At 71.2% G+C, this 56112-nt stretch carries 58 protein-coding genes; 36 read left to right on the top strand and 22 right to left on the bottom strand.

Translation table 11 applies throughout. From position 1 onward, the window contains the following. Positions 1-522: 522 nt before the first annotated feature. Positions 523-1125 carry a DUF1992 domain-containing protein gene (locus tag BIU91_RS07435; RefSeq protein WP_071404874.1) on the bottom strand — a complete coding sequence of 201 codons (603 nt, stop codon included), beginning with the start codon at positions 1123-1125 and terminating at the stop codon, positions 523-525. A gap of 46 nt (positions 1126-1171) precedes the next feature. Continuing rightward, positions 1172-2992, bottom strand: a complete 1821-nt coding sequence (locus BIU91_RS07440) for a glycoside hydrolase family 15 protein (protein ID WP_071404875.1) — start codon at positions 2990-2992, stop codon at positions 1172-1174. Between the two features lie 504 nt (positions 2993-3496). Between BIU91_RS07440 and BIU91_RS07445 the strand changes: the two genes are divergently transcribed. The 4 genes from BIU91_RS07445 to BIU91_RS07460 all read left to right on the top strand — a co-directional run bounded on the left by BIU91_RS07445 (position 3497) and on the right by BIU91_RS07460 (position 7780). Further along, positions 3497-4663: an RtcB family protein gene (locus BIU91_RS07445; protein WP_071404876.1), complete on the top strand. Its 1167-nt coding sequence runs from the start codon at positions 3497-3499 to the stop codon at positions 4661-4663. A gap of 127 nt (positions 4664-4790) precedes the next feature. Continuing rightward, positions 4791-5624 carry a DUF1206 domain-containing protein gene (locus BIU91_RS07450; RefSeq protein ID WP_071404877.1) on the top strand — a complete coding sequence of 278 codons (834 nt, stop codon included), beginning with the start codon at positions 4791-4793 and terminating at the stop codon, positions 5622-5624. A 139-nt stretch (positions 5625-5763) separates the two neighbouring features. Beyond that, positions 5764-6639: an SMP-30/gluconolactonase/LRE family protein gene (locus BIU91_RS07455; protein WP_071404878.1), complete on the top strand. Its 876-nt coding sequence runs from the start codon at positions 5764-5766 to the stop codon at positions 6637-6639. Positions 6640-6709: 70 nt separating this feature from the next. Then, positions 6710-7780, top strand: coding sequence for an alpha/beta fold hydrolase (locus tag BIU91_RS07460; protein ID WP_071404879.1), 1071 nt, complete (start codon positions 6710-6712; stop codon positions 7778-7780). Positions 7781-7900: 120 nt separating this feature from the next. Here BIU91_RS07460 and BIU91_RS07465 read toward each other — a convergent pair whose 3' ends face one another. The 5 genes from BIU91_RS07465 to BIU91_RS07485 form a co-directional block, all read right to left on the bottom strand. Beyond that, complete coding sequence (locus BIU91_RS07465) at positions 7901-9094, bottom strand: FAD/NAD(P)-binding oxidoreductase (RefSeq protein WP_071404880.1); 1194 nt, start codon at positions 9092-9094, stop codon at positions 7901-7903. Positions 9095-9125: 31 nt separating this feature from the next. Beyond that, positions 9126-9926, bottom strand: a complete 801-nt coding sequence (locus BIU91_RS07470; RefSeq protein ID WP_071404881.1) for an SDR family oxidoreductase — start codon at positions 9924-9926, stop codon at positions 9126-9128. Between the two features lie 8 nt (positions 9927-9934). After that, the gene (locus BIU91_RS07475; RefSeq protein ID WP_071404882.1) at positions 9935-10441 is read right to left on the bottom strand and encodes a DNA starvation/stationary phase protection protein; all 507 of its coding nucleotides are present in this window, start codon (positions 10439-10441) and stop codon (positions 9935-9937) included. A gap of 113 nt (positions 10442-10554) precedes the next feature. Further along, positions 10555-11067 carry a MarR family transcriptional regulator gene (locus BIU91_RS07480; RefSeq protein ID WP_071404883.1) on the bottom strand — a complete coding sequence of 171 codons (513 nt, stop codon included), beginning with the start codon at positions 11065-11067 and terminating at the stop codon, positions 10555-10557. Positions 11068-11205: 138 nt separating this feature from the next. Next, positions 11206-11772 carry an NAD(P)H-dependent oxidoreductase gene (locus BIU91_RS07485; RefSeq protein ID WP_027464982.1) on the bottom strand — a complete coding sequence of 189 codons (567 nt, stop codon included), beginning with the start codon at positions 11770-11772 and terminating at the stop codon, positions 11206-11208. Between the two features lie 106 nt (positions 11773-11878). On the opposite strand from BIU91_RS07485, the gene BIU91_RS07490 reads away from it, so the two are divergent. The 6 genes from BIU91_RS07490 (at position 11879) to BIU91_RS07515 (ending at position 18122) form a co-directional block, all read left to right on the top strand. Further along, the gene (locus BIU91_RS07490; RefSeq protein WP_071404884.1) at positions 11879-13525 is read left to right on the top strand and encodes a glycoside hydrolase family 13 protein; all 1647 of its coding nucleotides are present in this window, start codon (positions 11879-11881) and stop codon (positions 13523-13525) included. Between the two features lie 109 nt (positions 13526-13634). Further along, positions 13635-15632: a DUF11 domain-containing protein gene (locus BIU91_RS07495; protein ID WP_084740817.1), complete on the top strand. Its 1998-nt coding sequence runs from the start codon at positions 13635-13637 to the stop codon at positions 15630-15632. Positions 15633-15775: 143 nt separating this feature from the next. Then, positions 15776-16435, top strand: a complete 660-nt coding sequence (locus tag BIU91_RS07500; protein ID WP_084740820.1) for a DUF308 domain-containing protein — start codon at positions 15776-15778, stop codon at positions 16433-16435. Then, a complete protein-coding gene (locus BIU91_RS07505) occupies positions 16432-16695 on the top strand; it encodes a hypothetical protein (RefSeq protein WP_071404886.1) in 264 nt (87 codons plus the stop codon). Before BIU91_RS07500 ends, BIU91_RS07505 begins: the two co-directional genes overlap by 4 nt. Positions 16696-16816: 121 nt before the next feature. Then, a complete protein-coding gene (locus BIU91_RS07510) occupies positions 16817-17356 on the top strand; it encodes a sigma-70 family RNA polymerase sigma factor (RefSeq protein WP_017886488.1) in 540 nt (179 codons plus the stop codon). Then, positions 17346-18122, top strand: coding sequence for a hypothetical protein (locus BIU91_RS07515; RefSeq protein ID WP_139196598.1), 777 nt, complete (start codon positions 17346-17348; stop codon positions 18120-18122). The genes BIU91_RS07510 and BIU91_RS07515 overlap by 11 nt, the downstream gene beginning before the upstream one ends. A gap of 134 nt (positions 18123-18256) precedes the next feature. Here the strand turns inward: BIU91_RS07515 and BIU91_RS07520 are convergent, their stop codons facing one another. Continuing rightward, entirely contained in the window at positions 18257-19135 is an 879-nt protein-coding gene (locus BIU91_RS07520; RefSeq protein ID WP_071404888.1) for a LysR family transcriptional regulator, read from the bottom strand. Positions 19136-19216: 81 nt separating this feature from the next. On the opposite strand from BIU91_RS07520, the gene BIU91_RS07525 reads away from it, so the two are divergent. Together BIU91_RS07525 and BIU91_RS07530 are read left to right on the top strand one after the other, a co-directional pair. Continuing rightward, positions 19217-20506: an MFS transporter gene (locus BIU91_RS07525; RefSeq protein WP_071404889.1), complete on the top strand. Its 1290-nt coding sequence runs from the start codon at positions 19217-19219 to the stop codon at positions 20504-20506. A gap of 120 nt (positions 20507-20626) precedes the next feature. Then, complete coding sequence (locus tag BIU91_RS07530; RefSeq protein WP_071404890.1) at positions 20627-21232, top strand: hypothetical protein; 606 nt, start codon at positions 20627-20629, stop codon at positions 21230-21232. A gap of 112 nt (positions 21233-21344) precedes the next feature. On the opposite strand, the gene BIU91_RS07535 is transcribed toward BIU91_RS07530, so the two are convergent. Continuing rightward, positions 21345-22259 (bottom strand): cation diffusion facilitator family transporter, encoded by a 915-nt coding sequence (locus BIU91_RS07535; protein WP_084740827.1) that lies wholly within the window; start codon positions 22257-22259, stop codon positions 21345-21347. A 47-nt stretch (positions 22260-22306) separates the two neighbouring features. Between BIU91_RS07535 and BIU91_RS07540 the strand changes: the two genes are divergently transcribed. Together BIU91_RS07540 and BIU91_RS07545 are read left to right on the top strand one after the other, a co-directional pair. Next, complete coding sequence (locus BIU91_RS07540; protein WP_071404892.1) at positions 22307-22975, top strand: DUF4166 domain-containing protein; 669 nt, start codon at positions 22307-22309, stop codon at positions 22973-22975. 1 nt (position 22976) lies between these two features. After that, complete coding sequence (locus BIU91_RS07545; RefSeq protein WP_071404893.1) at positions 22977-23954, top strand: DUF1731 domain-containing protein; 978 nt, start codon at positions 22977-22979, stop codon at positions 23952-23954. On the opposite strand, the gene BIU91_RS07550 is transcribed toward BIU91_RS07545, so the two are convergent. Further along, complete coding sequence (locus BIU91_RS07550; protein WP_071404894.1) at positions 23923-24945, bottom strand: EamA family transporter; 1023 nt, start codon at positions 24943-24945, stop codon at positions 23923-23925. The genes BIU91_RS07545 and BIU91_RS07550 overlap by 32 nt on opposite strands. A 72-nt stretch (positions 24946-25017) precedes the next feature. Between BIU91_RS07550 and BIU91_RS07555 the strand changes: the two genes are divergently transcribed. Further along, entirely contained in the window at positions 25018-25932 is a 915-nt protein-coding gene (locus BIU91_RS07555; protein WP_253183706.1) for a LysR family transcriptional regulator, read from the top strand. Positions 25933-26014: 82 nt separating this feature from the next. On the opposite strand, the gene BIU91_RS07560 is transcribed toward BIU91_RS07555, so the two are convergent. The 5 genes from BIU91_RS07560 to BIU91_RS07580 form a co-directional block, all read right to left on the bottom strand. Continuing rightward, positions 26015-26815, bottom strand: a complete 801-nt coding sequence (locus BIU91_RS07560; protein WP_253183707.1) for a L,D-transpeptidase family protein — start codon at positions 26813-26815, stop codon at positions 26015-26017. Between the two features lie 2 nt (positions 26816-26817). After that, on the bottom strand, positions 26818-28014 hold the full coding sequence (locus BIU91_RS07565) for a hypothetical protein (protein ID WP_071404896.1): 1197 nt from the start codon (positions 28012-28014) through the stop codon (positions 26818-26820). Between the two features lie 151 nt (positions 28015-28165). Continuing rightward, positions 28166-29551, bottom strand: a complete 1386-nt coding sequence (gene purB, locus BIU91_RS07570) for an adenylosuccinate lyase (protein ID WP_071404897.1) — start codon at positions 29549-29551, stop codon at positions 28166-28168. Further along, the gene (locus tag BIU91_RS07575; protein WP_017886476.1) at positions 29548-30060 is read right to left on the bottom strand and encodes a low molecular weight protein-tyrosine-phosphatase; all 513 of its coding nucleotides are present in this window, start codon (positions 30058-30060) and stop codon (positions 29548-29550) included. The genes purB and BIU91_RS07575 overlap by 4 nt, the downstream gene beginning before the upstream one ends. 47 nt (positions 30061-30107) lie before the next feature. Further along, entirely contained in the window at positions 30108-30506 is a 399-nt protein-coding gene (locus BIU91_RS07580; protein ID WP_071404898.1) for a phage holin family protein, read from the bottom strand. A 60-nt stretch (positions 30507-30566) separates the two neighbouring features. Here BIU91_RS07580 and BIU91_RS07585 point away from each other — a divergent pair, with 60 nt between their 5' ends. The 4 genes from BIU91_RS07585 to BIU91_RS07600 all read left to right on the top strand — a co-directional run bounded on the left by BIU91_RS07585 (position 30567) and on the right by BIU91_RS07600 (position 35504). Next, complete coding sequence (locus BIU91_RS07585) at positions 30567-31646, top strand: histidinol-phosphate transaminase (RefSeq protein WP_071404899.1); 1080 nt, start codon at positions 30567-30569, stop codon at positions 31644-31646. A gap of 23 nt (positions 31647-31669) precedes the next feature. Further along, positions 31670-32806 carry a thiamine pyrophosphate-dependent dehydrogenase E1 component subunit alpha gene (locus tag BIU91_RS07590; RefSeq protein WP_071404900.1) on the top strand — a complete coding sequence of 379 codons (1137 nt, stop codon included), beginning with the start codon at positions 31670-31672 and terminating at the stop codon, positions 32804-32806. An 86-nt stretch (positions 32807-32892) separates the two neighbouring features. Beyond that, positions 32893-33852 carry an alpha-ketoacid dehydrogenase subunit beta gene (locus tag BIU91_RS07595; protein WP_071404980.1) on the top strand — a complete coding sequence of 320 codons (960 nt, stop codon included), beginning with the start codon at positions 32893-32895 and terminating at the stop codon, positions 33850-33852. Between the two features lie 41 nt (positions 33853-33893). Then, entirely contained in the window at positions 33894-35504 is a 1611-nt protein-coding gene (locus tag BIU91_RS07600) for a dihydrolipoamide acetyltransferase family protein (protein ID WP_071404901.1), read from the top strand. 13 nt (positions 35505-35517) lie between these two features. Here the strand turns inward: BIU91_RS07600 and BIU91_RS07605 are convergent, their stop codons facing one another. After that, positions 35518-36345 (bottom strand): hypothetical protein, encoded by an 828-nt coding sequence (locus BIU91_RS07605; protein ID WP_071404902.1) that lies wholly within the window; start codon positions 36343-36345, stop codon positions 35518-35520. Then, positions 36342-37376 (bottom strand): hypothetical protein, encoded by a 1035-nt coding sequence (locus tag BIU91_RS07610; protein ID WP_139196597.1) that lies wholly within the window; start codon positions 37374-37376, stop codon positions 36342-36344. Before BIU91_RS07610 ends, BIU91_RS07605 begins: the two co-directional genes overlap by 4 nt. 145 nt (positions 37377-37521) lie before the next feature. Here BIU91_RS07610 and BIU91_RS07615 point away from each other — a divergent pair, with 145 nt between their 5' ends. Both BIU91_RS07615 and BIU91_RS07620 read left to right on the top strand, forming a co-directional pair. Beyond that, entirely contained in the window at positions 37522-38103 is a 582-nt protein-coding gene (locus BIU91_RS07615; protein WP_071404904.1) for a GNAT family N-acetyltransferase, read from the top strand. Between the two features lie 126 nt (positions 38104-38229). After that, a complete protein-coding gene (locus BIU91_RS07620) occupies positions 38230-38964 on the top strand; it encodes a GntR family transcriptional regulator (protein ID WP_017886466.1) in 735 nt (244 codons plus the stop codon). A 77-nt stretch (positions 38965-39041) separates the two neighbouring features. On the opposite strand, the gene BIU91_RS07625 is transcribed toward BIU91_RS07620, so the two are convergent. Both BIU91_RS07625 and BIU91_RS07630 read right to left on the bottom strand, forming a co-directional pair. Then, positions 39042-39494 carry a glucose PTS transporter subunit IIA gene (locus BIU91_RS07625; protein ID WP_071404905.1) on the bottom strand — a complete coding sequence of 151 codons (453 nt, stop codon included), beginning with the start codon at positions 39492-39494 and terminating at the stop codon, positions 39042-39044. Next, positions 39491-39727, bottom strand: coding sequence for a PTS transporter subunit EIIB (locus BIU91_RS07630; protein ID WP_027464959.1), 237 nt, complete (start codon positions 39725-39727; stop codon positions 39491-39493). The genes BIU91_RS07625 and BIU91_RS07630 overlap by 4 nt, the downstream gene beginning before the upstream one ends. 178 nt (positions 39728-39905) lie before the next feature. Between BIU91_RS07630 and BIU91_RS07635 the strand changes: the two genes are divergently transcribed. The 13 genes from BIU91_RS07635 (at position 39906) to BIU91_RS07695 (ending at position 51948) form a co-directional block, all read left to right on the top strand. Next, positions 39906-41174 carry a PTS transporter subunit EIIC gene (locus tag BIU91_RS07635; RefSeq protein ID WP_071404906.1) on the top strand — a complete coding sequence of 423 codons (1269 nt, stop codon included), beginning with the start codon at positions 39906-39908 and terminating at the stop codon, positions 41172-41174. Between the two features lie 128 nt (positions 41175-41302). Then, a complete protein-coding gene (locus tag BIU91_RS07640) occupies positions 41303-42214 on the top strand; it encodes a zinc ABC transporter substrate-binding protein (protein WP_071404907.1) in 912 nt (303 codons plus the stop codon). A 47-nt stretch (positions 42215-42261) separates the two neighbouring features. Continuing rightward, a complete protein-coding gene (locus BIU91_RS07645; RefSeq protein WP_051596603.1) occupies positions 42262-43107 on the top strand; it encodes an ATP-binding cassette domain-containing protein in 846 nt (281 codons plus the stop codon). After that, the gene (locus BIU91_RS07650; RefSeq protein ID WP_071404908.1) at positions 43107-44045 is read left to right on the top strand and encodes a metal ABC transporter permease; all 939 of its coding nucleotides are present in this window, start codon (positions 43107-43109) and stop codon (positions 44043-44045) included. Before BIU91_RS07645 ends, BIU91_RS07650 begins: the two co-directional genes overlap by 1 nt. Further along, complete coding sequence (locus tag BIU91_RS07655) at positions 44042-44467, top strand: transcriptional repressor (RefSeq protein ID WP_027464954.1); 426 nt, start codon at positions 44042-44044, stop codon at positions 44465-44467. Before BIU91_RS07650 ends, BIU91_RS07655 begins: the two co-directional genes overlap by 4 nt. 10 nt (positions 44468-44477) lie before the next feature. Then, positions 44478-45173 (top strand): alpha/beta hydrolase, encoded by a 696-nt coding sequence (locus BIU91_RS07660; RefSeq protein WP_071404909.1) that lies wholly within the window; start codon positions 44478-44480, stop codon positions 45171-45173. Positions 45174-45265: 92 nt separating this feature from the next. Beyond that, positions 45266-46747, top strand: coding sequence for a lipase maturation factor family protein (locus tag BIU91_RS07665; RefSeq protein ID WP_071404910.1), 1482 nt, complete (start codon positions 45266-45268; stop codon positions 46745-46747). Between the two features lie 383 nt (positions 46748-47130). Then, a complete protein-coding gene (gene rpmB, locus BIU91_RS07670; protein WP_027464952.1) occupies positions 47131-47367 on the top strand; it encodes a 50S ribosomal protein L28 in 237 nt (78 codons plus the stop codon). Further along, positions 47367-47537 carry a 50S ribosomal protein L33 gene (gene rpmG, locus BIU91_RS07675; protein WP_017886456.1) on the top strand — a complete coding sequence of 57 codons (171 nt, stop codon included), beginning with the start codon at positions 47367-47369 and terminating at the stop codon, positions 47535-47537. The genes rpmB and rpmG overlap by 1 nt, the downstream gene beginning before the upstream one ends. Positions 47538-47539: 2 nt before the next feature. Beyond that, positions 47540-47845: a 30S ribosomal protein S14 gene (gene rpsN, locus BIU91_RS07680; protein WP_017886455.1), complete on the top strand. Its 306-nt coding sequence runs from the start codon at positions 47540-47542 to the stop codon at positions 47843-47845. 290 nt (positions 47846-48135) lie between these two features. Further along, positions 48136-48423, top strand: a complete 288-nt coding sequence (locus BIU91_RS07685; RefSeq protein ID WP_017886454.1) for an HU family DNA-binding protein — start codon at positions 48136-48138, stop codon at positions 48421-48423. A gap of 163 nt (positions 48424-48586) precedes the next feature. Continuing rightward, positions 48587-50629: a cytochrome c oxidase assembly protein gene (locus BIU91_RS07690; protein ID WP_071404911.1), complete on the top strand. Its 2043-nt coding sequence runs from the start codon at positions 48587-48589 to the stop codon at positions 50627-50629. Then, a complete protein-coding gene (locus BIU91_RS07695) occupies positions 50626-51948 on the top strand; it encodes an AAA family ATPase (protein ID WP_071404912.1) in 1323 nt (440 codons plus the stop codon). The genes BIU91_RS07690 and BIU91_RS07695 overlap by 4 nt, the downstream gene beginning before the upstream one ends. Positions 51949-52287: 339 nt before the next feature. Here BIU91_RS07695 and BIU91_RS07700 read toward each other — a convergent pair whose 3' ends face one another. Beyond that, positions 52288-52734, bottom strand: coding sequence for a DUF4383 domain-containing protein (locus BIU91_RS07700; RefSeq protein ID WP_171907796.1), 447 nt, complete (start codon positions 52732-52734; stop codon positions 52288-52290). A 241-nt stretch (positions 52735-52975) separates the two neighbouring features. Here BIU91_RS07700 and BIU91_RS18140 point away from each other — a divergent pair, with 241 nt between their 5' ends. After that, positions 52976-53875: a phosphatase PAP2 family protein gene (locus BIU91_RS18140; protein WP_171907797.1), complete on the top strand. Its 900-nt coding sequence runs from the start codon at positions 52976-52978 to the stop codon at positions 53873-53875. Between the two features lie 132 nt (positions 53876-54007). Further along, positions 54008-55147: a CE1758 family FMN-dependent luciferase-like monooxygenase gene (locus BIU91_RS07710; RefSeq protein WP_071404914.1), complete on the top strand. Its 1140-nt coding sequence runs from the start codon at positions 54008-54010 to the stop codon at positions 55145-55147. Between the two features lie 220 nt (positions 55148-55367). Here the strand turns inward: BIU91_RS07710 and BIU91_RS07715 are convergent, their stop codons facing one another. Together BIU91_RS07715 and BIU91_RS07720 are read right to left on the bottom strand one after the other, a co-directional pair. Continuing rightward, positions 55368-55709 (bottom strand): multidrug efflux SMR transporter, encoded by a 342-nt coding sequence (locus BIU91_RS07715; RefSeq protein WP_071404915.1) that lies wholly within the window; start codon positions 55707-55709, stop codon positions 55368-55370. A 1-nt stretch (position 55710) separates the two neighbouring features. Next, complete coding sequence (locus BIU91_RS07720) at positions 55711-56025, bottom strand: multidrug efflux SMR transporter (protein ID WP_027464946.1); 315 nt, start codon at positions 56023-56025, stop codon at positions 55711-55713. Between the last annotated feature and the right edge of the window lie 87 nt (positions 56026-56112).

A 56112-nucleotide genomic window follows, 5' to 3' on the forward strand; every position in this document is an offset into this window, starting at 1 on the left:
CCGGCACCACCGTCCACATCAGCGAAGACGCCGCCGGCCTGCTGAACAAGACCTTCGGCACCGACGCCGTCAAGCGCGGCCTCCTCGTCGGCACCGCCACCATCACCGCACAGATCAAGTAACACCCCGCACCACCACAGTCGGCCCGGACCACGCAGCAGCGTGGCCCGGGCCGGCGTGCGTTGCGCGTCGTGCGCCTGGCGGAACCGGGCGTACCTGGCGTACCTGGCGGAACCGGGCGTACCTGGTGGAATCGGGCGTACCTGGCGAGTTCTTTCGACCAGGTACGCCCGTTCTTGCGAACCACCGCGCGCGCGATGGGAAAGAACGGGCGCACACGACGGACGGGAGGCCCAGTGCCAGCTGGCACCGGGCCTCCCGTCCGTCATGTGCGGACGCCGGGCCGGCGGCCGCCGTCATTACGGGCTGGGCGACACCTCACGTGCTCACGTCCGCGAGAACTGTCGCTCAGCGCGAAATCGCGCCCGGACCCCACCGCGCCGCACCGCGCCGCGCCACCGCTCAGCGGCGCCGCCACCACTGCCGGGGCTTCGCCTCGAGCCGCGCCTGCTCCGCAGCCCGCGCGGCCGACGCCATGCGCACCTCGCGGCGTTCCCGCCAGGCGAGCACCTCGGCCTCGACGTCGCGCATCGGCGTCACCACCGGCGGCCCGCCGAGCAGCTGCCGTCGGGCCTCCTTCACCCGCGCGTTGAAGTCCACCAGGACGTCCCGCACGTCGGACTCCAGCGACAGCGCGTCGAGTGCGTCGTCGAGTTCGGCGTCCTCGGTGCGGAGCGCCAGCGCCGGCGGAGCGATGCCCCGGATGTCCTCACGCTCGATCTTCGACTTGATCCACCAGTCCGGGTCGTGCTGCCCGTCGAGGCCCGGCAGCGGCTTGCCGTGGTACGGGTTGCCCTCGAAGACCCCGCGCCGCTCGGCCTCCGCGATCTGGGCCCGGGCGTGCGCCGCGACGTCGGCGGCCTTGAGCAGCCGACGTTCCTCACGTTCCGAACGCACCTCGTCGGGGTCGAGCGACCCCCGCTCGATCTCCTGGTCGACGAGCTGCTGGTAGCGGTAGCGCGCGGCCCTGCGGAGCCGGTCCATCCGTGCATCGACGTCGTTCATCGTCAGACCATGATGCCCCGCGCCCCCGACGGTTCGTCCAGCCCGGTCAGGACTTCTCTGAGACTTCTTCGATGGTCAGCGCGGCCTGGATGAGGGCCAGGTGCGACAGACCCTGGGGGATGTTGCCCATGAAGTCCCCGTCGACGGCACTGAGCATCTCGCTGAACAGGCCGACGTCGTTCGCCTGCGCGACCATGTCGTCCATCAGCTGCTTCGCGTCGTCGACCCTTCCGACGCAGGCGAGGGCCGCAGCGAGCCAGAACGAGCACGCCACGAACGGCGATTCCTCGTCCTGGATGCCGGAGTACCGGTACACGAGCGGGCCGTGCTGCAGCTGCTCCTCGATCGCCCGGATCGTGGACTCCATGCGCGGTCCGCGGTCGAACGCCGACATCGCGTGCAGCAGGATCGAGCAGTCGAGCGCGTCGGTGCCCGGGTACATGACGTAGTGGCCGAGCTCCTCGTTCCACCCGTTCTCGGCGACCCAGTCCTCGATGAGCTCGCGGTTCTCGATCCACTTCTCGCGCGGGCCGTCGATCATCCCCGCGTCGTGCAGCTCGACCGCGGCGTCGAGCGCCTGCCAGCAGCCGATCTTGCTCGTCGTGTAGTGCTGCGCCTCCTGCAGCTCCCACATGCCCGAGTCGGGCTCCGGCCAACGGTGGCACGCGTCGTCGGCCAGGTCCTGCAGCACCGAGGCCGTCTTGCGGTCGAGCACGTTGCCGGCCCGGACGTACTGCCGCATGATCTCGAACACGTCGCCCCAGACCCCGAGCTGCAGCTGGTCACCCGCGCGGTTGCCGATCGTGACCGGCCCGATGCCGTTCCAGCCCGGGACGTCGCGCTCCTCGACGGTGTCGCTCTTCGACCCGTCGAGTCCGTAGAAGATCGGCATCGTCTCGTCGTGCTCGGCGATCGTGCGCATCACCCACGACACGGCGGCGTGCGTCTCCTCGCGCAGACCGAAGCGGGTGAGCGCGTGCACCGTGTACGCCAGGTCGCGCACCCAGGCGAACCGGTAGTCCCAGTTCTTCCCGCCCGTGCGGTCCTCGGGCAGGCTCGTCGTCGGGGCCGCGGCGATGGCGCCGGTGGGGGCGAAGATCAGGAGCTTCAGGGCGAGGGCGCTGCGCTGGACGGCGTCCGACCAGGGGCCGTCGTAGCTGAACTCCTTCGACCAGGTCGACCAGTTCTCGATCGTGCGGTCGACCCCCTCGAGCGTGCGCTCCGGCTCGGGCAGGAAGATCGGCTCGTCGTACGTGCCGACGATGGTCAGGATCGACTTCGAGCCCTCGGTCGTCGTGAACCGCCCCGAGAACCGGGGACCGTCGTCGTGCACCGGTTCGAAGCCCTGCTCGACGATCGCTATGGTGACGCCGTCGATCCCGATGACGGTGCCGTTCGCGGTGTCGAGTCGGCGCGGTTCCGCCGTGTTCAGGATCGTGCCGGGCACGACCGCCCACTCCATCTCGACCGACCCTTCGACCCCCTGCACGCAGCGGCCGATCTCGGCCCACGGCAGGCGTCCGGCCACACCGGTGACCATGGCGTCGGTCACGGTGGCGGTGCCGGACGGGGTCGTCCACGTCGTCACGAGCACGTTCGTCCCCGGCAGGTAGGCGCGGGACACCTGCGCCTGGTCGTCCACGGGCCGCAGGGCGACGTGTCCGCCGTGCTCGGCGTCGACGATGCTCGCGAACACCGGCGGCGAGTCCATCGACGGGATCGGCAGCCAGTCGATCCGGCCGTCGAGTGCGATGAGGGCGACCGTCCGCCCATCGCCGATCGCGCCGTACGAACGGAGCGGGACGTACCCGTTCGTCCGTTCCTCGTTCTCGGTCGCGTCGGGGGTGTCTCGCGTGCGCTCGGTCATGCGTCCAGCCTGCCCCGGCCCCGGTGGCGACCATCAGGCGGACGTACCCCTCGTGGAGAACGCACGCCGGGCCTCCCGCCTGTGGAGAACCACCGGCGAACCGCCGGAGCACCCCAGGACAGCCGCCGGCGAACCCCCGGCGCCCGACCGACACGCCCACGCGACTTGCGCATCCCGGGCGTGTCGCACTAGCGTCGTGCTCCTGCCGATCAGGCAGACCGCCCGCCCCGGGCACACCGGAAGGACCGCGCATGCGCGCCGTGCAGCACAACGAGGAACGCGTCGAGCTCCAGCTCGCCGCGGCCGCCGTGCTGCCCGAGCAGCAGTGGTCCCTCCGCTATCCCGCGTAGGCACGCGACGTCCCACGACGCCCCGTGCCCACCCGGCCCGGGGCGTTCGTCAGCACCGCTTCCTTCCGTCCGCCACGTCCGGCGACGACCAGGAGGCCCGGCGTACGACCGTCTCGGACCGTCACCTCGACCGTCACGAAAGCGAGACGACTCCATGAAGAAGATCAACGACCGGCTGCTGAGCTGGGCCTCGATGCTCGAGGACAACACCGAGCAGCAGGCCCGCACGACCGCGCGCATGCCGTTCGTGTTCCCGCACCTGGCCCTCATGCCCGACGCACACCTCGGCCTCGGGGCCACCGTCGGGTCCGTCATCCCGACCCTCGGCGCGATCATGCCGGCGGCCGTCGGTGTGGACATCGGCTGCGGCATGATCGCGGTCCGCACGCAGTTCACCGCCACCGACCTGCCCGCTGACCTGCAGGGGCTGCGCGAGCAGATCGAGCGCGCGATCCCGCTGTCGGCCGGTGCGTCGAACCGGAAGATCGTGGCGACCGCCGCACCCCGGATCGCCGAGCTCGAGGCGATGGCCGAGACCGCCGGGTTCGACCCCGACGGCGTGCACGGCGGCTGGCGGAACCAGCTCGGCACGCTCGGGTCCGGCAACCACTTCATCGAGGTCTCCCTCGACGAGCAGGACCGGGTCTGGCTCTTCCTGCACTCCGGGTCGCGGGGCGTCGGCAACAAGATCGCGCAGCGGCACATCAAGGTCGCCAAGAAGGCCATGGAGCGGTGGTGGATCCAGCTGGCGGACCCCGACCTGGCCTACCTGGTCGAGGGCACGCCGGAGTTCGACCGGTACATCGCCGAGCTCCGGTGGGCCCAGCACTTCGCGCTGCTCAACCGCGAGGAGATGATGGACCGCGTCGTCCGGCAGCTGTCCGAGGCCGTCGGCACGCCCGTCGACGAGCGCGAGCGGATCAACTGCCACCACAACTTCACGCAGCGTGAGACGCACTGGGGCAAGTCCGTGTGGGTCTCACGCAAGGGTGCGATCCAGGCGAAGGCCGGTCAGCCCGGCCTGATCCCCGGGTCGATGGGCACCGCGTCGTACGTGGTCGAGGGGCTCGGCAACAAGCCCTCGCTCGAGTCGTCGCCGCACGGTGCGGGCCGGCTGTTCTCGCGGAGCGCTGCCCGGCGGACCTTCACCCACGAGCAGCTGCGCGAGGCGATGGCCGGCATCGAGTACCGCGACACCGACGCGTTCCTCGACGAGATCCCGGCGGCCTACAAGCCGATCGACCAGGTCATGGCGGACGCCGAGGACCTCGTGTCGATCCGGCACACCCTGCGGCAGGTCGTCAACGTGAAGGGCGACTGAGACGCGCCCACCGGCGGACGGGAGGCCCGTGGCGGCACCGCCACGGGCCTCCCGTCCGCCACGGGGCGGACCGCACGGCCCGGCGCGCCCCGGACAGGACGGCACGCGTCGGGCACGCTGGGCCGTGATGAGCGACACGGCGGAGCACGCAGCGAAGGAAACCGGACGACAGGTCCGGCGGGCGGCCGACAGCCGCTGGTTCGAGGTCACGGCACGCGCCGGGTTCGTCGGCAGCGGCATCGTCCACCTGCTGATCGGGTACCTGGCGATCCTGCTCGGGATCGGCAACGCGTCCTCCGGCGGCGAGACGGACCAGTCCGGTGCGCTGCAGCAGATCGCCGCGGTCCCCGGTGGGGTGTTCCTGCTCTGGCTGATCGCCGTCGGCACGGCCGCACTCACCGTGCGTCTGGTCGTCGAGGCGATCGTCGGCGGCCGTTCCGACACCAACCGTGGCTGGCTCGCCCGGCTGAAGGACGTCGCGAAGGCCGTGGTCTACGGCGTGATCGCGTACTCGGCGGCCTCGTACGCGCTCGGAGCCGGCTCGAGCTCGAGCAGCTCGTCGCAGAGTGCCGCGGCGAAGACCCTGGCGACACCGGGCGGGGTGTTCGTGCTGGTCCTGGCCGGGGCGATCGCGGTCGCGGTCGGCATCGGCCTCGTGGTGATCGGCTGCCGCCGGTCGTTCCGCAAGCAGATCACGCGACCGTCGGGCCAGCTCGACCGCGTGGTCACCGTGCTCGGCGTCGTCGGGTACGTCGGCAAGGGCATCGCCGTGGTCATCGTGGGCGTGCTCATCGCCGTCGCGGGGCTGCAGAGCGACCCCGACCAGGCCACCGGCCTCGACGCCGCGTTCGACGCGGTGCGGAGCATGCCCGGTGGGGTGTTCGTCCTCGTCGCGATCGGCATCGGGTTCCTGGCCTTCGGCGTCTACAGCTTCTTCCGCGCGCGGTTCGCCCGCCTCTGACCCGCGGGCGCCGCCGCGGACTTTCGCGCTGCGCGACACCTCACGGGCCGAAGCGGGCGTGAGGTGTCGCTGAGCCCGTGAACTCGCCGCCGCGCCACGCCTGAACGGGCACGGACCGCCCCCGAGGTAGACGGGGTCGATGAGCACCAACGTCACGACCGGCCCCGCGACCGTCTTCGCCGACGCCCGAGCGGTCCTCGCCGAGAGCATCGTCTGGGACCCGTCCGCACAGCTGCTCCGGTGGGCCGACATCACCCTCGGCACCCTCAACACCGCCGAGGCCGACGGCACCGTGCGCTCGAGCGTGCCGCTGCCGCCCCCGCTGGCGAGCTTCCAGCCCCGGGCCTCCGGCGGGTTCGTCGCGGCCCTCGGCGACACCGTCGTGGTGACGGACGAGCAGGGATCCGTGGAGCGTGAGATCGCCCGCGTCACCCACAGCACCTCGGGCAACCGGTTCAACGAGGGCAAGTGCGACCCGTTCGGCCGGTTCCTGGTCGGCAGCATGAACGTGACGACCGGCGAGCCAGACGCAGCGCTCTACTCGATCGAGGCCGACGGCACGACCCGGGTGCTCCGCGGCGGCTTCGGCGTGACGAACGGCATGGAGTGGTCGGAGGACGGCAGCACGATGTACGTCACCGACACCAGCGCCTCGACCGTCTTCCGGGGGTCGTACGGCCCGGACGGCGAGCTCGGCGAACTCGATCCGTTCATCGTCGGTCAGGCGCACGACGGCCTGGTCCGCGACGACGAGGGCTGCTTCTGGAGCGCGATCTACGGCGGGTCCCGCGTCGAGCGCTACGGGCCGGACGGCTCGCACCTGGAGACGGTGGAACTCCCCGTCGCCAACCCGACGTCGGTGGCGTTCGGCGGCCCGGACATGTCGACGCTCTTCGTCGGGACGGCCCGCGAGAACCTCACCGAGCAGGACCTGGAGCAGGCGCCGCGGTCCGGCGCGGTCTTCGCGGTGCCGACGACGGTGCACGGGTTCCCAGCGAACACCTTCAGCGGCTGAGCACGTCGTCGCCGCCCGCGCGGACGGCGGCCGGGTATCCTGGGCGACCGCCCGACCGGAGGAGACCCACGTGGACGACGAACGCCAGGCACCCCGGCCGGACCCGGCCGGCGAACTCGCCCAGGCCGAGGACGCCGACGTCACGGTGCAGGTGGACCGGGTCGCGGTCGACGGCACCTACGTCCGGGTGAGCTCGGTCGGCGAGCCGGGCGAGCGGGCCTTCGTGCTCGTCGCGGGGCTCGGCATCGCCTCGACCTACTACGAGCGGCTCGCCCCGCACCTCAACGAGAACGGGCCGGTGCACGCGCTCGACCTGCCGGGCTTCGCCGGGGTCCCGCGGTTCCGCGGGAAGGTCTCGATCGAGCGCTACGCCGACGCGGTCGAGCGGGTCATCGACGACCTCGGGCTCCAGGACCCGGTCCTGGTCGGGCACTCGATGGGCACCCAGGTCGTCACCGAGGTCGCCGCCCGCCGCCCGGGGATCTCCGACCTCGTGCTCATCAGCCCGGTGGTCGACTCGTCGGCACGCACGGTGCGGCAGTCGGCGTTCCGGTTCCTCCGGTCGACGCTGCACGAGCCCGCCGCGGTCCGTTGGCACGGCATCACGGCGTACGCACTGTGCGGGTGGCACTGGTTCCGGAAGGTCCTGCCGCGGATGATCGCGTTCCCGATCGAGGAGCGCGCCGCCCACGTGCAGGCCCGCACCCTGATCGTCCGCGGTGAGCACGACGCGATGGTGCCGCGGGACTGGGTCCGTCGGTTGGCGCGGGTGTTCCCGTACGCGGTCCTCCGTGAGGTCGTCGACGGCGCACACTCGGTCATGCACGCACAGGCCGACGCGGTCGCACGGCTCGCGGTGGCGCACGTCGACCACCGGATCCCCGACCGGGGCGTGTCGTCGCTGCAGCGGGTGCGCGACGACTCGACGTCGTCGGACCTGGCGCGGCTCAGCCCGGGGGACGCCTGGTTGCTGGTCAAGTCGCGGTTCATCGAGCTGTTCGGGATGGCCAGGAACGACGACGAGACGCTCGAGGCGGCCAAGTCCGCACACGCCGTCGCGATGGCGGACGGCGACGACCTGCCGGTCGACCCGGCGGACCGCCGGGCGGTCGTCGACGAAGTCGCGCCGGAGTCGAAGTAGCGGGCGCGGTCGGACCAGCGTCCGCCGCGATCTGCGGGTGACCGCCTGGAGGCCCGGTGCCGGTCCACCGGACCGGCACCGGGCCTCCAGGCAGTCGCGACCACCGCGACGGGCGAGCGGTCAGGGCGTGATGCGGCCCGGCAGCATGTCGGGCGTCAGCGCGTTCGCCTCGGCGAGCACCTTGCGGGCCTCGTCGGTCTTGTCCCACACGTTCCAGAGCAGCACGCCCCGGACCGTGTCGTCGTCGTCCAGGTAGTAGACGACGCCGGTGACGGTGGGGTCCTGCCAGTCCTCGACCGTGCGGAGCTTCGAGCTGACCTGTCCGACGGCCTCGTACCCCATGTCGAAGACGTCGGAGTAGAACATCGGCGTGTGGTCGTAGGTCTCGTCGGCATCGGCCAGGTTGCGGCCTGCCTGCCGACCCTGCTGCTGGGCGTTGTCGACGTGCTCCACCCGGCGGGTGCCGAGGATCCGGTCCGGGTACTCGGCGACGTCACCGGCGGCGAACACGGAGTCGTCGTCGGTGAGCAGCGTCGAGGTCACCACGATGCCGTCGCGGACGGTGAGTCCGGCGTCGGCGGCGAGCTGCGTCGCGGGTTCGATGCCGAGTCCGGCGACGACCGCGTCGGCCTCGACCACGGAGCCGTCGTCGAGCGTCAGCCGCACGCCGTCGGCCGTCTCGGTGCCCTCGGACACCCGGCGGCCGGTGCGGAGCTCGACGCCGTGGTCGACGAAGCGCTGCTGGAACGCCCGTGCCAGGTCCTCCGGGAACATCCGTCCGCCGACGACCTCGTCCGGGTCGACCAGCGTGACGCGTGCGCCGTTCTGCACGATGCCCGCCGTGATCTCCTGACCGATGTACCCGCCGCCGACGACGGCGACGTGTGCTCCGGCGTCCGCGAGTTCACGCAGCCGGCGGTAGTCCGACGCGCTGCGGTAGTCGAGCACGCGTGCCGACGGGGACAGCCCCGGCAGCCCGCGTGGCTTCCCGCCGGTTGCGAGCAGGAGCCGCTCGTAGCCGTGGGTCGCGCCGTCGGCCGTCGTGACGGTCTTCGCGGCACGGTCGATCCCGGTGACCGCGGTTCCCAGGACGAACTGCGCCCCGGTCTCCTCGGTGCGCAGGTCGACCTTGTCGTCCCAGCTGAAGTCCGGATCGGTCCAGAGCTTCTTCGAGAGCGCGGGCCGGGCGTAGGGCCGGTCGACGTCCTCGCTGAGGATGCCGATCGACCCGTCGGTGTCGAGCTCGCGGATGCCACGGGCAGCAGCGTCGGCGACCATCCCGCCGCCGACGATGAGGTAGCGGAAGTCGGTCATGACGCCTCCTGGCGGTGCTGTGGTGCCACGATCAGATCGTGGCGACCGAGCCGGAGTCGACCCGGTAGTTGGCGCCGTTCACGAAGCTGGCCAGGTCCGAGCACAGGAAGGCCACGACGTTCGCGACCTCTTCCGGCTCGCCGCGGCGCTTGAGCTCCATGTACGGTCGCTCCTCTTCGAGGAAGCTGCCGATGGCCTCGTCGAACGAGGTCCCGCGCTGCTTGGCCCGCTTGTCCATCATCGCGTCGGTCATCGGCGTGTGGATAAACGCGGGGGAGACCGTGTTCACCAGCAGGCCCTCGGAGGCGTAGGAGCGCGACAGGCCCTTCGCGAACGAGAGCACCCCGGCCTTGGCGGCGCAGTAGGGCAGCTCGTCGTCGTACGGCTGCGAGGCGTCCTCGGACACCAGGTAGACGATGCGTCCCCAGCCGCCCTGTCGCAGGTCGCCGATGAACTCGCGCGTGATCCGCACCGGCCCCATCAGGTCGATGTCGAGCGTCTCCGCCCAGCCGGCCTCGTCGATCTCGTGGAACATGCCCTGGGCGCCGGTGACGCCCGAGGACTGCACCAGGATGTCGATCTCGCCGACCGCTTCACGCACCTTGTCGTGCAGGGCGGCGAGGCTCTCGGCGCTCCGGACGTCGGCGGCGAAGGCGTGCAGCTTTCCGATCGGCGCCTCGAGCTGGTCCGCACTGGTGTCCAGACGGCTCTGGTCGATGTCCGTGACGACCACGGTCGCACCCTCTGCCAGGAGGATGCGCGCCGTGTTCCACCCGATGCCGGAGTCGCCGCCGAAGACGAGTGCGGTCTTGCCCTGGATACCGAGGTCCACCCGAGCCCCTACGCGTGTGCCGACGCGTCGGCGACGGCGGGCGTGGTCGCGGAGGCCAGCGGGGTGCTGGGCGCGCGGTTCTCGGCGGAGACCATCCACGCGAGCTGCTCGAGGCGCTCGATGAAGCCGTGGAGCAGGTCCGCGGTCGTCGGGTCCTCGTCGTCGACCTCGTCGTGGACATCGCGCATGGTGCCGGTCGCCTGGTACAGCCGGAGCGTGACCTGGTCGATGGCGTCGTGCGTGGTGATCTCGCCCGAGGGGAACGCGTCGAGGTGGCTGCCCGCGGAGACGGTCGCCGAGCGGCCGTCCGGCACGAGGTACAGCGCACGCATGCGCTCGGCGGTGTCGTCGGCGAACTCACGAGCTGCGTCGACGATCTCGTCGAGCTGCAGGTGGAGGTCGCGGAAGTTGGTGCCCAGGATGTTCCAGTGGGCCTGCTTGCCCTGCAGGTGCAGGTCGATGAGGTCCACGAGGACCGCCTGGAGGTTCTTGGCCATCTTGTCCGAAGCGTGCATGGTTGTGGCTCCTTTCGCGTCGGTGTGACCGTTCCGGTCTACGCGGTGCCGCAGTGCGCGCTCTCAGTGCGCTCGGAGGCAGCGTCCCCCGAGGTCGTTCGGTGCAGTGTCGCTCAGTGCGACGGCGCGGGGTCGACCTGGTCGACGGCGTCGCGCATCTGCTCCAGGAACCCGGCGACGATCCGCGCCTCGGACGCGGGGAGCCCCTCGGCGATCGACATCATCCGGCGGTGCATCACGCCGAGCGTGGCGCGGACCTCGTCGTCGGTCTCGGTCGTCGGCGTGATGACGAGGGCCCGGCGGTCGGTGGGGTGCGGATCGCGGCGGACGTGGTTCGACTTGACCAGGCGGTCGATGAGGATCGTCGTCGAGGCCGACGAGATCTTGAGGTACGCGGCGAGGTCCTTCGGGCTCACGGTGGTGCCGGAGCGCTGCGCCTGCAGCAGGAAGCGCACGGCGAGCAGGTCGGTCTCGCCCATGCCCATCGAGTCACGGGTCCGGCGGCGCATGGCCGTCTCGGCCGATCGGTACCGGCGCAGGGCATTCAGCACCGCGACCCCACGTTGGGTCGCGTCGTCGTCCGGGAACCAGTACCCGGACGCCTCGGTGATCTCCTGCGTCGACATGGCGTTCAGGGTAACCCGTCTCGTATCTCGGCCGTCTAGTGAACTCCCGGGTTCTGCCACGACCGGTGCGTCCGCACCGGACGGACAGGAGGCCCGTGGCGGGGTCGCCACGGGCCTCCTGTCCGGCGGTTCGTCGCGTTACGCGGCTGCCTGCTCGTCCGTGCCGGCTGCGGCCTCGGCGAGCGCGGTGAGCGCGCCCTGCACGAGCGTCGTGACCTCGGCGTCCTCACGCGGGTGGGTCTCCGCGAAGCGGACGACCGACTGCGGGATGGCGACCTTGACGTCCTCCAGGACCTTCGCGCCGGCGATGCCGGCGGCCTTGCGGGCGTCGTCGTGGGCCCAGACGCCGCCGTACTGGCCGAACGCCGAGCCGATCACGGCGAGGGGCTTGCCGGACAGCGGCGAGGCACCGAACGGACGCGAACCCCAGTCGAGCGCGTTCTTCAGGACGGCGGGGATGGTGCCGTTGTACTCGGGGGTGATCAGCAGGACGGCGTCCGCGGTGGCGACGGCGTCGCGGAAGGCGACGGCAGCGGCGGGCGGGGTGTCGCCGTCGATGTCCTCGTTGTAGAACGGCAGGTCGACGATGCCGTCGAAGGTGTGCAGCTCGATGCCCTCCGGCGCGTGGTGCGCGGCGGCCTCGGCGAGCTTGCGGTTGATGGAGTCGGCGCGCAGGCTGCCGACGAGGACGAGGACGTTCGTCATGGAGCTCCTTCTGTTGCGGGATGCTGTTGCTGGACGGAAAGGTGTCAGCGACAACCAATGCGATCGTAGGGGGCGCTATTCCCAGCACCCTGGGTACGGTGGCGACGTGACCACGCTTCGGACCCCGGCCAGCACGCCACGAACCACCGACCCGACCTGGTGGCGCGATGCCGTCGTCTACCAGGTCTACCCGCGCAGCTTCGCCGACACGGACGGCGACGGGCTCGGTGACGTCGCGGGCATCACGAGCCGGGTGCCGTACCTGGCATCGTTGGGCGTCGATGCCCTGTGGCTCTCCCCGTTCTTCCCGTCGCCGCTCGCCGACGGTGGCTACGACGTCGCCGACTACCGCGCCGTCGACCCGAAGCTCGGGTCCCTCGACGACCTGGACGCCCTGGTCCGGGCCGCCCACGAGCACGACCTCAAGGTCATCGTCGACATCGTGCCGAACCACACCTCGGACCAGCACGAGTGGTTCCGGGCCGCGTTGGCGTCCTCGCCGGGGTCGGCCGAGCGTGCGCGGTACGTGTTCCGTGAGGGCTCGGGCGCCTCCGGGGAACTGCCGCCGAGCGACTGGGTCTCGAACTTCGGTGGCAGCGCGTGGACCCGGGTGCCCGACGGGCAGTGGTACCTGCACCTGTTCGCCCCCGAGCAGCCCGACCTGGACTGGTCGAACCCCGAGGTCCGCGCCGACTTCGAGGACACGCTGCGCTTCTGGTCCGACCGCGGTGTCGACGGGTTCCGCGTGGACGTCGCGCACGGTCTGGCGAAGGACCTGTCGACCCCGTACCGGCCGTCGAACGAGCAGGACCTGCCGCTCGACGGCTCCGACCCGCTGTACGACCGCGACGAGGTGCACGAGATCTTCGCCACCTGGCGCCGGGTGCTCGACGAGTACGACCCGCCCCGTGCCGCGGTCGCAGAGGCCTGGGCCCCGGCACCCCGCCGTGTCCTGTACGCCCGGCCGACGGAGCTCGGGCAGGCCTTCAACTTCGACCTGCTCGAGGCTCCGTTCGAGCCCGATGTGTTCCGTCGGATCATCGAGCGGAACCTGGCCGCCTCGGAGCAGTCCGGTGCCTCGAGCACCTGGGTGCTCTCGAACCACGACGTCGTGCGGCACCCCACCCGTTACGGCCTGCCGGACGGCACCGACACCGACGCCTGGCTCATGACGGACGGCACGACGCCGGAGCTCGACCGTGCACGGGGGCTCCGTCGGGCCCGAGCGGCGACGATGCTGATGCTGGCGCTGCCCGGGTCGTCGTACGTCTACCAGGGCGAGGAGCTCGGGTTGCACGAGGCCGCCGCGATCCCGCGCGACCTGCTGCAGGACCCGAAGTGGCTCCGCACCGGGCACACCGTGAAGGGCCGGGACGGCTGTCGGGTGCCGATCCCGTGGACGCGCTCCGGGCCGTCGTTCGGCTTCGGGGACGTCGCACCGCACCTGCCGCAGCCGCAGGACTTCGGGGAGTCCTCGGTCGAGGCCGAGGACGGCGATCCCGAGTCGACCCTGTCGCTGTACCGCCGGGCACTGGCCGCACGGCGTCGCCTGCAGCAGGGGGAGGCGCTGACGTGGCTGGAGTCCGGCTCCGAGGTCGTGGCGTTCGCGCGGCACGACGGCTGGCGGTCGGTCACGAACTTCGGCACCGCGCCGGTGCCCCTGCCGGCCGGGTCCGTCGTCGTCGCGTCCGGGCCGCTCGACGGGGTCGCACCGGGGCTGCTGCCGGGTGAGACGACGGTGTGGCTGGCCTGAGCGGTCCGCTCGCGTCGTTCTTCCTCCACAGCCGGGAGGCCCGTGGGGGCGTTCCACAGATCGTCTCGCCGCCGCCCGGGGGTGACGTCCCGGTCGCGAGCATCGGGGCATGACAGATCCCACTGCATCAGCACCTGCACCAGTACCAGCTCCTTCCGTCGACCGGCGGTCGTTCCGCTCGCGGGTCGTCCGCCGTCTCGCCGCGGCGTGCGCCACCCTGACCGCGCTCGGCGTGCTCGCGGCGCCTGCCGTCCTGCCGTCCGGGTCGAGTGCGGCCGCCCTCGACTTCCCGTACGTCAACCAGTTCTCCAGTGCGTCCGGCGGTGCCCTGCACGGTGACGCCGCGGTGTCCGGCGGCCGGCTGCGGCTCACCGACGACGTCCGGAACCAGGCGGGAGCGTGGTCGACGAACGACACGTTCCCGTCCGACACCGGGCTCGAGATCGAGTTCACGTACGCGATGCACACCGAGAAGGACGACCCCGGGGCCGACGGCCTGCTGCTGTACCTGGCCGACGGCGCAGCGGCACAGGGCGTCGGGTCCTTCGGCGCCGGTCTCGGGTACGCCTGCCGCAAGGAAGCGACCGAGGGCGGTGGCCGGGAGTGCGACCTGCCGGGCGTCCCCGGGGGCTTCGCCGCCGTCGCGATCGACCACTACGGCAACTTCTCGTCACGCATCAACGGGTCCGGTCCCGGAGCGCAGCCCGACCACGTGGTGGTCCGGGGCTCCGGCAACGGGACCGAGGGCTACCGGTACGTCGCCGGTGCCGCGGCGCCCGGTGGCACCGTGACGGCCGTATCCACGCCCCGGACGGTCCGGATCACCCTGCTGCCCGACGACGACGGCGGGCTCGCGGTCTCCGTCCGGCTGCAGGTCGGCTCGACCATGCGCACCGTGCTCGACTCGGTCCCGCTGCACGGCGACGGCCAGGCCGCGCTGCCGAGCACGCTGCGCCTCGGGTTCGCCGGGGCCACCGGCAGCCACGTCGACAAGCACGAGGTCGACGCGCTCCGGGTCTGGAAGCCGGCGGACCTGTCCGTCGAGCACGACCTGCCCGCGACCGCGACGGCGGGCGAACCGCTCCGCTACACCGTGACGGCGCGGAACCCCGGCCCGAACGCCGCCGACCCGAGTCCGCTGCAGGTCGACGTGCCCGACGGCGTCGAGGACGTCACCTGGACCTGCACGGCCGCGGACGGCTCCGCCTGCGCGACCGGGTCGGGCACCGGTGACGTCGCGACCGACCTGTCGTTGCCCCGAGGGGGTTCGGCCGTCGTCACGATCGAGGGCCGGGTGGCCGAGGGCACGTCCGGAGCGCTGGAGAGCGTTGCGACCATCGCCCCGCCGACCTCGTTGTCCGACACGAACGAGGCCGACAACGCCTCGCGGGCGACCACCACCGTGACGGCACCGGTGATCGCCGCCGACGTCGAGACCGACAAGTCGGTGTCGCCGTCGACCGTCCGGCCCGGTGACGAGGTCGAGTACCTCGTGACGGCCCGGAACCGGGGGCCGTCGGTGGCGCAGCAGGTCGGCGCGGTCGACGACCTGCCCCAGGCCATGCGGTTCGTGGGCTCCGACGACGGGTGCACGGCCGAGGGGCAGCGGGTGACCTGCAGTTCCGACGTGTCGCTCGAGGTGGGCGAGACCCTGGACTTCCGCATCCGCGCCGAGCTCGACCCCGCGTACCAGGGGGACGGCTCCGACGTGGTGAACGTGGCGACGGCGACCTCGCCGACCGACGCGGACGGCGGCGACCCGTCCACCGGCGTCGCGATCGTCGTGGGCCCGGACGACGAGGGGCCCGCGCCGAGCCCCGTGCCGACGACCGGGCCGGCTCCGGACGACGGGGACGCCGGTGGTGACGGTTCCGGTGGTGACGACGGTGACGGCGCCGGTGTCGACGACGACGGCGGAGCCGGTGACCCCGCAGTCGACCGTCGTGCGGCTGCCCCCGTCGGAGCCCTCGCCTACACCGGCGCCGAAGGGCTCGGCCTCGCCGCGGCGCTCGCCGCCCTGGCCGCCGCCGCCGGGTCCGTGTGCTGGTGGCTCGCCCGACGTCGTGCTCGCCGGAACGCGCTGACCGACGGCCCGCAGCAGCCCTGACACCGCCGGGACGGCACCGGACGGCGGTGTCGTCCCGGTGCACGGGTGTGGACGTCCACAGGGGGTCGAATCCGCTCCGGTCGGGCGTCCACCCCACCGGCGGTAGGATCGGATCCACGATCCGCATGCCCGAAAGAGGTCTCGTGTCCGACACCGTGGACGACGCCACCACCGTGGAAGACGCGACCCAGCGCGCGCGGTACTGGCCGATCCCGATCCTCCGGGCGGTCCCCGCAGCGGTCGTCGCGATGGTGATCACCTTCTCGACCAACCACGCCGCGGGCTACGGTCTCCTGCTGTTCGGCGGCTTCGCCCTGGTCGAGGGCCTCGTGCTCCTGTTCGGCGGGATCTCCCGACTGCCCCTCGACGGCCGTTCGCGTCGCACGACCCTGCTGCAGGCCGTCATCACCCTGCTCGCCGCCGTCGCCGCGTTCGCGTGCAACGGGTTCGGGCTGCCGGCCTTCATCACGGTCATCGTCGCGTTCGCGGTGCTGACCGGGGCCCTCGAGCTGTCGCAGGGGCTCCGTGCCCGGCGGCGCTCGCCCTTCGCTCGCGACTGGACCACGATCGGCGGCCTCACGCTGCTGCTCGCGGTCGCCTTCCTCGTCACGCCGCCGGACTACTCCCAGCAGCTCGGTGGCGTGGAGCAGGTCACCGGCACCCTCGACGCCTCGATCGTGCTCGTCGGCCTGCTCGGCGCGTACCTCGCCATCACGGCCGTCTTCCACGTGATCGCCGGCCTCTCGCACAAGTGGGGCACGGCCACGCCGGCCGTCGCCCCGGACGGAGCACCACACGCATGACCACCCCCAGCCGTCGTGACCGTCTGCGCCCGGTCGAGCTCCTCGGGATCTCCGCGATCATCGCGGTGTTCACCGGGCTCGTCGTGCTGTTCTCGACGCGGGAACTGCAGCTGGCCGTGATCTTCCTCGGCGTCGCGTTCATCGTGGTCGTCGTCGTGCTCGCGATGCTGCAGCTCGCCTCGTCGAGCGAGCAGGACGACAACGACATGCTCGGCGGGCACAAGACGCCGGGCGAGGGCGACGGCGACGACTTCCATTGACGGCTGATGTCTGACGGCTGACGGCTTCGGGCGGACACGCCCGAGATCACGAATCCGCCACGGTCCTGTCAGGATCGCGGGTCCTGCCGACACCTCTGAGTGAAGGAGGTGGGATGTGGACGTGACGACCGGCACCGACACGGACGAAGGACTCGTCCGTGCGATGGCACAAGGGGACACCGGCGCGCTCGCCCGGGCGTTCGACCGGTACGCCGCCACCCTCACCCGCTACGCGTGGGCGCTCGTCGACGACCGGTCCGACGTCGAGGAGATCGTGCAGGACGCGTTCCTGACGCTCTGGCAGCGCGCCGCGACCCTCGAGCTGCCGGCGGACACGGTGCTGCCGTGGCTGCTCGTCGTGTGCCGCAACCACGCCTTCAACACCGGGCGCAAGCAGGCCCGGCGCCGCACGGACGAGCTCCCGGAGCACCTCGCCTCGCCCGCCGACCACGACGAGGCCCGCGAGACCCTGCGCTGGGTCCGCGCCGAGATCGCCGCGCTCCCGGACCTCGACCGCCGCATCTGCGAGCTCTGCCTGCTCGAGGGGCACTCGTACGCCGAGGCCGCCGAACTCCTCGGACTCACGGTCGGCGCGGTCACCCAGCGGGTGTCCCGCAACCGTCGACGACTCAAGAAGGTGGTGATGCACGATGAACACTGAGCCTCCGCAGGGAGACGACCTGCAGCGCATGCTCGTCTCGATGAAGCAGAACGTCCTCGAACGTGCCACCCCGCTCCCGAAGCGTCGTCGGGGCCGGTCCGGCATCGTCATCGGTGTCGTCGCGCTGCTCGCCGTCGGCACCGCGACCGGTGCGGTCGCCCTGACCCTGTCGCAGCAGAACGCCGACCCGGTCGCCGCTCCCACCCAGACCCAGCAGCCCGAGCCCGCGCCGTCCTCCACGACGCCGAGCTCCGCCCCGATCACGGGTGCCCCGGTGCCGAAGCCCACCCCGACGCCGACACCGACCCCCGCCGCGCCGACGATCCCCACGGACTGTCGCGCGCTCGTCCCCGCCGAGGACTACGACCGCTTCTTCGGTGACACCCCGCTGACGCAGGCCGACCCACCGTCGGGTACCGATCGAGTGCCGGACGGTCAGGACCCGGAGGGCACCCAGTCGAAGGTCTCCTGCTCGTGGCGTGACCCGCGCGCGGACGTGTCCGGGATCGAGGTCCGGGCCGGGACCGCCACCGAGGCGACCATCCAGCGGGAGATCGAGGAGTTCCCCGCGTACGACGGCGGCGGGACCTGCACGGAGCGTGACGGCGGAACATTCTGCCAGTCCCGCGGGATCGTCGAGCCGTACGGCGTCGAGAAGGCCTACACGTACTTCGCCCGCGGTGACACCTGGATCACCATCGAACAGACCAACGTCCCGACCGACGGGCTCCTGCCCGCCCTCATCGCGACGTTCTGGGGGGACTGACGGCCTGGAGGCACGTGGCGGACCCGACCCGTGCCTCCAGTCCGTCGGTGGTCAGATCGTGAGCAGGAACGGTCGCCTCGCGCACCGTGACGCGACCGTTCCTGCTCACGAAGCACAGCCGAGCGCGCCCAGGGTCACCCCACCCGCGCCGCCACGATGTCGCGCGCCAGCGTCCGGACCGCACGGCTCGGCTCCGGGGACGTCCGGACCGCCAGGCCGATGCGGAGCGGGTCGACCTCGTCCTCCAGGTCGAGCACCGCCCCGTCGTACCGCACCCCCGAGTCCGGCACGACCCCGACGCCGAGCCCGGCCGAGGCGAACCGGATCACGGCGGGCATGTCGTTCATCTCCGCGACGATGCGCCGACGGATCCCGAGCCGCTCGAGTGCCCCGTCGAGGATGATCCGGTTGCCGAACCCGTGCGCCGTGTCGACGAAGGGTTCATCGGCGAGTTCGGCGAGCGACACCGACGACCGGCCGGCGAGCGGGTGGTCCGACGCGGTGAACACCCGGAACGGCATCTCCCGCAACGGCTCCACGACGACGCCGGCGGGCACGGTGGGCAGCCCCGTGTAGGCGATGTCGAGCCGCCCGGCGACGAGGTCCTGCACGAGGCCGGTCGTCCCCGACGGCGAGGTCATCAGCTCCACGGCGACGAGCGGGTGCTGCCGCCGGAACCGCTGCAGCACGCCCGTCAGGTCGACGATGTCCATGCTCGTGAAGATGCCGAGCCGCACCCGGCCCCGCAGGTCAGCGTCGTCAGCGGTGGCCAGGTCGCGCATCCGGTCGAGTGACTCGAGCACCGCGCGGGCGTGGGGGAGCAGGTCCTCGCCGGCGGGGGTCAGCACGAGCTGTCGTCCGGTGCGGTCGAAGAGCCGCACGCCGAAGCTGCGCTCGAGCGAGGCGATGCCCGCGGACACCGTGGACTGCGCGGCCCAGAGCCGTTCCGCGGCCCGGGTGACGCTGCCCTCGGCGGCGACGGTGACGAACTGTTCGAGCAGTCGGGTCTCCATCGTCCGAGTATCGAGCAGATCGATCGTGCACATCAAGCGCATCCGTTGGACTCGATGCACCGCGAGCGCGATCATCGGAGCATGTCAACCGTCACCGACACCCCGACGGGCACCGTCCCCGCCACCACCGCCGCTCCCGCATCCGCGAGCGACCGTGTCGTCGCCCCGCGCGGACGCCGTGTCCACACCCGTCGGCGCCACGGTTTCGGCTTCTGGGTCGTCGCCTTCGCGTTCCTCGCGGTGATGGCCTTCGCGACCGTCCCCGCGCCCCTCTACGTCATCTACCAGGCCCGCGACGGCTTCCCGACCTTCACCACGACGGTGATCTTCGCGGCGTACGGGGTCGGGGTCGTCGGGTCGCTGTACCTGGCGGGGCACCTCAGCGACGTGCACGGACGCCGTCCGCTCATCCTGGTGTCGATCGCGCTCGAGCTGGTCGCCGCCGTGCTGTTCCTGCTCTGGAACGACGTCACCGGCCTCATCGTCGCCCGGCTCGTGACCGGCCTCGGCGTCGGGACGCTGACGGCGACCGCGACGGCACACCTCGGTGAGCTCCGGGTCCGTGCCACCGGGTCGAGCGACTCCGCGAAGGGCGCGAGCGTCGCCGCCGGAGCCGTGAACCTCGGGGGGCTGTCGCTCGGCGCCCTGGTCGGCGGAGCGCTCGCCGAGTTCGTCGGGCAGCCGCTCATGGTCCCGTACGTGGTGTTCGTGATCGCGTTGGCCGTCGCGTTCGTGCTCGTGCTGGCCGCACCGGAGACGGTCGACCGTCCCGAGCAGCCCGTGGCCTACCGCCCGCAGCGCATGCAGGCTCCCGAGGGGCAGGGCGCCGCGTTCTGGGCCGCCGGTGCAGCCGCGTTCGCCGCGCTCGCCGTGCAGGGCCTCTTCACCTCGGTCGCGCCGAGCTTCCTCGGCACCACGTTCCACGTCACCGACCGCCTCGCCGCCGGTGCCACGACCTTCGGGGTCTTCGCCGCGAGCGCGCTGTCGCAGATCGTCTTCGCCCGACTGGCGCAGCGTGCGCAGATCCGGCTCGGCATGGTGCTCCTGGTCGTCGGCCTGGTCGTCCTCGCCGTCGCCGCGGTCCTGCTGCAGGTCGCCGGGTTCATCGGCGGCGGGGTCGTCGCGGGAGCCGGCGTCGGCCTGCTGTTCCGCGCCGCGATCGGCAGCGCCGCAGCACTGGTCGGCCCGGAGCGCCGGGGCGGCGTGCTCGCCGCCACGTTCCTCATCGCCTACGCCGGGCTCACCGTGCCGGTCGTGGCCGTCGGGGCAGCGCTGCTGGTGATCCCGACGCTCCCCGTCCTGATCGGGTACGTGGTGCTCGTCGCCGTCCTGGCCGTCGTCGCCGGCACCCGACTGGCCGCGCGCGCCTGACGCGTGGCGGGCCTCCCGTCCGCCAGGAACCAGGTTCCGGACACCGAACCCCGCGATCGCGCGTTGCGGTGGCCGGAGCCTGGTTCCGTCGTGCGGTCGAACTCCCGGCATACTGGGCGCGTGCCCCGGAACCGCAACCGTCCCGTGCTCACCGGCGTCGCGGCCGTGGTGGCCGCCGGTCTCCTCGCCGGCGGGTTGTTCCTGACGGCACGGCAGGGCGCGGACGACCCGACCATCGGTGCCGGCTCGGCCTCACGGACGTCGAGCGACGCGCCGACGGCCGCCGGTGACGGCACCGTCACGATCACCCGCACCGGGCCGGACATGCCCGGCAGCACCGCGCTCGGCCGGTGCGACACCACGACCCAGGCGGCCGTCGCGCAGTACGAGACCGAGGCCCTGGGCCGCGTCACCCTGCAGTGCGGCACCGCTGCCCAGGGGTACGAGCACATCCGGGTGCGGCACACCGCCGACTGGCAGGACGTCGTCACCGGGCACGGCTCGCGCGACTGGGACGACGCCATGCTCACCGCGGTGCAGACGGCGCTCGAGGACCCGCGCTCCGGGTTCCCGCTCGACGCCGGCGACGGCAAGGTCTGCTACGCCGCACCCGTCCGGTTCGACGACGGTTCACGCCCCGACGACGAGCCCTGGGTGAAGGTGATCGTCTCGGCCACCACCGACCGGGTGATCACGGCCTACCCCACGCGCACCGACGACTGCTGACGCGGGCACCCGCGGACACCCGTTCTGCGACAGACCACGCGTCGATCACCTGGTGGATCGTCGCGAAGCCGGAGCGACCCCGACCGACGCCCACACGCCCGAGCGCGGACCCCTACGCGTGCACCTCGTACTCGTGCCGCCGGTGCGACACCGGCTCCAACTGGAACGTCGAGTGCTCCACCGGCACGTCGAAGTGCTCCGCCACGCACCGCTGCAGCTCGTCGAGGATCGCCGGGGCGTGCGCCGTCGAGAAGCAGTGGTCGTCGACGACCACGTGCGCGGTCAGGTTCGGCACCCCGGTCGCCACGAGCGTCGCGTGCAGGTCGTGCACCGCGATGACGTGGTCGAGCTCGAGGATGTGACCACGCACGTCGTCGAGGTCGAGCCCCGGCGGCGTCGACTCGAGCAGCACGTTCGCGGTCTCGCGCAGCAGCCGGATCGCCCGCGGCAGGATGAGCAGGCCGATCAGGATCGCGGCGACGGAGTCCGCCCGCTCCCACCCGGTCAGCATCAGCACGATCGCGGCGATGATGACGGCGACCGAGCCGAGGGTGTCGTTGAGGACCTCGAGCCGGGCGGCGCGCGAGGTGAACCCCTCGCCCGAGGCCCGCAGCAGCACCGCGTAGGCCACCAGGTTGCCGACGAGTCCGACGATGCCGAAGACGAGCAGCGGCCCGGAGTGGATCTCCTCCGGCACGAACAGCCGCTGCACCGCCGAGATGATCACGTAGACCCCGACGGCGAGCAGGATCGCGGCCTGCGCGGTGGCCCCGAGGACCTCGGCCCGCTGGAAGCCCCAGGTGCGCTGCGCGGTCGGGGACCGGCGGGCGAGCCGCGTCGCGACGAGCCCGATGCCGAGTCCGCCGGTGTCGACGACCATGTGCCCGGCATCGACGAGCAGCGCGAGCGAACCCGTGACCACGGCGCCCACGACCTCGGCGAGCAGGATGCCCGCCGAGATGCAGAACGCGACGAGCAGGGCGCGCTCCGAGGCGTGCCCGACGCCGTGCCCGTGGTCGTGTCCCATGTGCGACATCGTAGGGATCCGCACTGACGACATGCCAGGATCGAACCGTGAGCCGGTCGCCCTACGAGCTGTCCACACCGCCGGACGTGCTGGCTCGGCTGCACCCGCGGCTCCGCACGTACTTCGGCCCCGTCCCGCCCGGGCACGTCGGCCGCGGCGAGGGCGTCTTCGACGTCGTCGGCACCCCACGTCGGTGGCTCTGGCCGGTGCTCGCGGTGTTCGCCCGCGATTCCGTCATGTTCCCGGTCTGGGAGCGGGACGTCCCGTTCACGGTCGAGAACCGGCCGGCTCGCGTCCGCCGCGGGTCAGAGGTCAGCCTGGAGGCCCGGGTCGCCGTCCGCGCGCACCGCACCTTCCGGTTCCGCTCCGGGAGCCGCACGATGGTGGACACCATCACCGCCGAACCGGACGGCCTGGTCGACCACCTGGGTCGCCACGGGCGCGTCAGCGCCCGGCTCCGGGCGCAGGTCGACGCTGACGGCCCGGACGCGGGCGCCCTGCGCCTGGTCTCCACGCGCGTGACGTTCCGTGCGCTGGGACGCGATCTGCGCCTCCCGGCCGCCCTGAGCCCGCGTGTGACGCTGATGGAACGATTCGATGACGAAGCGGACCTCCAGCGCGTGTCCCTGGTGCTCTCGGCACCGGTGCTCGGCACGCTGTACCGGTACGAGGGGGCGTTCCGGTACGAGATCGCGCCGGACACAGAACGGGGATGAGATGAGCGACCAGAAGGGCCGCGTCGTGATCGCGGGAGCGAGCGGCTTCGTGGGGCGGTACCTGCGGGACGCCTTCGCCGAAGAGGGGTACCGGGTCGTCACCATCGGCCGGACCGGCGACGCCGTGTGGGGCAACACCATGCGCATCCGGGAACTCATCGACGGCGCCGCGATGGTCGTGAACATGGCGGGCAAGAGCGTCAACTGCCGCTACGGCCGACGCAACCGCGCGGAGATCATGCGCTCGCGGGTGGACACCACGCTCGAGCTCGCCGAGGCCATCCGCACGTCCGAGCACCCGACACCGCTGTGGATGAACGCCTCGACCGCGACGATCTACCGGCACGCCGACGACCGACCGCAGGACGAAGCGACGGGGGAGATCGGCGAGGGGTTCTCGGTCTCCGTCGCCCGCGCGTGGGAGGACGCCTTCTTCGGCGCCGACCTGCCCGGCACCCGTCGTGTGGCGCTGCGGATGGCGATCGTGTTCGGTGACGGCAGCGCCCTGCTGCCGCTCCTCCGGCTCGCGCAGGCCGGCCTCGGCGGGCCGCAGTACGACGGACCGTGGGTGCCGACGCGCTCCCGGCTCCGGGCCGGCACGTACCACCACCACCGGCCCACGCACGGTCGGCAGCGCTTCAGCTGGGTGCACATCGCCGACGTCCTGGGGTCGATCCGGTTCCTCCGCGACCACCCGGAGATCGAGGGGCCGGTGAACATCTCGAGCCCGAACCCGTCCGACAACCGCACCGTGATGGCGACCCTCCGCGACGCCGTCGGGCGCCGGTTCGGGGTGCCGACCTGGCGGTGGATGCTCGAGCTCGGGTCGTTCGCGATCCGCACCGAGACCGAACTCGTGCTGAAGAGCCGGTGGGTGGTGCCGACCCGGTTGACCCAGGCCGGCTACGAGTTCCGGTACCCGCACCTGCGCGGGGCGCTCGCCGGGATCATCGCGGAGCGTCGCCAGCACCGGGGCTGAGCGCCGGGTCGAGGTCGCGCGGATTGCCGCTCGCGAGCGGTCCGGGCGGCACGTCGTGCGACCTCGGCGACACGGCCGCGGCGCGTCGTGCGCCCTCGTCGACGGGGGCCGGCCGCGGCCCGCGGTCCCGCGCCGGACGTGACGACCACAGCACGGCGGCCACGACGACCGCGCCGGCGAGTACCTCGACCAGGTCGGGCACCTCGCCGAAGGCCACCCACGACGCGAGCACCCCGACCACGGGCACGAGCATCGAGAACGGCGCGACCGTGCTCGACGGGTAGGTCGCCAGCAGCCGCGACCAGATGCCGTAGCCCACCAGGGTCGCGACGACCACGATGTAGAGCAGGCCGAGGTCGGCGGGCAGTGCCGCCGCCGTGAACGCGGTGCCGAGTGCGGTGCCGATGCGGTCCGGGCCCTCGACCACGAGCGACAGCACGACCATCGGGACCGGCGGCACGACGGACCACCACAGGGTCAGGTGCAGCGGGTTCGCGGCCCCCGCCCGCCGGGTCGCGACGTTGCCGATCGCCCACCCGAGCGCACCGCACAGTGCGAGCACGACGGGCAGCAGCGCGGCGGTCTGGGAACGGTGCAGGGCGATCGCGGCGAGGGCGGCCACGGCGACGGTGACCCCGACGACCTGCCGGCCGGTCAGCCGCTCGCGCAGGAACACCCCGGCCAGCACCACCGTGAACGGCGCGGAGGCCTGCAGGACGAGCGAGGCCAGCCCCGACGGCATGCCGGACGCCATGCTAAGGTACAGGAACGAGAACTGCAGCACGCCGAGCCCGAGGCCGACGAGCAGCAGCCGGCCGAACGGGATCCGCGGCCGCGGCACGAACAGCAGCGTCGGGACCGCCAGGATCGTGAACCGCAGCGCTGCGAGCAGGAACGGTGGGAAGTGCTCGAGCGCGAGCGCCGTCGCGGGGAAGTTCAGTCCCCAGACCACGGCGACGACGACGGCGAGGAGGCGGTCTCGGGTGGTCATGCTCCTCATCGTCCCGGGCGCGACGTTGTAGGTCCATCGAAACCTTCGCGAACCACGATGTAGGGTCCCTGCATGGTCGACTTGGACGTGCAGCTGCTGGCGGTCCTGCGGGAGCTCGCCGAGCGTGGCAGCGTCACAGCCGTCGCCGATGCCACCCACCGCACACCGAGCGCCGTCTCCCAGCAGCTGCAGACGCTGCAGCGGCAGGTCGGCGTCCCGCTGGTCGAACGCGTCGGGCGCGGGGTCCGGCTGACCCCGCACGGCGAAGTGCTCGCGGGCCTGGCATCCGGGGTCGCGACCGCCATCGCGCGGGTGGACGCCGCCTGGCAGGAGCACCTCGGCGGCACGACCGGACCGGTTTCCCTGGCGATCTTCCCGTCGGCGGCGGAACTGCTGCTGCCCGGCGTGCTCACCCGGATGCAGGCACACCCCGGCATCGCGCTGACCCTGGTCGACGTGGACGTCAGCGAGGGGGAGTTCACACCGCTCGCGGCCGACCACGACGTGGTCGTCGGGCACCGGTCCGACGGCGTCCGCCCGGCCGACCAGGGATCGGTCGACACCGTGCAGCTGCTCCGCGAACCCCTCGACGTGGCCCTGCCGCCCGGGCACGCCCTGGCCGGCCGCGCACGCGTGGGCATCGACGAGGTCGTCGGGGAACGCTGGATCGGCGTGCCGGAGGGCTACCCGATCGACCGGGTGCTGCACGCCATGGCCGCGGCGACGGACACCCCGCCGAGCGTCGCGTTCCGCACCATCCACCTGCCGGTCATCGAGAACCTGGTGTCGGGCGGCCACGGCATCGCACTCGTCCCGCGGTACACGTCGGGGACGCGGGCGGCCGGGCGCTTCCACCTGGCGGAGCTCGCCGACGTCCGTGCCGGACGCCGCATCGAGGCACTGGTCCGCCCCGACCGTGCCGTCCGTCCCGTGGTGCGCACCGTCCTGGAGGCGCTGGTCGCCGTCGCCCTGGACGTCACCACCTGAGACGGTGGCGGCCACTGCCGGGCGCACGCCGCGCCTCCAGGCCGCCTGTCAGCGCACCTGGAACGTCAGCGCACCTGGAACGTCAGCGCACCTGGAACGGCGTGCCGAGCGGCAGGCGCTCCGCCAGCGCCGTGATGTCGGCGTTGTGCATGCGGATGCAGCCGTGCGAGGCGGCGGTGCCGATGCTCGACGTGTCCTCCGTGCCGTGCAGCCCGATCTGGCCGGGGCCACCACCGAACGAGTTGAGCACGTCCGAGAACGCCGTCGTGCCGTACGCGTACGGGCCGTAGCCCTCGTTGGTCGGTGCGAGCAGCTCGGTCAGCGCGAACCGGCCGGTCGGCGACGGTGTGCCGCCGGTGCCGGTGGCGACGGGGTAGCTGTCGACGACCTTGCCGTCCTTGTACAGGTCGAGCGTCTTCGTCGAGCGGGTGACGACGATCGCGTACGGGTCCTCGGTCAGCGTGACGGCGCTGGTCGGCACCCAACCGGTGCTGCCGTTCGGGCGCTGTGCGAGCTGCACCTCCGCCCAGCCGTCCTGCTGGTCGACGACCCGGAAGACGAGCGGGGCACCGGACGCCTGCGGGTTCTCGAGGGTCTGTGTCGCCGTGCCGCCCGCGCTCGCGCTGACCGGGACGGACGCGCCGGTCACGGCAGCGACCGTGGTGCTGGCCGGGGCGTCGAGCGCGTCGACGGGTGCTGCCGACCGGGTCGGCTCCGGTGTCGTCGTCGGGGTGGGCGTCGGTGCCGCGACGGACCGGGTCGGGGCGGGCGCGGCTGACAGGGGACCGAGCGCGACGAACGCGACGGCCCCCGCACAGACGACCGCCACGGCGGCGGCGATCACAGTCGCACGCCGCCGTGGCTCGGTCGGGAGGATCGGCAAGATCAGCCCGTGAAGTTCGCCGTTCCGGGCACCGGGACGGCGACCGGTGCCGTGCCCGGGTCACCGGCAGCGGCCGGGTCGGCGATGAAGGCGCCATCGGCCGAAGCTGTCTGGCTCGAGGACCGGCCTTCGAGCGTGGCGGTGTACGCGCCGGCGCTCACGGCGCCCTCGGGCAGGACCACCACGACGACGATGTCGCCCTCGTCGTCCGCCACCGAAGCGTTGGTGCGGATCGAGTAGGTCTCGCCGCCCTGCGTGATGGTCGCCGCGACGGATTCGTTCGGGGCGAAGCCTGCACCCGTCACCTGGAATCCGGTGAGGGTCTGCGACACGCGCACGGACGTCGGCGCGTCGGCGGTCGCGGTCGGCTGCGGCGTGAAGTACGTCGTGGTGTCGTCGATGCGCAGCGCGGAGATCGAACCGCTGGCGTCGGCGGCGAGCGACTGACCGTTCGCCTCGAGCGGGGCGGCGAGGCTCTTCAGCTCGCTGCTGGGCAGCGCGCTCGGTGCCGGGGTGGGCTCGTCGGTCGGAGCGGGCGTCTCGGTCGGCTCGGTCGTCGGCGGCGCCGTGGTGTCGGCGGCGACGTCGATGCCGACGTAGACGACGTACCCGACGACCTGCGCGTCGGCGGCCTCGAGGTCGGCCGTGAGCTCCGTCGTCGACTCGACCTCGCCGGTCGCGGGGTCGATCCAGTTGCTGGTGCCGTCGGAGATGCCGACGCCGTCACCGGTCTCGGGCGCGTCCGTGGCGAAGACCACGGTCTGCGCGCTGGTGTCGCCGCCCTCCTGGACCGCGAGACCGAAGCTCGTCGCGCCGGTGGTCGTCATGCTGATGCCGGCGGCGAGGGCGGGGACGCTGCTCGCGGGCACGGGCTTGTTCAGGCCGCGGACCAGGCCGACGGCCTCGCCCTCGGAGACGGACAGGCCGTCCTCGTCCAGCGTGGCGTGGTCGGTGATCGAACCGCCACCGTCCAGGTCGGTCACGGACGCCCAGTACCACTGGTCGGTCAGCGGGAAGGTGCCGGTCGGCGCGGCGGTGAAGTCGTCGGCCGAGTCGGTCCAGGTGACGATGGCCGAAGCAGCGGTGCTCGTCACCAGGGCGGTCGAGACCGTCGGGACGAGGGCGGCGGAGACGCCGAGCACGGTGGCGCCGACGGCGGCCGCGGTGATGCGAGAACGAAGCACGGTGTGGAGATCCATCCGGTCAGTGGACAGGGTGCATCCACTGCGACGCCCCCCGTGCTGAGATGTACTCAGCGATACGAACCTATCGAACCGCTCAGGATTCCGCACCCCCCGGACGCGGATCCGATGACGGACCGACGACCGTCCGGCCGCCGGTCCGTCGTGCTCAGACGTCGAGGTGGTCGACCAGCTCGTCCGCCAGGCCCGTGTAGGTCGCCGGCGTCAGGTTGGTCAGCCGGGCCTTCGCGCCGTCGGAGATGTCCAGACGGTTCACGAAGACGATGAGGTCCTGCTGGCTCACCCGCTTGCCGCGCGTGAGCTCCTTGAGCATCGCGTAGGGGTCCTCGATGTTCGACTGCCCGGCGGTGACCTCGGCGCGGATGACCGTCTGGATCGCCTCGGCGAGGACCTCCCAGTTGTGGTCGAGGTCGTCGGCGAGCTTGGCCTCGTTCACGGCGATCTCGCCCAGACCGCGGCGCAGGTTGTCGAGCGCGAGCAGCGAGTGCCCGAACGCGACGCCGATGTTCCGCTGGGTGGTGGAGTCGGTCAGGTCCCGCTGCAGTCGGCTCGTCACGAGGGTCTCGGACAGCGTCGAGAAGAGCGCCGACGAGATCTCGAGGTTCGCCTCGGCGTTCTCGAACTTGATCGGGTTGATCTTGTGCGGCATCGTCGACGACCCGGTGGCACCCGCCACGGGGATCTGCGTGAAGTACCCCATCGAGATGTAGGTCCACACGTCGGTGGCCAGGTTGTGCAGGATCCGGTTGGCGTGACGCACCCGGTCGTAGAGCTCGGCCTGCCAGTCGTGCGACTCGATCTGCGTGGTGAGCGGGTTCCACGTCAGGCCGAGGCCCTCGACGAACTCGCGGGACAGCGCGGGCCAGTCGGCCTCGGGGTCGGCGGCGAGGTGTGCTGAGAAGGTGCCGGTCGCGCCGGAGAACTTGCCGAGGTACTCGCTGCCCTCGATCTGGGCGAGCACGCGCTCGAGCCGGTAGACGACGACCGCGAGCTCCTTGCCGAGCGTCGTCGGGGTGGCCGGCTGACCGTGGGTGTGCGAGAGCATCGGCACGCTCTTCAGCTCGACGGCGAGCGTCCGGAGCTTCTCGAGCACGGCACGGAAGCCGGGCAGCCAGACCTGGTCGACGGTGTCCCGCACGGTGAGTGCGTAGGACAGGTTGTTGACGTCCTCGCTCGTGGCGGCGAAGTGGGTGAGCTCGGCGATCGCGTCGAGGCCGAGCTCGGACAGCCGGCGGCGCACGAAGTACTCGACGGCCTTGACGTCGTGGCGGGTCGTCGCCTCGATCTCGGCGAGCTCCGCGATCTGGTCCTGGCCGAAGGTCTCGACGATCCGGCGCAGTGCTGCCTTGTCGTCGACGCTGAGCGGCGAGGTGGTGAACATCGCGTGGTCGGTCAGGAAGATGAGCCACTCGACCTCGACCACGATGCGCGCGCGGTTGAGGCCGGCCTCGGAGAGGTGCTCGCCCACCGTGTGCACGATCGGGTAGTAGCGCCCGTCGAGCGGGCTGATCGGCTGCGGGGGAAGGGGGGTCATGGGGCTCCCTGACGGACTGCCGGCTCGAGCTGGTGGAAGAGCGCCCGGCAGGCCCGTTCGACGGTCGAGAGCACTCGGTCGAACTCGTGCCGATCCGCGTAGTACGGGTCCGGCACGTCGGCCTGCTGGGGCCAGGCGGCGTCGTACCGCAACAGGAGCGTCACCTTGGCGGAGTCGTCCATGGTCGGGGCCCACGAACGCAGGATGCGCTCGTGGGAGCGGTCGAGTGCGACCACCAGGTCGAGGTCCGGGAACCGGTCCGGGTCGAACTGACGGGCGCGATGCCTGCTGCCATCGTATCCGCGCGCCGCCAGCGCTGCGATCGTGCGCTCGTCGGCGGGTTCGCCGACGTGCCAGTCACCGGTACCGGCCGACTCCACCTGGAACCGGTCGGCGAGACCGGCGTCCGCGGCGATCTGCGCGAAGACGACACCGGCCATGGGGGAGCGGCAGATGTTGCCGCTGCAGACGAACGAGACGCGGAACGGGGCGTCGACGTCCTGGGTCATGAGCACATCATGACGCAGGGCGGGGTCCTCCGCGAGGTCCGCCGGGGTCACGCCCGCTGGCGGTTGAGCACCGGGCGGGCGAAGAGCCCGATCAGCCAGGCGAAGACCGCGAGCACGAAGGCACCGACGATGCCCCAGCCGAAGGAGTCGACCTCGAGCCCGAAGCCGAACGCCTCCGAGATGCCCGCGACGATGAGCAGGAGGATCGCGTTCACGACGAACGAGATGAGCCCGAGCGTGAGGATGTAGAGCGGGAACGCCACGATCCGGATGAGCGTGCCGATCACCGCGTTCACGAGACCGAACACGAACGCCACGAGCAGGAAGGTGAGGACGGTCGCAGTGGTCCCGCCGTCACCGAACGGCGTCACGGAGACGCCGCTGACGATGAGCGTGGTGAGCCAGAGCGCGAGGGCGTTGACGACGAGGCGGACGAGGAATCGCATGCGCCCATGATGCCCTCGTTCCCCTCGTGGGTGCCGTGGGCCTGCCGGTAGCCTGGACCCGTGAGCGAGCAGCGTGTGCACATCCGGCCCGAGGTGGCCGTCCTCCCCGCGTACAAGCAGGGGCGACAGGCGTCCGACTCCGCCTTCAAGCTGTCGAGCAACGAGAACCCGTTCCCGCCGCTCCCCGGGGTCGTCGAGGCCGTGCAGGCCCAGACCTCGTACAACCGCTACCCCGACGCCACCGCCCTCGCCCTGCGCGCCGTGCTGGCCAACCGCTTCGGGCTGACCGCCGAGCAGGTGCACGTCGCCCCGGGCAGTGTCGCGATCCTGCACGAGCTCGCCCGCGCGACCTCCGGCCCTGGTGACGAGATCGTCTACGCGTGGCGCTCGTTCGAGGCGTACCCGGGCGTCGTCACGGTCGCCGGCGCCACGAGCGTGCAGGTGCCGAACCGCGCCGACGGCGGGCACGACCTCGACGCGATGGCCGCGGCCGTCACCGAACGCACCCGCATGGTGCTCGTCTGCTCGCCGAACAACCCGACGGGGCCGATCGTGACCGCCGCGGAGTTCGACGCGTTCATGGCCGCGGTGCCGCAGTCGGTGCTGGTCGTGCTCGACGAGGCATACGCCGAGTTCGTGACCGACGAGGCCGCCGTGCACGGTCACCCGCTGCTCGCCGCGCACCCCAACCTCGTGGTCCTCCGTACCTTCTCGAAGGCGTACGGGCTCGCCGGGCTCCGGGTGGGCTACGCGCTCGGTCCGGACTACGTGCTCGACGCCGTCCGTGCATGCGCCATCCCGCTGTCCGTGACCGCCCAGGGCCAGGCGGCGGCGCTCGCCAGCCTGGAACGCGAGGCGGAACTGCTCGGACGCGTGACCGAGATCGCCACCCTGCGCGACCGGATCGTCGTCGAGCTCCGGGCCCAGGGCTGGGACGTCCCCGACGCCCAGGGCAACTTCCTCTGGCTGCCGACGGGCGAGCGGACGGCGACCGCGGCGGCCGCGTTCGAGGACGCCGGCATCATCGTCCGGGCCTTCCCGCCAGAGGGCATCCGCATCTCGATCGGCGAGCACGAAGCTGTGGAAACGCTCCTCCAAACAGCCCGCTCACTTGTGGGGGACCTCCAGGTGGCCGACTAGTGCCTGGCGCTACGCTGGCCCGCATGTCATTCCGCGCCGCGGCTCCCGCGACGACCACCGTCCGGCTCCTCGACCCCGAGGGTCGGTTCGTGGAGACCGACGAGAACGCCGAGTTCGCCGCCGCCGCGCGGGCGATCCCCGACGAGACCCTGCTGGCGATGCACCGCCGCATGGTGCTCACCCGTCGGTTCGACCACGCCGGCCACAACCTCCAACGCACCGGCCAGCTCGGCCTGTGGGTGCCCAGCCACGGGCAAGAGGCGGCACAGACCGGCTCGGCCTTCGCCCTGCGCGCCCAGGACCACGTGTTCCCGTCCTACCGCGAGCACGCCGTCACGATGCACCGCGGCGTCGAGCCGATGGAGATCATCGCGATGTACCGCGGGCAGACCCACGGCGGGTGGGACCCGGACCAGCGCGGCAACACGCACATCTCCACCCTGGTGATCGGCTCGCAGACCCTGCACGCCACCGGGTACGCGCTCGGCCAGAAGCTCGACGGCGACGTCGGCACGGGCGACCCGGACCGCGACGCCTGCTCGATCGTCTACTTCGGCGACGGCGCCACCAGCCAGGGCGACGTCAACGAGGCCTTCGTGTTCTCCGCGTCGACCAAGGCGCCGGTGGTCTTCTTCCTGCAGAACAACCACTGGGCCATCTCGGTGCCGGTGTCGGTGCAGTCCCCGACGCCGCTCGTCGACCGCCCGCGCGGCTTCGGGATCCCGAGCGTCCTGATCGACGGCAACGACATCCTCGCGTCCTACACGGCCTCGGTCGTCGCGACCGAGCACGCCCGCAGCGGCCAGGGCCCGGCCTTCATCGAGGCCGACACCTACCGCATCGGTGCGCACACGAGCTCCGACGACCCGAGCCGGTACCGCGCCGACGGCGAGCTCGAGGAGTGGGTCCTGCGCGACCCGATCGTCCGGTCCGAGGCGTACCTGCGCTCGAAGGGTGCGACGGACGAGCAGTTCGCCGCGTTCGACGAAGAGGGCGAGGACATCGCCGCCGACGTCCGACGCCGCACCGTCGCCCTGACCGCACCGTCCGTCGACGTCATGTTCGACAACGTGTACCGCGAACCGCACCCGCGGATCACCGAGCAGAAGGCCTGGCTCGCCCAGTACGAGGCCGGCTTCGAAGGGGGCGCCCACGCATGAGCACCACCGAGCAGCTCTTCGACTACACCCTGCGCTCCCACCCGGGCGCCGGTGAGGTCCCGAGCGACCCCACCCCGACCCTGCCGATGGCCAAGGCCCTCAACGCCGGGCTCGCCGCAGCCATGGAAGCGGACGACAAGGTCCTGCTGATGGGCGAGGACATCGGCCAGCTGGGCGGCGTCTTCCGCATCACCGAGGGCCTGCAGGACCGCTTCGGCGCCGAGCGCGTGCGGGACACCCCGCTCGCCGAGGCCGGCATCATCGGCACCGCGATCGGCCTCGCCCTGCGCGGCTACCGCCCGGTCGTCGAGATCCAGTTCGACGGCTTCGTGTGGCCCGGCTTCGACCAGATCACCTCGCAGCTCGCGAAGATGGCGAACCGCCTGCCGGCACACATGTCGCTGCCCGTCGTCATCCGCATCCCCTACGGCGGCCACATCGGCGCCGTGGAGCACCACCAGGAGTCCCCCGAGGCGTACTTCGCGCACACCCCGGGTCTGCGGGTCGTGAGCCCGAGCACCCCGAACGACGCCTACTGGATGATCCAGGAGGCCATCGCGTCGAAGGACCCGGTGATCTTCCTCGAGCCGAAGTCCCGCTACTGGCCCAAGGGCCAGGTGGACCTGGTCGACGGCCACGTCCCGATGCACACGACCCGCGTCGCCCGCACCGGCACCGAGGTCACGCTCGTCGGGCACGGCGCGATGGTCGCCACCCTGATGCAGGCGGCGGACATCGCCGAGGCCGAGGGCACCAGCTGCGAGGTCATCGACCTCCGCTCGATCTCGCCGATCGACTGGGAGCCGCTGCTCGCCTCCGTCCGCAAGACCGGTCGCCTGGTCATCGCACAAGAGGCCTCCGGCTTCGTCAGTGTCGGCAGTGAGATCGCCGCGACCGTCGCCGAGCGGGCGTTCTACACGATGCAGGCACCGCCGCTGCGGGTCTCCGGCTTCGACGTGCCGTTCCCGGTCTCGAAGCTCGAGCACCTGCACCTGCCGGATGCCGACCGCATCCTCGAGGCCGTCGACCGCGCCCTCGCCTACTGACCCGTCCGACCGAGCACGACCAGATCCGCGAAGGAGCCGTAGTGGCCGCCGCCGAATTCCCCCTGCCCGACGTGGGTGAAGGTCTCACCGAGGCCGAGATCGTGCAGTGGCGCGTCGCGATCGGGGACGAGATCGCCGTCGACCAGGTGCTCGTCGAGATCGAGACCGCGAAATCGCTCGTCGAGCTGCCGTCGCCGTTCGCCGGCACCGTCACGGGCCTGCTCGTGTCCGAGGGGGACACGGTCGAGGTCGGCAAGCCGATCATCCGCGTCGACTCGGACGCGTCGGTCGCCTCCGGTGCGGCCCTCACGCCGCCTGCGGAACAGCCTGTCGAGCAGCCTGGAGGCGCGGTGCCCGTCGCCCAGACCGCCCCGGTCTCGCCCATGGTCGCGTCCACCCCTCCGACCGCTGCCGCCCCGTCGGCTCCGGTCGCGCAGACCCCGCCCGCTCCGGCGCGCGCTGCTGCCCCCGCTCCGGTCGCAGCGGCGCCGACCCCCGCTGCTGCGGCTGCACCGGCGGCGCCGGTGCAGCCGGTCGCCGTCGACGCGACCGTCCAGGGCACCGACGAGTCCTCCGGTGCCGTCCTCGTCGGCTACGGCTCAGCGACCTCGTCGCCCTCCCGTCGCAAGCCGGGCGCCCGCCGGGCCGCAGCGCTCGCGGCCGAGGCGAGCCGCGCCTCCAGTGTGGACACCGCCGCGGCGGCCGAAGCCTCCGTCGACCCGGGCGAGGAGAGCACCGCCGAGGCGATCAGCGCCCTCGGCACGGGCTCCGCGCACAAGCAGAGCACTGCGACCAACGTGCTGGCGAAGCCGCCGATCCGGAAGCTCGCGAAGGACCTCGGCGTCGAACTGACCGAGATCGTCGCGACCGGTCTGGCCGGCGAGGTCACCCGCGACGACGTCATCCGGCACGCGAAGCAGGCAAGCGTCTTCCGGAACATCGAGACGCCCGAGTGGGGTGAGGTCCGCAGCGAGACGATCCCGGTCAAGGGCGTCCGCAAGGCCATCGCCACCGCGATGACCACGTCCGCGTTCACGGCACCGCACGTGTCGCTGTTCGTCGACGTCGACGCGACCCACACGATGGAGTTCGTCAAGCGGCTCAAGGCCTCGCCGACGTTCGCCGGCGTCAAGGTCTCGCCGCTGCTCATAGTCGCGAAGGCCGTCATCTGGGCCGTCCGCCGGAACCGCTCGGTGAACTCGACCTGGACCGACCGCGAGATCATCGTCCACCACTTCGTGAACCTCGGCATCGCCGCGGCGACCCCGCGCGGGCTCATCGTGCCGAACATCAAGGACGCGCAGGACATGTCGCTGCTCGAGCTGGCGCAGGCGCTCGAGGAACTCACCCTGACCGCCCGCGACGGCAAGACCACGCCGAAGCAGATGGCGAACGGCACGGTGTCGATCACGAACATCGGTGTGTTCGGCATGGACACGGGCACCCCGATCCTCAACCCGGGAGAGGTCGCGATCGTCGCCATGGGCACGATCAAGCCGAAGCCGTGGGTCGTCGACGGCGAGGTCCGCTCGCGCATGGTGACGACCATCGGTGCCTCGTTCGACCACCGGGTCGTCGACGGTGACGTGGCGTCCCGCTTCGTGCACGACGTCGCCTCGGTGCTCGAGGAGCCCGCGCTCCTGCTCGACTAGCGCTTCGGCCTGCTCAACGCTGCAGGTCGAAGCCGCTGACGAGTCCGGCCCGGAAGGCTCCGACCGCGGTGACGGCGTCGAGCGCGAGGCTCTCGGCAGGTTCGATGCTCCCGGCTGCGGCCGACAGCCGAGCGAAGGCGGACGCACCGAGGCCGTCCGCGTCGGCGTACAAGTCGCATGCGGCCAGCAGCGCGTCTGCGCGATCGCGTTCTGTGACCGGGTCGATCACCCGAAGCGCCGAGGCGGCGGCCTGTTCCGCCCCGGATCTGAGGTCCGCGACGATGACCCAGGCGAAGTCGTAGAGGTCCTTGTCCGCTCGACGCCAGTAGGCACTCGCTCCCTTCGCGGCGAGGTACCCGCCGATGCCGGTCACCACCGCGCGCTCGCCGGCCACGACCGTGCCCCGGACGTCGCGGAGCGCGGGTCCTGGACCCCGGAGGTTCTTCGCCCCCAGGGTCTTGGTGCCCGGTAGGGCGATCTCCTGGTCCAGGTTGTCGGGGACGTCGACGAGGAACTCCACCTGGATCGGGAAGCCACTGATGTCCTTCACCCAGCGCCACCCCGTGTTCGGCGTCGAGGTGACGAACCCTGCGGTCTCCAGAGCGTCCTCGAGCCACGCGAAGTCGAGGTCGTCGCGGTCGTAGACGAGGCCGATGTCGAGGAGGATGTCGACGTCGTTGGTGCCCTGGTGTGGTTCGTCCGAATCCACGAGGTGCTCGGGCACGAGCCCGCCGATCAGCAGGAGCCGACCGCGGTTGGAGCCCACTGCCTGGAGCAGGGTCGCGTAGCCGGCTTCCGCCAGGGCGCGCGCATCGCGGTTGCGCTGTGCCGACGAGTTCACGAGAACTGCCGGAGCGCGAGCTCCCGGAAGGCTTCCGCTGCCTCGTGCTCCCTCTCTGAGCCGGCGAGGAGGTCCGCGTACGTGCGCGCGGGGGAAGTGACTCTCATGCCGCTCACGATGCTCGTCGTGTTCGCGATCACGGTTGATGCAGGTGCGAGCCGAATGCGCGGGACGGCTGCCGGGATCATCTTGGCGCTTCGGGTGATGGAGTCGATGTCGGGCCACCCGTTCGGCACCTCGACGTACGCGGTCACGACATGGCTTCCTGTCAGTGTCGGCCGTACCAGCTCGCTCGCGGCCGCGCCAGTCAGGAGGAGCGAACTCCCGAACGCGGAGACGAGCTGCTCGACGACGCGCGATGGGTCGCGGTGGATCGAGTGGAAACCGTCGAACCGTCGACGCTGGGCGGCGTCCCAGGTCGACCACGAATCGAGCAGCGCCGGGGCATCCGCCACGGTACGACTGCGAGAGCGCTCTGCTCGGGCTGTCCAGCCGTTCGCGTCGAACAAGGCGAGCGTGTTCGCGACGGTCCCCAGTGACCGGCCCGACCGGTTCGCCAGTGCCTCGACCTCGGGAACGTCGTTCGTTCCGGGATGTTCTGGCTCCCGCTTCGCCATGATCGCCAAGAGGGCCTCCGCGACGTCCGCCCTGCCTCGGGTCCAACCGACCTCCGGTCGGACGACGCGATTCGTCCTGCTTCCGTCTCGGTCGACCCACACCGTGCCGAGTCGCAGCTCAGCCGAGCCGTCGAGGCCGACCCAGGAGATCCCTTCCGCACGCAACAACTGACGAGCGCCGTCCGACAACACGTGGGCCACGATGACCACGAAGTCCTCCTTCGCACGAGCGTCGACCACACGCTGGTCCCGAAGGGCTCGCTGCACATCTCGCGGGTAGCCGTACCCTGCCCAAGCAAGGTGCAACGCCTTCTTCGTCCCGTCTGGCAGGACCGCGCTCAGCGCACCGTCGGCGCGCGAGCGGAGTCTCACGGAGCCGTGCGGGAGCGCCGCTCGGAGGGCTGCTTCGGACACGACCTGATTTTCAGTAAACGGCACCGTTTCACTGTACAGTGAAAAGACTTGGGAACTGAAAAACCGACTTCCGGACCGACGCGGGCTTCCGCAAACGTCGCGTGGTGTTCACACGGATGTCGGGGGTCGGCGGCATGATCGGTGCATGGTCCACCAGCTCCTGACCCCCTCGCAGGAGATCCGAACGGATCGCCTCCTGCTCACCCCGCTGACCCCGGCCGACATCGACGACGTGCACGCGCTCTTCTCGGACGCCCGCACGTGGCAGCACCTGCCCACGGGTCGGCACGTGGCGCGGAGCTCGAGCGTGGACATGGTGCAGCGCAAGATCGGCGGTCGTGCACGCCACGGCCTCGGGTCCTGGGCGGTCCGCACCGCATCCGACCACGCCTTCGTGGGTGTGGGCGGGGTCGACGTGACCGCCGGTGGGGTCTGGAACCTCGGCTACCGCCTGGCGCCCACGGCATGGGGGCAGGGCTTCGCGTCCGAGATCGCCCTCGCTGCCGTGCGTGCCGCCGCCGACACCGCTCCGGACGTCCCGGTGACCGGCCGGGTGCTCACGAACAACCCTGCTTCTGCAGCCGTGCTGCGTCGTGCCGGGCTGTCGCTGGTGTGGCAGGGGGCTCCCGCCGCGCAGAACCGTGCGGCCGCCGGCGTCGAGGGGCAGGTCTGGACCGATCGGCTGCTCTCCGACGAGCAGTTCGCCTGGCTCGTCGCCAACGCCTGACCACCCGCTCCGTTCGTTCGTCACCGCGCACGTTGGTCTTCCCGGCCTGACTCGCTACTGTGATGGGAACTGGTCATGTCCGCGCATGACCACCGCCCAGGACCAGCAACGGAGCACGAGGGACGCATGACGAGCCGCATCACCGAGGGTGCCGAACCGAAGCACCAGCAGCTGCGGCGCATCCTGCTCGACCTCGTCACCACGCGACTGGCTCCCGGTGCTGCGATCCCGTCCGAACGGCAGCTCATCGCCGAGTACGGCGTCTCGCGGATCACCGTGCGTGAAGCCCTCGGGCAGCTGGTCAACGAGGGCTACCTGGAGCGCGTGCGTGGCAAGGGCACCTTCGTGGCGCACCGGCCCGTGCAGTCGACGCTGCACCTCGCCTCGTTCACCGAGGAGATGCGGGCGATGGGGCACGAGCCGACGACCGTGGTGCTCGTGCGCGAAGAGCGGGTACCGCCGGCTGACACCGCCGCGGCCCTGCGGATCGACCCGGACGTGCCGGCCTTCCACGTGAAGCGCCTGCGGATGGCCGACGGTGCCCCGGTGTCGATCGACGACGCCTGGCTCGTGGCCGACGCGTTCCCGGGTCTACTCGACCACGACCTGTCGGGGTCGGTGTACTCGATCATCGCCACGGAGTACGGCACTCCGATCGACCGCGCGCAGCAGACCGTCGCGGCGAACCCGGCGGCCGACGACGTCGCGACGCTGCTCGGGACGAAGACCGGAGCGCCGGTGCTCGAGTTCGACCGGGTGTCGTACGCGGGGGAACGACCTGTGGAGCACACCCGCAGCTGGTACCGATCGGACCGCTACCGCGTGCAGATGGAGGTCACCGCGACCCCCGCGGTCGCGTAGTCCGCACAGCAACGCGAAAGCGACCGTGTGCCGCGGGTGGTCCGCAGCACACGGTCGCTCTCGACGAGGAAGAACCCCTAGACCTCGAAGAGGGTGTCGCCGTCGAGCACCGTGGTGCCGACCGTCCCCTGGTCGACGCTGTCCGGCGTCGAACCGAGCACGACGACCGGGCAGATCGGCGAATACCCGGCGGCGGAGATGACCGAGGGGGTGAACCGGACGACGGGGTCACCGGCGGTGACGGTGTCGCCCTCGGTCGCGAGGAGCTCGAAGCCCTCGCCGGAGAGCTTCACGGTGTCGATGCCGACGTGCACCAGGACGTCGGTGCCCGCGGCGCCCTGCAGGGCGAACGCGTGCGGGTGCAGCTTGACGATGGTGCCGTCGACCGGGGCCACCGCGGTGACCGCACCCTCGACGCCCGTCGGGTCGACCGCGACGCCGGCGCCGACGAGCTGCCCGGCGAACACCGGGTCGGGCACGTCGGCGAGGGCAACGACCGGGCCGCCGAACGGGGTGCGGACGACGGTCACAGTTCGTCCTGGATGTCCTGGGCGAGGTTGTCGGCGACCGTGCCGACGATGACCTGCCAGCCGGTGCCGCCACCGATGACCGCCTGGGCCCCGGCTGCCTGCAGGGCTGCCTTGTCGACCAGGTCCCCGTCCTCGACCTCGACGCGGAGGCGCGTGATGCAGCCCTCGACCTCTTCGATGTTCTCGGCACCGCCGAGTGCGGCGATGATGTCGGCTGCCTTGATGTCGGCCATCGTTTCCTCCTCGTTAAGGGTTTGCGTCGCAGGTTGACACCGGACCGCTCTCGGATCAGACTACGGAACTGGTCATGACCGGACAGGACCGGACCTGGCGACACCGCCGAGGTTACCTGCGCTGGCTGCACGACTCAACTCACCCCGACAGCTCCACCCAATGACGAGAGGACCTCCGATGAGCGCCACCACTGCCACGGATGTGCCGGAGAAGAAGAAGCCGAAGAAGCAGTCACGGCTGTTCGCACAGGCCCAGCGCCTCGGACGGAGCCTGCTCCTGCCGATCGCGGTCATGCCGGCGGCGGGCATCCTGAACCGCATCGGTCAGCCGGACCTCCTCGGCGCGATCCCCGGCTTCGAGACCGGCGCCGGAGTCATCTCAGCTGCCGGCCAGGCGATCTTCACGTGGCTTCCGCTGCTGTTCGCGGTGGGCATCGCGATCGGCTGGGCCAAGAAGTCCGACGGCACCACCGCGCTCGCTGCGGTCGTCGGCTACATGGTCATGTACGAGGTGTTCGCAGTGATGTCGCCGGTCGTCCTCGCCGGGGTCAAGAACGCCAACGGCGAGCAGGCCACGATCAACTACGGAGTGCTGGGCGGCATCGTGATGGGTCTCGTTTCCGCCGTCATGTGGGAGAAGTTCCACCGCACGAAGATGCCCGACTTCCTCGGGTTCTTCTCCGGTCGCCGCCTGGTTCCGATCCTGACGGCCGCTGCGGGTCTCGTCATCGCGGTCCTGATGTCGTTCGTGTACCGCTACTTCGACATCGCGCTGACGGCGGCCGGTACGGCCGTCGCCGACAACGCCGTGATCGGCGGCGGTATTTTCGGATTTGCCAACCGCATGCTCATCCCGATCGGGCTGCACCAGCTGCTCAACTTCTTCCCGTGGTTCCAGCTGGGCAGCTTCACCAACGCGGCCGGTGACATCGTCCACGGCGACATCCCGCGCTTCCTGGCGGGCGACCCGACCGCCGGCATCTTCCAGACCGGCTTCTTCCCGATCATGATGTTCGCGCTGCCTGCCGGTGCCCTGGCGATCTGGCGCAACGCCAAGCCGCAGAACCGCAAGCTCGTCGGCGGCATCATGATCTCCGCCGCGCTGACCTCGTTCGTCACGGGCATCACCGAGCCGCTCGAGTACTCGTTCATGTTCGTGGCGTTCCCGCTGTACATCATCCACGCGGTGCTCACGGGCACCTCGCTCGCCCTGGTGAACGCCCTCGGGATCCACGACGGCTTCTCGTTCTCGGCCGGTGCGATCGACTACGTGCTGAACTTCGGCAAGGCGGACGGGGCGATCTGGCTCATCCCGATCGGCCTCGGCTACGCGGTCGTGTACTACTTCCTGTTCAGTTTCGTGATCAAGAAGTGGAACCTCCGCACGCCCGGGCGTGAAGAGGACACGATCGCCGAGAACACGATCGACGCGGCCACCAAACCGTAGACGCGAACGTCTCCATGACGGGAGGCCCGGTGCCAGCTGGCACCGGGCCTCCCGTCCGTCTCCGGGTCGCGCTGAGAGCCCTCATAGCGGTTTTGACAATCGTTATCAGTAGGCGTTAGCGTCGTGCCATGCACAACCGCCTCCTCGCCCTCCCGCTCGTCGCCGGCGCCGCCGCGCTCGCCCTGACCGGGTGCGCCACCTCGTCCGCCTCGGGGGAGGCCAGCGGTGACGGCACGATCAACGTCGTCGCCTCCACCAACGTCTACGGCTCGATCGTCAAGACCATCGGTGGCGACGCCGTCACCGTGACGAGCATCCTGAGCGACCCGTCGCAGGACCCGCACTCGTTCGAGTCGAGCGCCCGCACGCAGCTCTCCGTGTCCAAGGCCGACCTGCTCATCGAGAACGGTGGCGGCTACGACGACTTCATGACGACGCTCGCGAACGCCTCGGACACCAAGGCGGACACGATCAACGTCGTGAAGCTCTCCGGCCTCGACAAGGGCGGCAGCGCCGAGTTCAACGAGCACGTCTTCTACAGCTACCCCACGATGGTGAAGCTGGTCGAGGCGGTCACGAAGGACCTCAGCGCGCTCGACGAGAGCGGCAAGGACGCCTTCGAGAAGAACGCCGCCACGCTCACCACCAAGCTCGAGGACCTCGAGTCCCAGACCGACGCCGTCAAGAAGCAGGACTCCGGCGACAAGGTGGCGTACACCGAGCCGGTGCCCGGGTACCTGTTCGACGCGATGGGGCTCGAGAACGAGACCCCGCCGGACTTCTCCGAGGCCATCGAGGAAGGCGACGACGTCCCGCCGGCGGCCCTCCGCGACACCCTCGCGCTGTTCACCGGCAAGCGCGTGCAGCTGCTCGCCTACAACAACCAGGCGTCGAGCCCCGAGACCGAACAGGTCCAGAAGGCGGCCGAGCAGAACGACATCCCCGTCGTCGGTGTCACGGAGACGCTCCCCAAGGGGCAGGATTACGTCTCGTGGCAGCAGGCGAACATCGACGCGGTGAAGGCAGCGCTCCAGAAGTGACGACCTCGACCGCAGCAGCGGCGACCCACGGCCCGGCGACCACCACGGTGGACGACCGGGCTGCGGCTCGTCCGGTCCTCGCGCTCCGCGACGCCGGGTTGTCCTACGGCGCCCGGAAGCTCTGGGCAGGCCTCGACCTCGACCTCGCGCCGGGGGAGTTCGTCGCGGTCCTCGGCCCGAACGGCGCCGGCAAGACCTCACTGCTCCGCACCGTCCTCGGGCAGCAGCGGCTCACGAGCGGCACGATGTCGTTCCTCGGGCAGCCGGTGCACCGCGGCCACCGGAAGATCGGCTACATCCCGCAGCAGCGCCTGATGGAGGCGGGGACGCCCCTGCGCGCGCGGGACATGATCGCCCAGGGCGTGACCGGGCACCGGTGGGGCATCCGGCGCGCGTCGAAGGCTGACCGGATGCGCATCGACCGGGTCCTCGACGAGGTCGGCGCCACCGCCTTCGCGGACGCCCCCGTCGCCGAGCTCTCCGGCGGCGAGCAGCAGCGCACCCGCGTCGGGCAGGCCATCGCCGCCGACCCCGCCCTGCTGCTGTGCGACGAACCCCTCATCTCGCTCGACCTGCGGCACCAGCGCGGGATCACCGAGCTCATCGACCGCGAGCGCCGGCAGCGCGAGGCCGCCGTGCTCTTCGTGACGCACGACGTGAACCCGATCCTCGACGTCGTCGACCGGGTCCTCTACATCGCCGGCGGTCGGTTCCGGATCGGTTCACCAGACGAGGTCCTGCGTGCCGACGTGCTCAGCGACCTGTACGGCACGCCCGTCGACGTCGTCCGCACCATGGGACGCATCGTCATCGTCGGGGCCAACGAGGCCCACGAGCACCACCCGGGCGAGGTCGACCCGCACGCCGATCAGCCCGACGAAGGGCGGATCTGATGGACCTGCTGTCGACCGTCTTCTCGTTCCAGGACTACGGCGAGCTCCTCGTGCTCGTGCAGAACTCGATCTGGGCCGGCGCGGTGCTCGGCATCGTCGGCGGCCTCATCGGCCCGTTCGTCGTCGCCCGGAACATGCCGTTCGCCGTGCACGGCATCTCGGAGCTCTCGTTCGCCGGGGCCAGTGCCTCGCTGCTGCTCGGGGTGAACGTGGTGTCCGGATCGCTCGTCGGGTCGGTCATCGCCGCCCTGCTCATCGGTCTCCTCGGGTCGCGTGCCCGGGAACGCAACTCGATCATCGCCGTCCTGATGCCGTTCGGGCTCGGGCTCGGCATCCTCTGCCTGGCGCTCTACAAGGGCCGGGCCGCCAACAAGTTCGGGTTGCTCACCGGGCAGATCGTCTCGGTCGACAACCCGCAGCTGACGTTCCTGATCGTGGTCGCCGCGATCGTCGTGGCGACGCTGCTCGTCATCTGGCGCCCGCTGATGTTCGCCTCGGTCGACCCCGACGTGGCTGCGGCCGCGGGGATCCCGGTGCGGACCCTCGCGATCGTGTTCATGCTCGTGCTCGGACTGGCCACCGCCGTGTCGGTGCAGATCGTCGGAGCGTTGCTCGTGCTGTCGCTGCTCGTCACCCCGGCGGCCGCGGCCCTGCGGCTCAGCTCCCACCCGGTCGTCGTGCCGGTGCTGTCGACGGTGTTCGCGGTGACGTCGGTCGTCGGTGGCATCCTGCTCGCACTGGGCGGCGGCCTGCCGATCAGCCCGTACGTGACGACCATCTCGTTCGCGATCTGGGTGGTCTGCCGGATCATCGGGTCGCGACGCGACAAGCGGGGACGCAACCGCGTCGCCGGCCGGAGCCAGCGTGGCGGGGGCGAGCCGGGCCTCCAGGCAGGGACGACGTCGACAGCCGGTCGGAAGGAAGAGGTGTCAGCATGAACGCCGTGCAGAAGACCAAGCGGAACACGTGGCAGCGCGAAGCGGTGCGCGGAGCCCTCGACTCGACCGAGGGGTTCGTGAGTGCGCAGGCGCTGCACCAGCACCTGCGGGACGAGGGATCGACCATCGGTCTGGCCACCGTCTACCGGGCGCTCGCCGACCTGGCCACCGAGGGTGATGCCGACTCGCTGCAGCAGGACGGCGAATCGCTGTACCGGGCGTGCACGACGGACGCGCACCACCACCACCTGATCTGCCGGAACTGCGGCCGGACCGTCGAGATCGAGGCGGACCCGGTGGAGCAGTGGGCGCAGGACGTCGCCGCCGCCAACGGGTTCACCAACGCCAGTCACGTCGTCGACATCTTCGGCGAGTGCGCCGTCTGCACGGCAGCCCGCGCGACCGCCGCCACCGACGAGTAACCTGCCCCGCATGCACGTCATCCTGGTCCCCGGGTTCTGGCTCGACGCGAGCGCGTGGGACGACGTCGCCCCGGTGCTCCGGGAAGCCGGGCACTCGGTGCAGGCCGTCACGCGCGATGGCGACACGCTCGACGAGCAGGTCGCCGCGTTGGTCGCGATCCTGGACGACGTCGCGTCCGCCGACGAACCCGTCGTGCTCGCCGGACACTCGGGTGCCGGGCCGATCGCGTACATGGCCGCCGACCAGCGCCCGTCGCTCGTCGCGCACCTGCTCTACGTCGACACGTTCCCGGGGCCCGAAGGCGGGTGCGTCAACGACGAGCTGCCCGTGGTCGACGGGGTCGTGCCGCTGCCGTCGTGGGACATCTGGGAACCCGCCACCGTCCGGGGCATGACGCCCGAGGTCCGGCAGGACGTCGAGCACCGGGCGATCCCCGAGCCGGCCTCGGTGCCGTCGGACCGGTTCCACTACGCCGACCCCGCACGGCACACGATCCCCGCGACGATCATCACCTGCGAGATCCCCGCCGCCGAGCTGCTGGCGATGGTGGCGGACCACCAGGCCTGGGCGGCCGAGCTCGTCGCGACCGAGGAACTCTCCATCGTCGGGCTCGAGACCGGCCACTGGCCGATGTTCACGGCGCCGCAGCAGCTCGGCGAGCTGATGGTGCGGGCACTCGCGCCCAAGCCGACGCAGGCGCCGTAGGCCACACACGCCGTCGACGACGCGCGCCGTCGGCGACGCGTCGGGCATGACGCCGAGACGGACCGCAGCCCGCCCCGCGTAGCGTCCCGCCCGTGGACCTCGCAGCCTGGACGCAGTGGGCCGGCGCGTCCGACTACGACGTCGCCCGGTTCGTGCTGCAGCGCGGCGTCGCGGCGATCGCCTGCCTCGCCTTCCTGTCCGCCCTCGCACAGTTCCCGGCGCTCGTCGGGGAACACGGCCTGCTCCCGGTGCCCCGGTTCATGGAGCGCCCGTACGCCCGTCGGCTGCCGGTGGTCTGGCGGTGGTGGCGCTACACCGACCGACGGTTGCGGCTGCTCGCAGGCGGGGGAGCGGTGGTGTCCTTCGCCCTGGTCGCCGGTGTCCCGCAACGGGCCCCCTGGTGGGTGCCGATGCTGTGCTTCCTGCTGCTCTGGCTGGCGTACCTGTCGATCTCCGACGTCGGACAGACCTTCTGGGCCTTCGGGTGGGAGTCCCTGCTGGTCGAGACGCTGTTCACCGTCGCGTTCCTCGGCTCCGACGACGTCGCGCCGCCGATCGTCGTGCTCGTCGCGCTGCGCTGGCTGGTGTTCCGGCTCGAGTTCGGTGCCGGCATGATCAAGATGCGCGGGGACCGCTCCTGGCGTGACCTGACGGCGCTGTACTACCACCACGAGACGCAGCCGATGCCGAACCCGGTGTCGCGGACGGCCCACCTGCTGCCCCGCCCCGTGCACCGGTTCGAGACGCTCGGCAGCCACTTCGTGCAGCTGGTCGTACCGTTCTTCCTCTTCGCGCCGCAGCCCGTGGCGTCGATCGCCGCCGCCCTCGTCCTGCTCACCCAGCTCTGGTTGGTGGTCTCCGGCAACTTCGCCTGGCTGAACTGGATCACCCTCGTCCTGGCCTTCGCCGCGATCGACGACCGGTCGGTGGCGGCGGTGCTGCCCTGGCTGCACGACAGCGTCGAGGCCGGGCCGACCGCGACGCCGGTCTCCTTCGTCGCGGTGACGGTCGCCGTCGGGCTGCTGCTCGCCTGGTTGTCCTGGCCGGCCGCGAAGAACCTGGTGTCGCGGCGGCAGCTCATGAACGCCTCGTTCAACCGGTGGCACCTGGCGAACGCCTACGGTGCCTTCGGCAGCGTGACGCAGCAGCGCGACGAGGTCATCGTCGAGGGGACCCTGGCCGAGGACCCGTCTGACGAGGACTGGCAACCGTACGAGTTCCGCGGCAAGCCGGGCGACCCGAGGCGTCGGCCCGGGCAGTTCGCGCCGTACCACCTGCGGCTCGACTGGCTGATGTGGTTCCTGGCCCTCGGTGCCGACGACCGGTGGTTCCGGGTGTTCGTCGTGCGGCTGCTCGAGGCCGACCGGCCCACGCTGCGGCTGCTCGCCGACGACCCGTTCGACGGGGAACCGCCGCGCTGGGTCCGTGCACGGATGTTCCACTACCGGTTCGCCACCAGGGCTGAGCGGCGGGAGACGGGCCTGTACTGGATCCGGCGGGAGCGGTACCTGCTCATGGCACCGGTCGGGCTCCCCCGTGGTCGTGCCGCGGAGGGCGGTTCGTCCACTTCGTGAGCAGGAACGGTCGGGTCGAGGTGCCCGACCCGACCGTTCCTGCTCACGATCGCGGGCGGCGGGGGTGACCAACGGGGTCACGTGAGCGGGACGGTCGGCCGCCACGGGCCTCCAGACTGGAGGCGCGGCTTGCGACACGCCCGGTCCTCGCGTAACGTGGACCCCTGGTTCTCCGCGTCCGCGCGGCGGACCCGTTGTTCCAAGCCCTCCGACCGTCGCGAACGCCGCGGTCGCGCGGTGTCCGGCTCTCCTTCGACAGGGGATGCGGACCTGGGCGGTGCACACAACCCCCTCGCACGGCCACCCCGGTGGCACTGCGCGTGTGCACCAGGCAAGTGAACTTGGGTGCGGCCGTCCGGTCGCACGGTACTCAGGAGGAAACCATGGCAGCAGTGTGCCAGGTGACCGGCGCCGTTCCCGGCTTCGGTCACAACATCTCGCACTCGCACCGCCGGACGAAGCGTCGCTTCGACCCGAACGTGCAGAAGAAGACGTACTACGTGCCCTCGCTTCGTCGTAACGTCACGCTCACGCTCAGCGCGAAGGGCATCAAGGTGATCGACGCACGTGGCATCGAGTCCGTCGTCAAGGATCTCCTCGCCCGTGGGGAGAAGATCTGATGGCGAAAAAGGGTCAGGACATCCGTCCGATCATCAAGCTCCGCTCGACGGCGGGCACCGGGTTCACCTACGTGACCAAGAAGAACCGTCGGAACAACCCCGACCGACTCGTGCTGAAGAAGTACGACCCGGTGATCCGCAAGCACGTCGACTTCCGTGAGGAGCGCTAAGCATGGCGAAGAAGAGCAAGATCGCGAAGAACAACCAGCGTGCCGTCATCATCGCGCGCTACGCCGAGCGTCGTCTCGAGCTGAAGAAGGCCCTCGTGGACCCGAACGGCACCGACGAGTCGCGTGAGGCCGCCCGCGTGGGCCTGCAGAAGCTGCCCCGCGACGCATCGCCCATCCGCTACCGCAACCGCGACGCCATCGACGGCCGCCCCCGTGGCCACCTCGGTGAGTTCGGCATCAGCCGTGTCCGTTTCCGTGACATGGCCCACCGCGGCGAGCTCCCCGGCATCACGAAGAGCTCCTGGTAAGCACTCGCAGTACACGACGCCCCGTCACCTCCTGGTGGCGGGGCGTTCGCTGTGTACGGGGTACATGCGAGCCGTCATTCGTCACATCTGCCCCTCCAGCACCCCCTCGGAGCCCCGACAACCCCGGAAATCCGGGCGAGTCGGCGGTTTTCACCCCCGGCGGCTGGTAGGTTCAACTCCGGTTCCGCCGGGCCCTCGGCCCACTGGCACCGTGGCACGGGGCACCCGCTCCGGGCGCCGGACGACACGTGCGTCCGACCGATACTGCAAGAAGTCCGAGGAGGACATCCATGGCTGACAAGTCACTGAACCGCACCGAGCTCGTCGCTGCCGTCGCCGCTGAGTCCGGCCAGAGCCAGGCCACCGTCAACGGCGTCGTCGACGCGCTCTTCAGCGTCGTCTCGTCGTCCGTCGCCGACGGCACGAAGGTCACGATCCCCGGTTGGATCGCCTTCGAGAAGACGCACCGCGCCGCCCGCACCGGCCGCAACCCGCAGACGGGCGACGCCATCGAGATCGCCGCGAGCGACTCGGTCAAGGTCAGCGCCGGCTCGAAGCTCAAGGCTGCGGTCAAGTAAGACTGTTCCGCGCATCGGGAGGGACGGCTTCGGCCGTCCCTTTCGTCGTTCCCGGGGCGCGCGGGCGCGTGGTGCGCGGGTCCTGGCCTGGAGGCCCGTGCCGGTTTGCACAGATCGGCCCGCCCCGTCCGTCGGCCGGGTGGGCACCGCCTAGGCTTGACGGGTGAATCGGATCGCGCGCATCGCCGGTCCCGCCGTGCTCCTGCTCGTCGGGTTCGTGGCGCTGCTCACGGCACTCGTCATCGGTGGGGGAGCGAACCCCGCACTCATCGCCGACCCCGGGCCCGTCGTCCGCTTCGGCCTGCCGATCGCCCGGCTCGTCGTCGACCTGTCCGCGGCCACCACGATCGGTGGGCTCGCACTGGCGACCATCGGCCTCTCGCGCTCCGGCCCCGAGTGGAACCGCGCGATCGACGTCGCCGCCGGGGCCAGTGGTGTCTGGACGGTCGCGTCGGCCGTCGCCACGTTCTGCACGTTCCTCAGCGTCGCCGGTTCGCGCATCAGCATCGACGAGCAGTTCGGGCAGTCGATGGGGGTCTTCCTCACCGGCACCGAGCTCGGGCTCGCCTGGCTCGTGACCGTCCTCGTCGCCGCGGCCGTCACGGTGCTGTGCTTCGCCGTCCGTTCGCGGGGCATGGTCGCCCTGACCGCCGCGGTCTCGATGATCGGCCTCATCCCGCTCGCGCAGCAGGGCCACGCCGCCGGCACCGCCAGCCACGACGCCGCCGTGACGGCACTGGGGCTGCACCTGGTCGGTGCGGCGCTGTGGGTCGGTGGGCTCGTCATGCTCGTGCTGCTGCGCGGGGTGCTGCCCGGCGACCGGTTGGCCGTGGTCGTAGCCCGGTACTCGAGCATCGCCCTCGGCTGCTTCGTGCTCGTTGCCGTATCCGGCACTGCGTCGGCGCAGATCCGCGTCGGGGCGCTGTCGAACCTGTTCACCCCGTACGGCACGCTCGTCCTGGTGAAGATCGGCGCGATCGTCGCCATCGGGGTCCTCGGCGCGGTGCAGCGCCGTCGGGCCATCCGTGCGCTGACCACCTCGCCCGGTCGGCAGCGGCCCTTCTGGACCCTCATCGTCGTCGAACTCGCGGTGATGGGTGTGGCGTCGGGGTTCGCCGCGGCACTCGGACGGACCGCCACCCCGGTCGACCAGATCGCCCTGAGCAAGACCACCGACCCGAGCCCGGCGGAGCTCCTGACCGACGACCTGCTGCCGCACGCGCCCGGTGCGTGGGGCTGGCTGACCCAGTGGAACATCGACCTGTTCTGGCTGATGGCCGCCGTGCTGCTCGCCGCGACCTACGTGGCCGGCGTCGTGCGACTGCGGCGGAGCGGCGTGCGGTGGCCGGCGCGTCGCTCGATCGCCGCGGCCCTGGCGGTCGTGTCCCTGGTGGTCGCGACCTCGGGCTCGCTGCATCAGTACGACCGGTTCCTCGTCTCGGCGAACGTCGGTGCCCACGTGCTGCTCGGCCTGGTGGTCCCCGCTCTGGTGTGGGCGGCGGCACCCGTCGCGTTGATCCGCGCCGCCGTGCACCCCCGGAACGACGACAGCACGGGGGTGCGTGAGTGGACCGACGTCATCGTCGAGCACCCCTCCGTGCGGTACCTGGCCCAGCCGTTCCCCGCGTTCCTGCTCGCGGCGGCCCTGTGGTGGGCCTTCTTCGCCACCGATGCCGTCCGGTGGTCGGTGAGCGACCCCACCGGTCGTACCGTCAGCGACGCCGTGTTCCTGTTGGTCGGGCTGCTGGCCGTCCCGACGCTCTGCACACCGGTCCCTGCCGGGCACCGTCGCCCGACCACGGCTGCCGCCGCGGTCCGGATCGTCGGGGCGCTGGTGATCGCGGCGGGCATCGTCTCGCTCGGGATCGCGATGCGCGGGCCGCTCGGGCTGCTGCAGGCGTCGTGGTTCGGCGCGATGGGCCGGACGTGGGGGCCCGATCCGCTCGTCGACCAGGCCCGGGCGGGCCTGGTGCTGATCGTCGCCGGGGTGCTGCTCCTGGTGACCGTGGTCGTGGTGGTGCTCGTGCGGCTGCGGCGTGACGGGGGAGACCCGGCCGACGCCGATGACGCAGTTGCTGCCGGCGACGCAGCTGTGGCCGGTCCGACCGCCGCCGCCGAGCCCGCTTCCCGGGTTGACCAGGACGATCTGGACTTCGACGACGGCAGCGACGACCTCGAACCCTCGCCCGGGGCGGACGCCCGATGAGCATCGAGCTCAGCGACGAACAGCGCGCGGTCTTCGAGTACATCGAGCACACCCGTGACCACGTGTTCATCACCGGGCGGGCCGGCACGGGCAAGTCCACGCTCCTCAACCACCTGTCGTGGAACACCGAGAAGCAGGTCGTCATCTGCGCCCCGACGGGGGTCGCTGCGCTCAACGTCGGCGGCCAGACGATCCACTCCCTGTTCCGGCTGCCGATCGGGCTCATCGCCGACGCCGAGCTGCGGCAGGGCCCGGACACCCGCAAGCTGCTCAACACGATCGACACCCTGGTCATCGACGAGGTCTCGATGGTCAACGCCGACCTGCTCGACGGCATGGACCGGTCGCTCCGCAAGGCCCGCGGTCGGCAGTTCGAGCCGTTCGGCGGTGTGCAGGTCGTGATGTTCGGCGACCCGTACCAGCTGCCCCCGGTGCCCGGCGACGCCGACGAGCGCGCCTACTTCACCGACCACTACCGGTCGATGTGGTTCTTCGACGCCAAGGTGTGGCTCGAGGCCGAGCTCAACATCATCGAGCTCGCCACGGTGCACCGGCAGCGCGACGACGCCTTCGCCGCGATGCTCACCGCCGTCCGGCACGGTCGGGTCACCGCGGACATCGCCGAGCAGCTGAACACCGCCGGGGCACGTCCGGCTCCGGACGACGCCATCACCCTGGCGACCCGCAACGACACGGTCGCCCGGATCAACAAGGCGGCCCTCGAGCGGCTGCCCGGCAAGGTGAAGACCGCCAAGGCCGACGTGAACGGGGACTTCGGCGGACGGAACTTCCCGGCCGACGAAGCCCTCGAGTTGAAGCCCGGCGCGCACGTGATGTTCCTGCGCAACGACGCCGACCAGCGCTGGGTGAACGGCACCCTGGGCATCGTGACGGCCATCCGCGACACGGTGTGGGTCGACGTCGACGGTGAGTCGTTCGAGGTCCAGCCGTCGGTGTGGGAGAAGTTCAAGTACTCGTACGACGCGGACAAGAAGGAACTCAAGAAGGACACCGTAGGGGAGTTCCAGCAGTTCCCCCTCCGGCTCGCCTGGGCCGTGACCATCCACAAGTCCCAGGGCAGCACCTACGACCGGGCCGTGGTCGACCTCGGCAACCGGGTGTTCAGCGCGGGCCAGACGTACGTGGCGTTGTCGCGGCTGACCTCGCTCGAGGGGCTGTTCCTCACCCGGCCGCTCCGGCCGCAGGACATCATCGTCGACCTGGACGTCCGACGCTTCATGTCCGAGGCGCCCCGCATCGTCGCCACCGAGCTCGAGGCCCCGAAGAAGCAGCCCGACGCCGACTCCGACGCCGACTGACGCGTCCGACTGACCCGTTGAGTCCGCTTCGGCCTCACGCCGCCGGGCACGCGCGCCTGTATGCCCGGACGCACGCTGCCGAGCGGTCACGACTCCCCGTCGGTCCTGCGCCGAGCGGTCACTCGTCGTCGCCTGGACACTCCGCATCCGACAGTTCGTGACCGGCCGACGCACCTGAGCGGGGAGTCGTGACCGCACGACACCCCCGCCGGACCACCCCCCCCGCCGGACGACACCCCCGCCGGACCACCCCGCCGAAACGCCCCGCCCCCGCGCACGCGACGACGCCCGCCTGCCGGAGCGGCAGACGGGCGTCGGGAGTGCAGTCGAGCGGGTGCGTCAGGCGCGCGCCGCTCGCAGCGCGCGGAGGTTCTCCTTGTCGGCACCGAGCGCGGTGAGCAGCAGGAGCACACCGACGATGGCGTGGAACACGTTGTCCGTCGTGTTCAGGGCGAAGACGTTGGCCGAGGTGTCGACGAAGACGAAGCCGTACACCGCGAAGAGGACGAGCAGGACGCCGACGAGCAGGTTGCCGTTGCGCGATCCGACGGTGTTGCCGAGGCCGGTGATGAGCAGCACCGCGGCGAGCAGCACCCACACCAGGCAGAGCGCCGGGTTGACGCCGAACGCGTTCCACAGCATGCCGCCCTGGCGGTTGAAGAAGCCCGGGTCGCCGTCGGCGGCGAAGAAGAAGCCCAGGACGCCCCAGAGTGCGAGGACGCCGCCGGCCGTGAGTGCGAGACCCCGGTTCGGCGAGGCGATGATGCCCGGTTCCTTGATGGCCACTTCGGTTTCCTCCTCGTACACTGCCGACGCGACGTGCGTCGGTCCCGCGTGGTGCGACGGCCCGGCGGGGATCACCGATCCCCTCGTGTCAGCGCGCAGTGCACGGCCGACGGGGGTGCGGTTCCCAGCCTCCGGCCGGTGCTCCAACGGTATCGTGTCGGACCCCGACCGACCCAATCGCAGCGCCGCCGCCATTCGTGCGACGAGCCCGACGACGACCACTCCGAGGAGGACCAGCCCGGTGACCTTGACACCCGAGCGCAGTGCATCCGAGTCGCGCGGACCGTGGGTCTCGCGGCGGGGGCGGTGGGCTGCGCTGGCGGCTCTGGGGTTCGTGATCGTGCCTCTCGTCTACGGGGTCGCGGTGCTGACCCCGGTCGGTCAGAAAGCGGAGGACGCCGCGCTCGGCGGGGTCCGGGAGTCCGACCTGTTCAGCTCGGACACTGCGCTCAACGTCATCTCGGTGCCGGTGATCCTGTTGCTCGTCGTCGTGATCGTCGCCGTGGCGTTCGCCAGACGGCGGCTCTCGGTGGGACTCGGCGCGGGGGTCGTGGTGCTCGCGTCGGCGGCCACCTCGACGCTCGTCAAGCGTATCGCCGTGCGCCCTGAGATCGCTCAGTCGACGACGCCGAACTCGTTCCCGTCCGGGCACGCGACGATCGCACTGGCGGCGCTGTTCGCGGTCCTGATGGTCACGCCTCGTCGGTTCCGCCCGCTGGTGACCATCGTCGGCGTCGGGTACGCGGTCTTCGTGGCGAACCAGACCGTGGTCTACGGCTGGCACCGGGTCAGCGACATCATCGGCGCGTGCGCGATCGCGATGTTCTGGCTCGGGATCGTCCGCGCGGTCGGACCCCGGGTCGACCGCGGGCTCCGGGGCGACCGTGACGGTCGGCGGGGGCCTCGGCGGGTGGTGAGCGTCGTGCTCCTCGTCGCGACCGGGCTCACGCTGGTGATCGGTGTCGCGGCGCTCGTGGTCGGCCTGACCGGTGACGGCGCGTACGACCACGCCGCGATCCTGGTGGCGGGGCGGTTGGCGTCCAGCGCGAGCGTCCTGGCGGTCGTGACCATCGTGTGGTTCCTCGACGGGATGCACCATGCCGCGCGCACCGACCCGGCCACGTTGCCCGCCGCCCGCTGACCCGGGGAGCCGAGCCGGGCCTCCAGGCCGCCCGACTGACGGGCGCGAGCCTGGCGGGAATGCCACGCCGTGCGCTACGTTGTACCCAGCAAGTCGATGCAAACGCATCGAAATCGCGAAAGGCGGCGCATCATGCAGTTCGGCATCTTCACGGTCAGTGACGTCACGACCGACCCCACGACCGGCACCACGCCGGACGACACCCGGCGCGTCCGCGACATCCTGACGATCGCCGAGCACGCCGACCAGGCCGGGCTCGACGTCTTCGCGACCGGTGAGCACCACAACCCGCCGTTCGTGGCCTCGTCGCCGACCACGCTGCTCGCCTACCTGGCGGCGAAGACGAAGGACATCACGCTGTCCACGTCGACGACCCTGATCACCACGAACGACCCGGTGCGCATCGCCGAGGAGTACGCGATGCTCCAGGTCGTGTCCGACGGCCGCATGGACCTGATGATGGGCCGCGGCAACACCGGCCCCGTCTACCCGTGGTTCGGGCAGGACATCCGCCAGGGCGTCAACCTGGCGATCGAGAACTACGCACTCGTCCGCCAGCTCTGGGAGAACGACGTCGTCAACTGGCAGGGCAAGTTCCGCACGCCGCTGCAGGGCTTCACCTCGACCCCGCGTCCGCTCGACGGTGTCCCGCCGTTCGTCTGGCACGGCTCGATCCGCACGCCGGAGATCGCCGAGCAGGCGGCCTACTACGGTGACGGCTTCTTCCACAACAACATCTTCTGGCCGATCCAGCACACCGAGCAGATGGTCGGCCTGTACCGCCAGCGCTTCGAGCACTACGGGCACGGCCGCGCCGACCAGGCGATCGTCGGGCTCGGTGGGCAATTCTTCGCGCGGAAGAACTCGCAGGACGCGATCAACGAGTTCCGGCCCTACTTCGACAACGCCCCGGTCTACGGCCACGGCCCCTCGATGGAGGACTTCACCGCCCAGACCCCGCTCACCGTCGGTTCGCCGCAGCAGGTCATCGACCGGTACGCGGCGATGAAGGACCACGTCGGCCACTACCAGCGCCAGCTGTTCCTCATCGACCACGCCGGCCTGCCGCTCAAGACGGTGCTCGAGCAGATCGACATCCTGGCCACGGACATCGTGCCGGAGCTGCGCAAGCTGAACGACGAGGGTCGCCCCGCCGACGTCCCGTCGGACCCGCCGTCGCACGCGGCACGTGCTGCTGCCGCGATGGCGGCCGGCACGGTCGGCAGCGACCACGTCGCCGCCGAGGACGAGTGGACGGGCGCGTCCGTCTGACGCTCCCAGCGCTCGCTTCGTGAGCAGGAGCGGTCGGATCCCGCGAGGTGACCCGACCATTGCTGCTCACCATGCGCGGTGGGCGTGACCCCAGATCCGCCGGGAGGCCCGGTGCCAGCTGGCACCGGGCCTCCCGTCCGTCTCGGCGCGCGTTCTCGGACCGCACTCGCCTCACGGGGTCAGCGACACCTCACAGGATCGCTGGTGCGTGAGCTGTCGCTCAGCGCGTGAGGTCGGCGGCGGGGCGGGCCGGCACGAGCTTGAGGCCGACGACGCACCCGACGATGCCGGCGATGAACAGCAGGCGCAGGACGGTGACGGGCTCCGCGCCGGTGGCCATGCCCCAGAGCACGGTGAGGGCGGCACCGGTACCGGTCCACACCGCGTACGCCGTGCTGATCGGTATGTGCTTGAGGACGTAGCCGAAGGCGACCAGGCTGATCACGATCGTGACGGCGAACACGACCGTCGGGCGGAGCTCGGTGAAGCCGTCGCTCTCGCCGAGGGCGGTCGCCCAGACGGTCTCGAGTGCGGCGCTGACGAACAGGACGATCCAGGCCACGTCAGCTCACCACCTTCAGGCCGATGACGCACGCCACCAGGCCGAAGACCAGGGCGAGGCGGGCGAAGGACGCGGCCTCCTGTCGACGGAGGATCGCGACGACCACGGTCAGGGACGCCCCGATGCCGACCCAGACGGCGTAGGCGGTGCCGACGGGGATGCTCTTCATCGCGAACGCCAGCCCGACCATGCTCAGGGCCATCCCGGCGACGAACACGATCGTGGGGACGACCTTCTTGAAGCCGTTCGAGGCGCTGAGGGCGGTGGCCCAGACGGCCTCGAGCACGCCGCTGAGCACGAGGATTGCCCATGCCATGACGATGTCCTTTCCTGCGGGAGTCGTTCGTTCTCGTTGTCGTACGACTGTGCGACAACGACCTCGACGGTAGCACGAGTTCGTACG

The organism is Curtobacterium sp. MMLR14_002, assembly GCF_001864975.1.
GTDB lineage: Bacteria > Actinomycetota > Actinomycetes > Actinomycetales > Microbacteriaceae > Curtobacterium > Curtobacterium flaccumfaciens.

Coding starts and splice junctions, on each gene's coding strand:
- BIU91_RS07640 (WP_071404907.1), top strand. CDS start 41,303: ATGCACAACCGCCTCCTCGCCCTCCCGCTCGTCGCCGGCGCCGCCGCG.
- BIU91_RS07465 (WP_071404880.1), bottom strand. CDS start 9,094: ATGACCGACTTCCGCTACCTCATCGTCGGCGGCGGGATGGTCGCCGAC.
- BIU91_RS07580 (WP_071404898.1), bottom strand. CDS start 30,506: ATGCGATTCCTCGTCCGCCTCGTCGTCAACGCCCTCGCGCTCTGGCTC.
- rpmB (WP_027464952.1), top strand. CDS start 47,131: ATGGCAGCAGTGTGCCAGGTGACCGGCGCCGTTCCCGGCTTCGGTCAC.
- BIU91_RS07720 (WP_027464946.1), bottom strand. CDS start 56,025: ATGGCATGGGCAATCCTCGTGCTCAGCGGCGTGCTCGAGGCCGTCTGG.
- BIU91_RS07685 (WP_017886454.1), top strand. CDS start 48,136: ATGGCTGACAAGTCACTGAACCGCACCGAGCTCGTCGCTGCCGTCGCC.
- BIU91_RS07445 (WP_071404876.1), top strand. CDS start 3,497: ATGAAGAAGATCAACGACCGGCTGCTGAGCTGGGCCTCGATGCTCGAG.
- BIU91_RS07435 (WP_071404874.1), bottom strand. CDS start 1,125: ATGAACGACGTCGATGCACGGATGGACCGGCTCCGCAGGGCCGCGCGC.
- BIU91_RS07595 (WP_071404980.1), top strand. CDS start 32,893: ATGGCCAAGGCCCTCAACGCCGGGCTCGCCGCAGCCATGGAAGCGGAC.
- BIU91_RS07695 (WP_071404912.1), top strand. CDS start 50,626: ATGAGCATCGAGCTCAGCGACGAACAGCGCGCGGTCTTCGAGTACATC.
- BIU91_RS07440 (WP_071404875.1), bottom strand. CDS start 2,992: ATGACCGAGCGCACGCGAGACACCCCCGACGCGACCGAGAACGAGGAA.
- BIU91_RS07630 (WP_027464959.1), bottom strand. CDS start 39,727: ATGGCCGACATCAAGGCAGCCGACATCATCGCCGCACTCGGCGGTGCC.
- BIU91_RS07655 (WP_027464954.1), top strand. CDS start 44,042: ATGAACGCCGTGCAGAAGACCAAGCGGAACACGTGGCAGCGCGAAGCG.
- BIU91_RS07450 (WP_071404877.1), top strand. CDS start 4,791: ATGAGCGACACGGCGGAGCACGCAGCGAAGGAAACCGGACGACAGGTC.
- rpmG (WP_017886456.1), top strand. CDS start 47,367: ATGGCGAAAAAGGGTCAGGACATCCGTCCGATCATCAAGCTCCGCTCG.
- BIU91_RS07710 (WP_071404914.1), top strand. CDS start 54,008: ATGCAGTTCGGCATCTTCACGGTCAGTGACGTCACGACCGACCCCACG.
- BIU91_RS07615 (WP_071404904.1), top strand. CDS start 37,522: ATGGTCCACCAGCTCCTGACCCCCTCGCAGGAGATCCGAACGGATCGC.
- BIU91_RS07455 (WP_071404878.1), top strand. CDS start 5,764: ATGAGCACCAACGTCACGACCGGCCCCGCGACCGTCTTCGCCGACGCC.
- BIU91_RS07590 (WP_071404900.1), top strand. CDS start 31,670: ATGTCATTCCGCGCCGCGGCTCCCGCGACGACCACCGTCCGGCTCCTC.
- BIU91_RS07485 (WP_027464982.1), bottom strand. CDS start 11,772: ATGACGAACGTCCTCGTCCTCGTCGGCAGCCTGCGCGCCGACTCCATC.
- BIU91_RS07660 (WP_071404909.1), top strand. CDS start 44,478: ATGCACGTCATCCTGGTCCCCGGGTTCTGGCTCGACGCGAGCGCGTGG.
- BIU91_RS07545 (WP_071404893.1), top strand. CDS start 22,977: ATGAGCGACCAGAAGGGCCGCGTCGTGATCGCGGGAGCGAGCGGCTTC.
- BIU91_RS07520 (WP_071404888.1), bottom strand. CDS start 19,135: ATGGAGACCCGACTGCTCGAACAGTTCGTCACCGTCGCCGCCGAGGGC.
- BIU91_RS07525 (WP_071404889.1), top strand. CDS start 19,217: ATGTCAACCGTCACCGACACCCCGACGGGCACCGTCCCCGCCACCACC.
- BIU91_RS07650 (WP_071404908.1), top strand. CDS start 43,107: ATGGACCTGCTGTCGACCGTCTTCTCGTTCCAGGACTACGGCGAGCTC.
- BIU91_RS07515 (WP_139196598.1), top strand. CDS start 17,346: ATGAACACTGAGCCTCCGCAGGGAGACGACCTGCAGCGCATGCTCGTC.
- purB (WP_071404897.1), bottom strand. CDS start 29,551: ATGACCCCCCTTCCCCCGCAGCCGATCAGCCCGCTCGACGGGCGCTAC.
- BIU91_RS07505 (WP_071404886.1), top strand. CDS start 16,432: ATGACCACCCCCAGCCGTCGTGACCGTCTGCGCCCGGTCGAGCTCCTC.
- BIU91_RS07565 (WP_071404896.1), bottom strand. CDS start 28,014: ATGGATCTCCACACCGTGCTTCGTTCTCGCATCACCGCGGCCGCCGTC.
- BIU91_RS07635 (WP_071404906.1), top strand. CDS start 39,906: ATGAGCGCCACCACTGCCACGGATGTGCCGGAGAAGAAGAAGCCGAAG.
- BIU91_RS07555 (WP_253183706.1), top strand. CDS start 25,018: ATGGTCGACTTGGACGTGCAGCTGCTGGCGGTCCTGCGGGAGCTCGCC.
- BIU91_RS07480 (WP_071404883.1), bottom strand. CDS start 11,067: ATGTCGACGCAGGAGATCACCGAGGCGTCCGGGTACTGGTTCCCGGAC.
- BIU91_RS07550 (WP_071404894.1), bottom strand. CDS start 24,945: ATGACCACCCGAGACCGCCTCCTCGCCGTCGTCGTCGCCGTGGTCTGG.
- rpsN (WP_017886455.1), top strand. CDS start 47,540: ATGGCGAAGAAGAGCAAGATCGCGAAGAACAACCAGCGTGCCGTCATC.
- BIU91_RS07495 (WP_084740817.1), top strand. CDS start 13,635: ATGACAGATCCCACTGCATCAGCACCTGCACCAGTACCAGCTCCTTCC.
- BIU91_RS07475 (WP_071404882.1), bottom strand. CDS start 10,441: ATGCACGCTTCGGACAAGATGGCCAAGAACCTCCAGGCGGTCCTCGTG.
- BIU91_RS07575 (WP_017886476.1), bottom strand. CDS start 30,060: ATGACCCAGGACGTCGACGCCCCGTTCCGCGTCTCGTTCGTCTGCAGC.
- BIU91_RS07620 (WP_017886466.1), top strand. CDS start 38,230: ATGACGAGCCGCATCACCGAGGGTGCCGAACCGAAGCACCAGCAGCTG.
- BIU91_RS07535 (WP_084740827.1), bottom strand. CDS start 22,259: ATGGGACACGACCACGGGCACGGCGTCGGGCACGCCTCGGAGCGCGCC.